The following is a 56,216-nucleotide window of genomic DNA, read 5'->3' on the forward strand; positions in this document are numbered from 1 at the left end:
TCCAGCGTACTGGCCCGGGGGCTTGCGGCCGGGGCGTTGAAACCGATTCCCCACGAAGGACTCAAGGGTTACGCCAACCTCGACCCGGACTTGCTCGAAAAACTCGCCGCTGTCGACCCGGGCAACCGCTATGGCGTGCCTTACACCTGGGGCACCCTGGGTTTGGGCATGAACGTCGAGGCGGTCAGGCAGCGCTTGCCGGATGCGCCGCTCAACAGCCTGGACCTGCTGTTCAAACCCGAGTACGCGAGCAAGTTGAAGGACTGCGGCATCGCCATTCTCGACTCGCCCCAGGAGGTGATCGGACTGGCGTTGCACTACCTGGGTAAAGATCCCTACAGCACGGACAAGAACGATCTGTCAGCCGCCGAGGCGTTGCTGCATCAGTTACAGCCGAACGTGCTGTACGTCGCCACCGGGCGGCAGATCAGCGACCTGGCCAATGGCAGCGTGTGCCTGGCGCTGACCTACAACGGTGACGCGAGCATGGCTGCCGACCAGGCACGCAAGGCCGACAAACCCTTTGAAATCGCCTACCGGATTCCCAAGGAAGGCACCCTCGTGTGGCAGGACAACCTGGCGATTCCCAAGGACGCGCCGCACCCCGAAGCCGCCCGCGCCTTTATCGAGTTCATGTTGCGCCCCGAGTCCGTGGCGGCACTGACCAACACCTTGTTCTTCGCCACGGCGAACCAGGCCGCCACGCCGCTGGTGGATGAAGCGGTGCGCACCGATCCGGACATCTACCCGCTGGCCGACGTGCGGGAGCGGCTGTACGCCGACCGCAGCATGAACCTCAAGGACATGCGCCAGCGTACCCGCTTGTGGACCACTTTCCGTAGCCGCCAATAAGAAAAGAGAAGGAGCCTTCAATGGACGTCCCGATGCAGAACGATCAAGCCCTTACCCGTGACAGCCTTTACGGCACGGCCGCCGAAAGTACCTACGCCGGCATCACCAGTTTCATGCGTCGGCGTTACAGTCGCGACCTGCGTGGCGTTGATGTGGCGGTCAGTGGCGTGCCGTTCGACACCGCCACCAGCAACCGCCCAGGCGCTCGCTTCGGACCACGTGGCATTCGTGCGGCCTCTGCCGGGATCGCCTGGGAACGGCACTGGCCATGGACGTTTGATCCGTTCGATCACCTGGCGGTCATCGACTACGGCGATTGCGATTTCGATTACGGCTCGCCGCAGTCGACGCCCGAAATGATTGAGGCCCACGCCGAGCACATTCTCGATGCCGGCACGGCGATGCTGACCTTTGGCGGCGATCATTTCATCACCTATCCGCTGCTCAAGGCCCATGCCCGCAAGCACGGGGCCTTGTCGCTGATCCACTTCGACGCCCACAGCGACACCTGGCCGGACGAAGAGGGCAAGCGCATCGATCACGGCACCATGTTCTGGCACGCGGCCAAAGAAGGGCTGGTGGATCCATCGCGCTCAGTACAAATCGGCTTGCGCACCACCAATGACGACCATCAAGGCTTTCAAGTGCTCGACGCGCGGCAGGTGCATCGCCGTGGCTGCGAAGCGATCGTCGAGGCGATTCGCGCCCGGGTCGGCGACAACCCGGTGTACCTGACCTTCGACATCGACTGCCTCGATCCGGCGTACGCCCCAGGCACCGGAACCCCCGTGTGCGGCGGCTTGAGCACGGTGCAGGCGCTGGAGATTCTCGGTGGCCTGCGCGGGATCAACCTGGTGGGCATGGACGTGGTGGAAGTGGCTCCGGTCTATGACAGCGCGGAGATCACGTCACTGGCGGCGGCGACATTGGCGATGGAAATGCTGTGTCTGTATGCGGCCAGGCATAAGGTCGATAAGTAGTACGCGGTCGAAATGCAGGAGCGAGCCTGCTCGCGATAGCGATCGTTCAGCCAACATGGATGTTGAATGTTCCGCCCTCATCGCGAGCAGGCTCGCTCCCACAGTTTTGATTTGTGTCAGGCCACTGGAATCATTGGCAGGTCGAGGATCTGACCGCCGCTGAACCGTGCGGACGAACCGGAAATGGATTCGTGCGGCACGCCTTTGGCCACGTCACTGACGGCGTCCAGTCGTGCCATTTGCTCGGTGCTCAACTGCACATTCAGCGCACCTAACGTGGCGTCCAGTTGCTCCCGGGTCCGGGAACCGAGGATCGGAATCAGCGCCGTGGTCGAGCGCCTGGCCTTTTCCCGCAGCCAGGCGATGGCCACGTGGGTCGGGCTGGCGTCCAGTTCGGCGGCGACATCGATCAAGGTGTCGAGCAGGGCGGTTTCGCGGGCGCTTTTTTCGGCATGAATCAGCACGCCGAGCTTGTTCGCGCGATTGTCGCCCTCACTGTTGCGATATTTACCCGTCAGGAAGCCGCCACCCAGCGGCGACCACAAGGTCGCTGCCAGGCCCAGGGCTTCGGCCATCGGCAGTTGTTCACGCTCAGCAGTGCGTTCGGCGAGGCTGTACTCGACCTGGATCGCGGCAATCGGCGCAAAACCACGCACCTCGGCCAGCAGGTCGGCACGGGCGATGCGCCACGCGGGGAAGTTCGACAGCCCGGCGTAATGAATCTTGCCGGCACTGACCAGATCGTCGAAGCCGCGCAGGATCTCTTCCATGGGCGTGACGCCGTCGCTCATGTGCGCCCAGAACAGGTCGATATGCTCGGTCTTCAGGCGTTTCAGGCTTTCTTCGACGGCACGTACCATGTTCTTGCGACTGTTGCCGGTGTGGGAAATACCGTCTGCCGGTGTAGTCCCGAGGGTGTATTTGGTGGCGATGACCAGGTGATCCCGTTCTGCGGCAATGAATTCGCTGAGCATGGCCTCGGACTGTCCGCCCTGATAGCCATTGGCGGTATCGATGAAATTGCCACCGGCCTCCAGATAGGCATCAAAAATCCGCATGGCTTCGTCACGCTCGGCGCCATGGCCCCAGCCGGTACCGAAGTTGCCGGCACCCAACGCCAGTTCGGAAACACGCAAGCCGGTTTTACGACCGAAAACTTTGTAATGCATGGGATGACTCCAGATGGGTGGCGACAAGATTCAATAGATTGCATATGACATTTATAAATATGATGCTGATAATCTAATGCGTCAAGGTGCTTTTCCTTCCTGCATAAATTCGCCGATCACTGGTCGCGTTATCGATACGCAATGGCATACTGCCGCCCATGACTATCTATTCCCCCTTAAGCGCCTGGCAGCATGCCATCGAACAAAAGGGCTTCGTCCAGGACGAGGCCCAGGAACATGCCGTGTGGGCCCTGCAAAAGTGCCACGAAGCGCTGCGTGAAGGCCGCTCGTCCATTTCCGGCGTGTACCTGTGGGGGCCGGTGGGGCGGGGCAAGACCTGGCTGATGGACCAGTTTTACCAAAGCCTGCGGGTACCGGCGCGGCGCCAGCACTTTCACCACTTCATGGGCTGGGTGCACCAGCGCTCCTTTCAACTGACCGGCACCGCCGACCCGCTCAAGGCGTTGGCCCGGGAACTGGCCGAAGAAGTGCGGGTGCTTTGTTTCGATGAGCTGTTCGTCAATGACATCGGCGATGCGATCATTCTCGGGCGCCTGTTCCAGGTGATGTTCGAACAGGGCGTGGTGGTGGTCTGCACGTCCAATCTGCCGCCGGACCAGTTGTACGCCGACGGTTTCAATCGCGACCGTTTCATGCCCGCCATCGCGGCGATCAAGCAGCACATGCAGGTGATTGCGGTGGATGGCGGGGAAGACCATCGCCTGCATCCGGGGGCCGGTTTGCAACGTTATTGGGTGGCCGAGCCCGGTAACCTCGGCGCTTTGGGTGAAGTATTCCAGTTGTTGAGCGTCGGCCAGTCAGTATCGAGCGAGCCAGTCAAGGTCGGTCACCGTTCCCTTGAGGTGATCGAGGCCAGCCCGACGGTGCTCTGGATCCGTTATGCCGCGCTGTGCGAGCAACCCTTCGCGGCCATGGATTTCGTCGCCCTGTGCGATACCTACGGCGCTATTCTGTTGAGTGACGTGCCCAACCTCAGCGCAGAGAAACGCGCCGGGCGTATTGCCCGTGGCACAGAGGACGGTGTCGAGCGGGTGGAAGCGGGGGACCGTGAGTTGCCGCAGTTGTCGGTGCATGACGACGGTGTGCGACGGTTCATTGCCCTGGTGGACGAGTGCTACGACCGCAAGGTGCCGCTGTACCTTGAAGCGCAAGTGCCCATGGCGTCGCTTTACACCGAGGGTTATCTGGAATTCCCGTTCCGCCGTACCCTCAGCCGATTACAGGAAATGCAACTGCAACGGTTTGCCGAAGTTTGATCAGGATTTGATCGGGAGCAGCGAACATGAATCAGCCCCTGTCACACCATTTGCTGACCATGGCCTATCAGAACGCCTGGGCCAATCACCGCCTGGCCAAGGCCTGGCGTCAGTTGAGCCCGCAGGAACTGAGCGCGCCCCGGATCAGTTTCTTCCCGACGATCCGCGCCACCCTCAACCATATCCTCACCTGTGACTGGCTTTATGTGGACGCCCTGGAGCGCGAACTGCGCGGCGACGATCCGCATCCCGATTACCGGGTGTTCTTCAAGGAAGACGAGCCCTGTCTTGTTGCGCCAGACCTGGTTGGCGAACAGGCCCGTGTCGACCGCCGGCTGATCGCCTACTGCGAGCAGATGCGCGATGCCGACCTCGGCAAAATCGTGACCATCGCCCGCGACACCCCGCAATACGACAGTCGCTTGCGCCTGCTGTCCCATTTGTTTGAGCACCAGATCCATCACCGCGGCCAGGTTCACGCCATGCTCAGCGGCACTTCGGTCAAGCCACCGCAACTCGACGAGTTTTTCTGCGCCGGTGAGTCGCACTTGCGCGCCGAGGACTTTGCCGAGTTGGGATGGACCGAAGCCTTGATCTGGGGCGCTTGAGCGGCAAAAGATTTCCTCGGTTGCGATTGTCGTCGGCACGGTGCTCGCGCTATGGTCAGCGCGCACTTCAGCGTGAAATACATGCTGGGGGCTACTTCATGAGTGATCGAGGATGGAAATGGACTTCGCAGAAATTCTTGTGCTTCAGGCCAGTTACACCAATCCGGTGCATGCCGAGGCTATTTGTCTGGTGTTGAACCACTACGCCGCGGACCCGATGGGGGGCGGCCAGCCATTGCCGGCCCATGTACTTGAGCAACTCCCGGCAGAACTTGCCCGGCGTCCCCACGCCTTCAGTGTGCTGGCCTTTGTCGGTGGCGAGCCGGCCGGGCTGGTCAATTGCTTCGAGGGATTCTCGACCTTCGCCTGCCGGCCGCTGGTCAATGTGCACGATGTGTCGGTGGTGAAAAAATTTCGCGGCCTGGGCTTGAGCCAGAAGATGCTGCAAAAGGTCGAGGACATCGCTCGTCAACGTGGTTGCTGCAAGCTCACCCTGGAAGTGCTGGAAGGCAATGCCGTGGCCCAGGGCTCCTATGAAAAAGCCGGTTTCGCCGCCAGCATGTTTGACCCGGCACACGGACGGATGCTGTTCTGGACCAAGAGCCTCTGATTCAACAGGCAAAAAAAGGGCGTCCATCAGGACGCCCGACAGTCTTCTTTGAAGCTAACGATCATTTCGGTCTGTAGGTTTCAGTCATTTGTGCGGTTTGATCGTCCGGAACCCTCAGCGCAGTGCTTTGGATAGGGTGCCCCAGGGCTTCTTGCTGGGCCAGTCGCAGGCTTTCGTAGTAATAGCGCATGCGTTCGGCCCCACCTTCGGCAAAAGCGCTGGTTGAGCCCAAGGCCATCAGGCCGGCGAGAATCATTGCGGTGTGTTTCATGGTTTGCCTCCCACTACAGATGTCGGATGCCTTTCGTCCATGAATCAATGAAGCAGTGTCGAAATGGCATTATCCGCCGATTCGGTTAAATGGGAATGAACTTCGCCAACGACCTGAATGGCTGCAGCGGGGCATGAAAAAGGGGCCGGAACCGGCCCCTGAAAGGATTACTGCTGGACGACCGTCGGTGGCGTCCTGGGCTTCATCAGACTGAAGTCGATCAACGCCCGTTGCTCACGCTCATAGGGGTTGCCGATCATCAATGGCCGGGGCTTGAAGCTGTCGCTGACGAGGCTTTTGCTGCGATCGAGTTCATCGAAACTCAGGCCGGCCAGGTCCGCCCAGGTGTGGATCAGGTGCGAGCTGCTGTAAGGACGCGAGAGATCACCGGCGAGGTTCCAGTCATGGGTTGCGCGCCATTTCGGCGAAGCCCAGGCCATGAACGGAATGGTGTACATCGGTGCTGTCGGCTTGTTCTCGTTGCGCCCCAGGGTGCTGTGGCCCACGGAATCGAACACGTCTTCACCATGGTCGGACAGGTACAGCAGGAAGCCGTTGGGATCGGTCCTGGCGTAGTCCTTGATCAGGCTGGACACCACGAAGTCGTTGTACAGCACGGCATTGTCGTAGCTGTTGTACGTGGGCAACTGGTCATCGCGAATACCGGCAGGCACGCCTTCGCGGTCCTGGAACTTGTCGAAGGTCGACGGGTAGCGGTACTGGTAGCTCATGTGCGTGCCGAGCAAATGCACGACGATGAGTTTACGCGGTGCCCCGTCGGCGAGGGCCTTGTTGAACGGCTCGATCACGTCGCCATCGTATTGGGCGGCGTTCTGGTTGCGGTTGTTGTTCAGGTACACCTGCTCGTCGGCCTGTTCGGAGAAGGTCGTGAGCATGGTGTTGCGCTTGGTCATGGTCTGCTGGTTGGTGATCCAGAAGGTCTTGTAGCCCGCCTGTTTCATCATGCTGACCAGCGATGGCGTCGACAGGTACAGGTCCGGGTTTTCTTCGTCGGCGAAGGTCAGGACCTGCTGCAGCGCCTCAATGGTGTAGGGGCGCGGGGTGATGACGTTGTCGAAAACGTCCAGTTGATCCTTGAGCTTGTCCAGTTCCGGCGTGGTTGGCCGGGGATAGCCGTACAGGCTCATGCGTTGGCGGTTGGTGGACTCGCCGATCACCAGCACCAGGGTCGCAGGCGTGTTGGCCATGACGTCCTTGAGGTTGTGCAGCGGTGGAATCTTGCTGGCGCTTTCCAGCATGTCCTGCATGCCGGCCAGGGTGTCGAGGTAACGGTGATAGGCCACCGCCATCTGCCATGGCACCGCCGGTTCGATGCGGGTTTCGAACTTCTCGAAGCCGGCGGCGAAACTGCCGGTGCGCTGGGTCTGCTTGATCAGTGGATAGGCGACCACGGCGAACAGGAGGGCTGTTGCCGCGACCAGTGCCTTGCCACGCGACAGGTACACCGGGCGCAGGCGTGTCCACAGGAACCAGGAAAAAGCGCTGTGGGCCAGGAACGCCGGGACCATCCACCAGGCAAAGTATTGGGTCATGTACTCGCCGGCTTCAGCCACGTTCGACTCGAACATGATGAAGATGACGCTCTGGGAAAATTCCTGCTGATAAATGAAGAAGTAACCCAGGCTCGCCATGGAACACGCCCACAGCACGACGCCGATCACGGCAGCCATGACGCGGGTTTGCCGGGGGAACAGCAGCATCGGCGCCAGCCAGATGGCGCTCATGACGAAGGCCTGGCGGAACCCGGTAAAGCCGGAGGTGCCAGTCAGCTGGATCAGTAGTTGGGTGATGCCGGAAAAGTACCAGAAGAAGACAAACAGCCAGACAAATCCGGCCCAATCGAAACCTGCCGCAGTGGTTTTACTGCGTTTAAACCAAGACATTCAGCGCTCCAGCCGAGAATTCACTACCACCGCCGTGACTTGGATATCGCGGACGACGAACGAGGGCCGCGCGGAATCGGGCGACCTAAACGAGTAATTATCGTGGGGCAATTGTGAAAATTTTGTGAGTTGCCAAGGGTGGCAGGGCATGAGCCGGTGCGGAAACAGTGCAGACTGCTTCCGCTTCAAAGGAGGGAATCAGGTGAGCGGGGTGCGCTACACCGCAGCCAGGGGCTGCACTTGACTGGCTTGCAGCAATAGCCGCAATTGCGCCAGCTCCTGTTTCAACTGATCGCGTTCGTTTTTCAGCTGACGCAATTCATCGCGACGGATTGTGACGTAAAGGGTTTGTGCTGGCAGTGCGGTATGTACTGTGCCCATTGCTCACCTCGCAAATGGCGTGTCTCAACTGTGGGTACGCCTCGAAATCCGGGGCTGACCTACTATCGGCGCCAATTTTGATTTCTTTTGCCCCCAAAGGGAACTTTTTTATTTTTCATGGTCGTTGTGTCTTCGGTTTGATTCCCGACGTTATCCATCAGGATCGGGCACAATGCCCGGAAACTTCACGCCAACGCTCTGGACTAACCTCATGAGTCGCGTTGGGCTATAACCTTTGACACACTTTAATTTGTAGTAGGGAGCATCAGCACATGCAACTCGGGATTATTGGACTGGGCCGCATGGGCGGCAATATTGCGCGGCGCCTGATGCTCAACGGGCACACCACCGTTGTTTACGATCGCAATACCGCCTTTGTCGAAGCCCTGGCCACAGAGGGCTCCACCGGCGTCAGCGATCTGCCGGCGCTGGTCGCCGGCCTGGCCAGGCCGCGTGCGGTCTGGGTCATGCTGCCGGCCGGCGCGCCGACCGAAGAAACCATCGACACCCTGAGCACCTTGCTCGAAGCCGGCGACACCATCATCGACGGCGGCAACACCTTCTATAAGGACGATATCCGCCGGGCCAAGACCCTGTCGGAAAAAGGCCTGCACTACATCGACGTCGGTACATCCGGCGGCGTCTGGGGCCTGGAGCGCGGTTACTGCATGATGATCGGTGGCGATGCCGAGACCGTTAAACGCCTCGACCCGCTGTTCGCAACCCTGGCCCCGGGCATGGGCGACATCCCGCGCACCAAGGACCGCAAGTCCGAAGACGATCGAGCCGAACGTGGTTATATTCATGCAGGTCCGGCCGGCGCCGGGCATTTCGTGAAAATGATCCACAACGGCATCGAATACGGAATGATGCAGGCGTTTGCAGAAGGCTTCGACATCCTCAAGACCAAAAACAGCGAGAGCCTGCCGCAAGACCAGCGTTTCGACCTGAACGTCGCCGACATCGCCGAAGTGTGGCGTCGTGGCAGCGTGGTGTCCTCGTGGTTGCTCGACCTGACGGCCGACGCCCTGGCCAGCGACTCGAAACTCGACGGTTTCTCCGGGTCCGTGGCCGACAGCGGTGAAGGGCAATGGACCATCGAAGCCGCCATGGAACAAGCGGTGCCGGTGCCGGTGCTGTCGAATTCGCTGTTCTCCCGCTACCGTTCCCGTGGACAAGGCAGTTTCGGCGACAAGATTCTCTCGGCCCAGCGCTTTGGCTTCGGTGGCCATGTGGAGACCTCGAAAAAATGACCCACGCGATCCGCAGGAAATCCAAGGCTGAGCCCGCTCCACCGACCACGCTGTTTCTGTTTGGCGCCCACGGTGACCTGGTCAAGCGTCTGTTGGTACCGGCGCTGTATAACCTCAAGCGCAACGGGTTACTCGGGGATGGACTGCGGATCATCGGCGTTGACCATAACGCCATCAGCGATGAAGGCTTTGCGCAAAAGCTCGAAGAGTTCATTCGCAACGAGATGGCTGGCAAGGGTGACCACACCCTTGATCCAGCGGTCTGGTCAAGACTTGCCAAAGGCATCAGCTACGTCCAGGGCGATTTCCTGGACGACAGCACTTATCAAGCGCTGGCGGCGAAAATCGCCGACAGCGGTACCGGCAATGCGGTGTTCTACCTGGCCACCGCGCCGCGTTTCTTCAGTGAAGTGGCACGTCGTCTCGGTGCCGCCGGATTGCTGGAGGAAACTCCCGAGGCGTTCAGAAGGGTGGTGATCGAAAAGCCCTTCGGCTCCGACCTGCATACGGCCGAGGCCTTGAACGCCTGCCTGCTCAAGGTGATGACGGAAAAGCAGATTTACCGGATCGACCATTACCTGGGCAAGGAGACCGTGCAGAACATCCTGGTCAGCCGCTTCTCCAACAGCCTGTTCGAAGCGTTCTGGAACAATCACTACATCGACCACGTGCAGATCACCGCCGCCGAAACCGTCGGCGTGGAAACCCGTGGCAGTTTCTATGAGCACACCGGCGCGCTGCGGGACATGGTGCCCAATCACCTGTTCCAGTTGCTGGCGATGGTGGCCATGGAGCCACCCGCGGCGTTTGGTGCCGATGCAGTGCGCGGCGAGAAAGCCAAGGTCGTTGGCGCGATCCGTCCATGGACAGTCGAGGAGGCCCGCGCCAACTCGGTGCGCGGCCAATACGCCGCCGGTGAAATCGATGGCAAGGCGCTGCCGGGCTACCGCCAGGAAGACAAGGTCGCGCCCGACAGCAATACCGAAACCTATGTGGCCCTCAAGGTCATGATCGACAACTGGCGTTGGGTCGGCGTGCCGTTCTACCTGCGCACCGGCAAGCGCATGAGCGTGCGTGACACCGAGATCGTGATCTGCTTCAAGCCGGCGCCCTATGCACAGTTCCGCGATACCGAAGTCGATGAGCTGCAGCCGACCTATCTGCGCATTCAGATTCAGCCGAACGAAGGCATGTGGTTTGACCTGTTGGCCAAGCGCCCCGGTCAGGCCCTGAAAATGGACAACATCGAGCTGGGGTTCGCCTACAAGGACTTCTTCGAGATGCAGCCGTCTACTGGCTACGAGACCCTGATCTACGATTGCCTGACGGGTGACCAGACGTTGTTCCAGCGCGCCGACAACATCGAAAACGGCTGGCGCGCGGTGCAACCGTTCCTGGATGCCTGGCAGCAGGATTCCACCGTGCAGCGCTATGCCGCCGGGGAAAACGGCCCCAGGGCCGGCGAAGAACTGCTCACCCGTGACGGCCGCGTCTGGCACCGCCTCGGATAATGTGGGAGCGAGCTTGCTCGCTCCCACAGGGTCGGTGGTGTCAGAGCCAGTAGCTCACCGCATACCACCCGAGCACGCCCATCACCACGGTGTACGGCAACGCCATCCAGACCATGCGCCCATAAGACAGGCGCACCAGCGGTGCAATCGCCGAAGTCAGCAGGAACAGGAACGCCGCCTGACCGTTGGGTGTCGCCACGCTCGGCAGGTTGGTGCCGGTGTTGATCGCAATGGCCAGGGTTTCGAAATGCTCACGGGTCATCTCGCCTGCCATGAAGGCGCGCTTCACTTCGGTGATGTAAATGGTTGCCACGAACACATTGTCGCTGATGGCGGACAACAGGCCGTTGGCGATGAACAGCATGCCCGGTTGCTGGTCTGCCGGCAGCATCAGCACCCAGTGGATCAGCGGGGCGAACAGTTGCTGATCGTGAATCACCGCGACCACGGCGAAAAACACCACCAGCAATGAGGTAAACGGCATGGCGTCCTTGAACGCGGTGCCCAGGCGGTGTTCGTCGGTGATGCCGGTAAAGGCGGTGATCAGCACGATCACCATCAAGCCGATCAAACCCACTTCGGCGATGTGAAACGCCAGCCCGGCAATCAGAATCAATGCGGCAAAGCCTTGCACCAGAAGCGCTGCGCGTTGGCGCGTGGTGCGCTCGGCATTGTCTTCGGCGGCGTAGTTGGCCAGCACCGCACGGACGTTATCCGGCAGCAGCGTGCCGTAGCCGAACCAGCGCAATTTTTCCAGCAGGACGCAGGTTACCAGCCCGGCAACCAGTACCGGCAGGGATACCGGCGCGACCCGGGTAAAGAACTCGGCGAAGTGCCAGCCCATTTCATGGCCGATCAGCAGGTTCTGCGGTTCTCCCACCAGCGTACACACACCGCCCAGCGCGGTGCCCACGGCGCCGTGCATCAGCAGGCTGCGCAGAAAAGCGCGGAACTGTTCCAGATCGCCCTGATGCAGGGTGGGCAGATGATTGTCGTCGCTGTACTCGCTGTCCTGACGCGGATCGTTGCCCGAGGCGACGCGGTGATACACCGAGTAAAAGCCTACGGCGGCGCTGATGATCACGGCGGTCACGGTCAGGGCATCGAGGAACGCCGACAGAAAGGCCGACAAAAAGCAGAACATCAGGGCCAGCAGGGCCTTGGAGCGGACCCCGAGCAGCAGGCGCGAAAACAGGTACAGCAACAGGTCCTTCATGAAATAGATACCGGCCACCATGAACATCAGCAGCAGGATCACCGGGAAGTTGTGCAGTAACTCGTCGTACAGCGCCTGGGGCGTGGTCATCTTCAGCAGCAGGGCTTCAATCATCAACAGGCCGCCGGGCATCAGCGGGTAGCATTTGAGCGCCATGGCCAGGGTGAAGATGAACTCCAGCACCAGGAGCCAGCCGGCAGCCACCGGGCCCGCGGTCCACAGCACCAGGGCATTGAGAATCAGAAAGCCGACGATGCAGGCCTTGTACCAACGGGGCGAGTGCCCGAGAAAGTTGTGCGCGAACGCCTGGGCCATTGAACCGGACATCGGCTGCTCCTTGTCTTGAGAAGCGCGCAACTTGCCGTAAGCGCGCCAGAAGATCAAGCGCAGGAAAAACTCCGGTGTTTATCCCTGGAAACGGGCGATGACCGCCTTGTAGTTTCCGTGCAGCGAATAGCCTCCCACCACGATGTGTCCATCGACTTGCGCGGCGACACAGGTGGCGCTATCCAGGCTGGGGCCGAGGCGGGTACGTGTATAGCCGCTGCCTTTACCAAAACGGCGATCGGGAAGGCCATTGGGCAGGCACCGCCCGAGAATGAAGTCTGCTTCGACGCCGCCGAGGGTGGCGCCCGCCGTGAGCACACTGCCATCGGGTTGTAACTGCGCGGCGGTCCACTGGCATCCGCTGTAACCGATTTCTCGCCGCTGGGGGTGTCCTCCGTTGCAATGACTGTCGGCTCGGCCGTTGCTGTGCAATTTGAATGTCAGGCAGTGCATCGGCTCGCGACTGCTGCCAAAACACAGGATTTCGCCTTCGTGTTGCTGGACCACCCGGCTGACCCGGGCGCCATGCCCTTGCGCCTTGAAGGTCACGAATCCATCCACGGCAAAACGGTCGTCGAGGCGCCCGTCCGGGTGATAGCGTGCCAGCAAGCCTTCCTCGGGAAAATTGATCGATCCACCGACCAGGATTCGGCCATCACGTTGCACCGTCAGGCTGCTGAGCCAGGTATTCATCAGCAGGTGCCTGACCATCACGAAACCGCGACCGTTGAACGAACAGTCCAGTGAGCCTTCGACATCCAGTCGTATCAACATACCGACGTGATCGGCCAGTTCGAAGTGATGGTTGGCCAGGATCAGGATTCGGCCGTCTTGCTGTACGGCCACATCGCAGGCTTCTGCGCCGGGCACACCGGGAGGCAGCAAGACATCGCGCATGCCCAGGGACAGACCACCAGGCAATCTCACGACACGGCGGCCATTATCGCCAAAGCCTTGCACCAGGCCGCCGTCCTGGTCCAGCAATGCCAGGGCCGGGAGTGTGCGGTGCGCGTTTTCGTATTGCAGGCCGGCCAACAGGATATTGCCGTCGGGCAGGATCAGGACCTTGGTGCCCATGGCTTCGAACCCCGGTTCGAATTGCCCGATGACACTGCCTTGTTTACCGAACGTCAGGTCTGCGCACCCATCCGCCAGCAAGCGGGCCACGCCAAAGCGGCTGCCATCGGGCATGCCGACTTTTGCGGCTACCAGCAAGCGACCTTGCGCATCGATTGCAACGTCATTGGCCAGGCTGAAAAGGCTGTCGGCGAAATAGACCTGGGTTTTGCCATTGGCGGCAAACGACGTGTCGAGGGCCCCGGCGTTGTTCCGGGTGGCGGAGTAGGCAATAGCGGACTGGCTTGGCATGCACCGCACCTCCTTGCGAGTCGTCCTGATCCAGAAGTTTGGGTGGCGACTTGATAAGGAGATTATTCAATCCCTGAATGGGAATATGCACAACTGCAAGAACTAACAGACGGAGGGTCGTTGTGTGCCACAACAGTGTCTTTTCGAACCAATGGCGAGCCTGCAAAGTATCAGGCGTATGCAAAGTTCGAATTAAGCAGTGTCAAGTAGTGCGTGCGGCCAGAAAAACTGCGAACTAAAGAAAGGAAAAGGGCGCGGATTACCCCGGAGTAATCCGCAAAACGATTAGTGCGGCATCGACCACGACTGAAGCGTGTAACCTTCCTCGCTCAATTCGGCGCGAGCCTGTTCCAGCAGCAGTTCGAGTTGCGCGGGATCGGAATAGGCGCTGCTGGGGATCTGCTTGCGGCCAATGCTGGTGCTGGTGCGGTCGATAACGGTCAGGCTGAGCTCGCCATTACCGTCTTGTGGAGCCCAGGCCACGCACTTGAATGGTTTAAATGCGCGGTCGGCAATCAGAAGTGCTTCGTTGATACGCAGCGGGGCGTTCATAGGGTCTTCTCTCTGTGTGCCCAATCAAGTGATGTGCCGAGGGTTGGGCTTACCGTTCGGCTGGTTACTTGTACTGATGCCCGCAACCGGGGGTTGGGTCACACACATTCAAAAGAAATTTCCACTTTATTTCACAGACCCAGGAATGAGCCTGACATTGAAAGCTGAGTGAAAGGAAAGAGTCGTTAGGTGACTAACATAATCGCAACTTATAACTGGTTTAATGGCGTCCCTATAGTCAAACAGTACAAGGCCCTGTCAAATTCTTGCTAATGTTACAGTCGGGTCTGCCAAATGACTGTTTTTAATAAAATTTCGTAAATTTGGCGCCAAGGAACAGTCATGAGCGATGTGCTTGCCTTACGACGTTTGTTAGTGGTTGACCCCTGTGACGATTGCTATCGCCTGCTCCCTGGATTGCGCGATATCGGTTGGGACGTTGACAGCTGCACGCTTGAGAACGCCATTGACCGGACCTGTGACGTAGGCTTGCTACGCTTGCAGCCCTCGCACCTTGAGCACCCGGAGGCCGTCAAAGAACTGATCAGCCGCAGCGGCACTGAGTGGATAGCCGTACTCAATCAGGAAGTGCTGCGGCTGCAAAATGTCGGCGACTTCGTCTGTGAGTGGTTTTTTGACTTTCATACCTTGCCATTCGACGTGCACCGGGTTCAGGTAACACTGGGCCGGGCGTTCGGCATGGCGCGGTTGCGCGGGCAGGGTACGGTCCATGTTGATCAGCCCGAGCACGAATTGCTGGGCGACAGCAAACCTGTCCGTGAGCTGCGAAAACTCTTGAGCAAACTGGCTCCGACCGAATCTCCGGTGTTGATTCGCGGTGAAAGCGGCACTGGCAAGGAGCTGGTCGCGCGAACCCTGCATCGCCTGTCCCAGCGTCACAGCAAACCCTTTATCGCGATCAATTGTGGGGCGATCCCTGAGCACTTGATCCAGTCCGAGCTGTTTGGCCATGAGAAAGGCGCATTTACCGGCGCGCACCAACGCAAGATCGGACGGATAGAGGCCGCCAACGGTGGCACTCTGTTTCTCGACGAGATCGGTGACCTTCCACTGGAGTTGCAAGCCAATCTGTTGCGCTTCCTCCAGGAAAAACACATCGAGCGGGTCGGCGGCAGTCAGTCGATTGAGGTGGATGTGCGGGTTCTGGCGGCGACGAACGTCGACCTGGAAGCCGCCATCGAGAAGAAACGCTTTCGCGAAGACCTGTATTACCGCTTGAACGTACTGCAAGTGGCGACCGTTCCGCTGCGCGAGCGACCTGGCGACCTGGCGGTGCTGGCCAACCACTTCTCCCATTTCTACAGCCATGAAACCGGGCGTCGCCCACGCAGTTTCAGCGACGACGCGTTGATTGCCATGGGCAAACACGACTGGCCAGGCAATGTGCGCGAGCTGGCCAACCGCGTCCGTCGTGGATTGGTGTTGGCCGAAGGCCGGCAGATCGAGGCCCGTGATCTGGGGTTGATCAGTCAGCATGCGATCGCCGCGCCGATGGGCACCCTCGAAGAATACAAGTCCCGGGCCGAACGCCAGGCGTTGTGCGATGTATTGAATCGCCACAGCGATAACCTGAGTGTCGCCGCCAAAGTGTTGGGTGTGTCGCGACCGACCTTCTACCGGTTGTTGCACAAGCACCAGATTCGCTGAGCTCCGGCCGCAAACCAAAAAACCGTTGCGATTGCAGCGGTTTTTTTGTTCGGGTCAGAAGTAGTAAGGGAGTTTCAGACTGAACTGGAAGTCCGGCGCATCGTCGGTCATGCCGATGGACAGGTTGGGCACGATGGTCAGGTTGTTGGTGGCCGCAATGGTCATGCCGATGTTGAAGTAACCGGCATTGGCATCGCTGGAAACCACCGATTGCCAGTCCCCGCCGTCTTCCTTGAGCTTGCTTTTGCGTTGCACCAGGTCAGAAACCGAGAACGACATGCTCATCTTTTCGTTCAGGGCGAACGCGATACCGGCGCCGATCTGGAAGCTGTCGCCAATGCGTACCTTGCCCGGTGTCTTGACCGCCGGGTTGGAGCTGATGTCGTCGAAAGATTCTTCCAGGTTGTGCGTGTAGGACAGGCTGCCGAACAGCACTGCCGGATCGAACGTCTTGACCAGCGAGATCCCCGGCGTAATCGACCAGACGCCGTTACCGGTAGGCAAGGACTCAGGCACGGCCAGGTTTGAGTTGTCGGCCACCCGAACCAGCTTGATACCGAACGGGTCTTTGCCGGTGGGCGCCTTGACGCGCAAGGTCACCACGGCATCCGGCGTGTTGACTGACTCGTCGAGGAATTTGTAGGCGATACCGAAGTTGACGTCGCCTATGGTCGGGTCTTGCGTGACGGAATCTTCGGTCGTGACGTTTGCGGCTCCGCTATTACCGCCACCGGACTGGTACGTGGACTCACGGTAGACCACCGGCACGTTCAGATCGAACTGCCAACGATTGTTGAAGTTGTAGCGGCCGGTGAGGTCAAGCGTCCAGGTGTCGGCCTTGATCCGGTCCAGGTTGATGGCGCCCAGGAAGATCGAGTCCAGGGCGAGAAATCCATTGAGGATCAGTTGGCGGGTATCGTACCGGGAGTAGGTTATCCCGGTTTCGACGCTGAACTTGCCACCGCCGAAGAACCCGCTGGCTTCGTCATACAGGTTCGAAACGCTTTGCGCCGGTTGCGAGTCACTGGCCAGCGATTGTCCATAAGAACTGCCGCTGCCCCCGGCGGCGACCCCTGGATTGCCTTTGAGATCCGCTGGCGATTTGGCCAGGCGCTTGGGTGGGGGCGAAGCGGGCTGCTCTTCGACCTGGCGAACTCGCTGCTCGAGCACCGCCAGGGCCTTTTGCTGGACTTCGTATCGTTGTTTCAACTCCAGAAGCTCTTGTTTGAGCGCCTCCAGTTCCGGGTCAGGTGCTGCGTGCAATATCGCTGCCGGGAGCAGAGCACTCAAGCATGCAACTGCACGCAGTGATACTGATCGGTACATGAAATAACCCGTCCATTTGTGCCCAATGGTCCAGAGTCAGCGTAGTTCAATACCCCATGGTCCGTAACGCAGCGAGTTGGTTGAGGTTGCACTCCAGTACACCCGCACTCGGGCCATTGTTGTTGAGCACCACGTTGAGTTGAGTCATGTTGTCCACAATATTGCTGCTGCCCAGCAACCGGGTGTTTTGCAGCAACCCGCCCTGGGCGACCTGTTGCAGGCTTGTGCCCTGGTTGTTGTTGGCGGTAATGGACATCTGAACACCGCCGCCGGTCGCGGATACGGCGACACTGCCTGCGGCATTGCTGCCGGTAATGGTTTGGCCGGCTATCAGCGCCTGGCCCTGGCTCGGCACCAGTGCAGGGGCCGTGCTGGCCTCCTTGACGTTGATGGCGATGTTGTTGTTTGCGCTGTTGCCATCGCCTGCTGCTCGTGTGACCTGGGTTATGCCCCGGGAAGTGTTCAGCGCATCGCCCCCCGACACGTGACCGCTGCCCGACTTGGGCGAACCGCCATGACCGGATTGCTTGATGGTTGAAACATAGAACTGGGGTTTGACCGTTTCGGCTTGAAGCTGCATCGAGGTGGACGCTCCGATCAGGTCACCACTGGCATTGCGCCAGGTACTGCTCATGACAACACCGAAGCTGATGACCCGCCCCGGCATCACATACCGGCCACGCAATTCGGCCAGTTCATCGTCCTTGAGTTCGATGGGTCTGAACTCTTCAGCAAAACCTGAAGTGTTCGCTGCCAGAAAGGCAGCGACCACCCAATACGAGGTTTTCATTTGCTGCTCCCGGAGCATCCAGCCCCCTGTCATCTTGTTGGCGATTAAAAGAAGTCGCTCTGTATGAAACCAAAATCCATCAATTCAGCATCTTTGACCGGGTTGAAGTTATCCATCTTGTTCTTGGCAGTCAGCGGTTCCGGTGGACTGCGTAACGCATTGGTTTTGTCGTAACCGGGACCGACGATAGCGAAAATAATGCCATTCCAGCCTTTGACAAAATCATCATGGGCGTAGCGTTTGTGTCCGAGTACCGGGTCGCCGATATAGACCCAGTTCTTGTCCGCCCGCTGTAGCACCACAAAATGCTTGTAGCCGCGAATTTCCATCAGCACCACCACTGGAATCGTCACGGCTTCGAGTCTTTCCGGCGGGATCCTGTAGCCCCGGGCGCGCATGCCGATGCGTTCTATGTAGCGCTTCATGTCCAGCATGGAAAAACCCTGGGTACGCACAAGGTCCTGGTCTGCGGTGACCAGCATGCCTTTGATGATGTGTTCCTCATCGACGTCCAGCCAATAGGCCTGGCGCAATATCGTTGCCAGCGCAGCGGCGCCGCAGCTGAAATCGGTTTTTTGTTCGACGATGTCGCTGAACTTGCGCTCGCGCAAACTCTGTACGTGCTTGTACACCAGTACGCCACCGGGCAGGGCGGCAACCGGCATCTGTGCAGCCTGGGTCAGGCCAGACAGGCAGAGCAGGGCGAAAAGGACAGTCTTACGCATGATCGATACGCCTTGGGACAGTGGAAAAAAACCGTCGCCGGAGCTTCCATTGCAATCGCGGTTACTGACAAGACCTGCAGCCCGCGGCGATGGACAGCGAGTTGCTTTGCTGGTTGCCCACGCCAGACGATACGTTGGCTCCGCCGTTGCCGGAGAAGTTGTTCATCGAACCCGTTATCGAAGCATTGTTGGTTACAGGGGGTTTCCAGCCCTCTGGCGTCATCACCTGTTGAGTGGTTACGCCCGCCAGACCGAGTACACCCACGGTGACTAAATCAGTCGGGGTGCTGTCGTCATGCCTGGCGTTGTTGGTGACGTTCAACCCGGACGTACTTTGGTTGGCCGCCGCCGCCGCTTCTGCTACACGTCCGCCTGAAACGGCAATCGCCAGGTTGTTTTTCTGTTGGTTGAAGTCGCCGGTGGTCACGTTGATGCCGATGTTGCCGGAACCGCTGTTGCCTGCGTTGTTGAGCGTTGTGTTGTTGGTGTTGGAGTGGTTACTGGCGGTGTTGCCGGCGCTCTTCTGAGACGCGCTGGAGACGGCGACCGCGGTGCCGAAGATGAAGCTTTCGTCAGCCGTGGCAAGGGCGGCGGCGTTGTCTTGCTGGTTGCCGTTACCGGCTGCAACGTTGGCGCCCATGTTGCCGTTGGAGTTGTTCAGGGAGTCATCGATTCCAGCTTCGTTCCTGGTGTCCCGATTCAATACGCTGCTGCCGCTGCTTTTCTGCGAATCCAGCACGGCGGCCCCGGCACCTGCTGTTATCCGCATGATTTGTTCCAGCGTCGGGCCTTTGGGCTGATGGTTGTTGCCTTGTCCATTGCCCTGCTCGTGATCTTCAAGACCGCCGGCTTGTGCTGCGAATGCCATCACAGCTGCCAGAGCGAAAGCCAGAGGTTTGAGAGCCGTTGTCGGGTTCATGGTGTTTCTCCGTGCTCATTTGTCTGTCAAGTGTTGGTACTTCCCTGATCGCACTGTATCGGGGGTCAGTCAGCGACCCGGATGCTCAGGGTATTAGCCATTCGGTTCCCCACTCCGGCACTTTGGTTCAGCTGGATCACTCCCCGGCTGCCGGTAAAGGCCTGGTCGCTTGTCACGACCTGGCGACTGCCGTGTGGGGTGCCAGTTGTTCCGGAGTTCGGTAGCAACGCCACGTTCTGTTGAGAAAGCGCACTATCGTCAATGGCTTGCGGTGCAGCGCTGATGCTGACGCGCATGGCGTTGGCCATCTGGTTGTTCGCCCCCACGCCCTGGTTGACGCCCAGTACGCCGTTGCCATTACTGAAGGAGGAGCCGCCGATAGTGGCCGTCGCATCCATGGACGGATTGGCGGGCGTGGTGATGTTCTGCTGGACACTGGTGGTCGCCCCGGCCTGTGTACCCATGGCGATCGCGCGGACGTTCGCCTGCTGTTGTCGATCGCCAGCCGCCTGGTTGACGTTGAAGTTGCCCCGGTATTGAGTACCGGAATCCTGGAGGGTGGCGTTGTTCACCGAACTGACGACCGAATCCGCCATTACGCTGGTACAACCGAACAGGGCCAGTAGCAGCAGGGATCGACTCATCTCATTGGCCTCCCGCCATTCTGCCCAGTGAGCCGAGGCCGCTGCTCATGGCGCGGTTGATGGTTCCGGAAATCGCGCTGCCACTGCCACCGCCGTGGCCGACGGACATGCCGGGCAAACCGTTGGGGTTGGTGACGACGTTGAGGCCTTGCATGCCACCCGGGCTTTGACCGTTGTTGTGGCGAAGGGCCGTTCCGGTGGTGACCCCGGCGATGTCGGCATCGCTGAGTTCGCCGGTGACGCGGGTCGATGGGTTGGCATTGACGGTGTTCGGGTTCGGATCTCTGCCGCCGCTGCGACCGATAGGGGTTGAGTGAATGGTGCGATCAAGCACGATGACGCCGTTGCCTTCGGCGTGAACGTCGAAACTGAAAAGCGTGCCCGCAACGCTTGCGATCAGCAGCAGGCACGTCAAGACTCTCTTGTTGAGTATCCCCACGATGCTCTTTCCTTCTCATGTGGGCTGGCTCTGGTCGGCTGTGTGAAGGAGAGAGCGAAAGCTGTGCCGGTTTTTGAATGTCGTGTTGATTCAACGGCTTATGGATGTTGGCCGGATACCTTCTGTCGAGGATGTTTCAGCACTGAGACAAAAAACTTCGCAGGCAGCACGAAAATACAGATAAACCGCTCTGGAACAAGGGTTTCAGGGGCGCTGTATCAATGACTTAACAAATCCGATGATCAGGCGGTGCAGGGCGCTGAAATGGGCGGTTTGAGGCAGAGAGGGTGTTTCAGGATCGGACACTTTCCCCCCCGGGACAAGGGGGGCGGGGGAATTGCCCCAAATGCCGGTCAGGCGCCGAGCAATCGGGTCACGGCGTGCAGCGCCTGGAATCGGCGTTCTGCCCAATCTCCGTGCAGTACCTGAACCGGTTGTGCATGGCGCTCGAGCCAGGCCAGGGTCTGGTCGAAAAATGCCTGGCGCTCACTCAATCGGGGCTGGCAACGTTGGCCGTCATCCGTCCATTCGACGTGTTCCGGCGACAGCAGCAAGTGCAAGTCGTAATGCCGGGCCAGTAGCGCTTGTTCGATCCAGGCGGGGCAGTCGCCAAACAGGGTCTGGCTCCAGAGGATATTGCTTAGCAGGTGCGTGTCGAGGATGAGCAGAGACGGTTGTTGCGCCCGCGCTTCGTCCTCCCATGCCAATTGACCGCTGGCGATGTCCGGAATGTCGGCCAAGGTGGTGTCCCGCGGATTCTGCTCGATGAACCAGCGCACATGCTCGTCGACCAGAACCCCGCCGAAACACTGTTGCAACTCGGCCGCCAGCCAGCTTTTACCGGCGGATTCCGGGCCTGTGAGTACCAGGACTTTCATGCGCGCAACGCCGGGTCGGCGCGCCATTCGCGCCAGCCCTGCACGGCGATGACCGCGAACAACCCGTACAGCGTGGCGGTCAGGTACAGGCCTTTATAGAGGAACAACCCGACGAAAATCACATCGAGAGTGATCCACAGCGGCCAGCATTGGAGCCGTTTTTGCGCCATCCAGACTTGCGCCACCAGGCTGAATCCGGTCAGCGCCGCATCGAGCCAGGGTTGCGCGGCGTCGGTCCAGTGGGCCATGGCCGCTCCCAGCAACAGGCTGCCGAGTGCGCCAATAGCGAGGCTCAACGCCATGGAGCGGGTATCGAGCCGACTGACTTCGCGGCCATGGGTCGTTTCACCCACCCGTGTCCATTGCCACCAGCCGTAAAGCTGCAAGGCGGCATAGACGACTTGCAGCAACATGTCCGAATACAGCTTCACCTCAAAAAAGATCCAGCTATAGAGCAGCACCATGACCAGGCCGATGGGCCAGCACCAGGGGTTCTGTTTGACTGTCAGCCAGACGGCAATGACACCGAGGGCGGCGGCAAACAGTTCAAGCCCGGACATGGAGGCTCCTTGGGAAAATCGAAAAGGGGGCCGATTGTAACCGGATTGGGGTCGGGAATCCCCTGGCGCAGAGTGTGCTTCATTGGCGCGCGATAACGCGGCAGCACCAATCGGACTTGTCTGATAGGATTTCGGCCCCGCACGGATAAGCCCGGATCAGGATTGTTTTTTTCACAGGATTTTGACGGTTCTGTGGTGATCCTTGATGCGCGGGGAATCAGCTACGCTGATCGCATTTCAAGCTTTTGAAAAATACTGACGGGGCATGCCGGCGGGCATAGCCTTTTGGGGGATTGATGGATTTTTGGACCGCCTTTCAGGCATTGATTCTTGGGGTTGTAGAAGGGCTGACAGAATTCCTGCCCATTTCCAGTACCGGCCACCAGATCATCGTGGCCGACTTGCTCGGCTTCGGGGGCGAGCGGGCAATGGCGTTCAACATCATTATCCAGTTGGGTGCCATCCTGGCGGTGGTATGGGAGTTTCGACGCAAGATCTTCGACGTGGTCATCGGCCTGCCGACCCAGCCGGGCGCTCGGCGGTTTACCGCGAACCTGTTGATCGCGTTCTTGCCGGCCGTGGTGTTGGGCGTGATCTTCGCCGACTTGATCCACGAATACCTGTTCAATCCGATCACCGTGGCATCGGCGCTGGTCGTGGGCGGGTTCATCATGTTGTGGGCCGAGCGCCGTCAGCACGAAGTCCACGCTGAAACGGTGGACGACATCACCTGGAAAGATGCCCTGAAAGTCGGCTTCGCCCAATGCCTGGCCATGATTCCGGGCACTTCCCGTTCGGGCTCGACGATCATTGGCGGGTTGCTGTTCGGCCTGTCGCGCAAGACCGCTACCGAGTTTTCTTTTTTCCTGGCGATGCCGACCATGGTCGGCGCGGCGGTGTACTCGGGCTATAAATACCGTCACCTGTTTGTCCCGTCTGATTTCCCGGTGTTCGCGGTCGGCTTCGTTACGGCGTTCGTCTTCGCGATGATCGCGGTCCGCGGGCTGCTCAAGTTCATCGCCAACCACAGCTATGCGGCATTTGCCTGGTATCGCATTGTGTTCGGCCTGATCATCCTGGCGACCTGGCAATTGGGCTGGGTCGACTGGAGCGCGGTCAAGCCGTGAGCGACTCAAGCTCGCGCAATAACCCCGGGCGCCAGCCCGGGGGACAGACTCGCCATCCACGGCTGAAGTGGCTGGTGTTCGCAATCCTGTGCGCGTTGCCGCTGTCGGGTTCGGTGTCGTCATGGCTGCACGGGGTGTCGCTGATTCCCCTGGCGGCCTATGGCATCGTCAGCGTCGTGACGTTTTTTCTGTACTGGAGCGACAAACGCAAGGCCCGCGCCGAGCAATGGCGGACGCCGGAGAATGTCTTGCATGCGCTGGAGCTCGCCGGCGGCTGGCCCGGTGCCTTGCTGGCGCAGCAAGCGTTCCGGCACAAAACCCGCAAAGTCTCCTACCAGTTGGTGTTCTGGATCATCGTGCTGATGCACCAGGTGTTCTGGATCGATCACCTGTTCCTCGGTGCACACCTGTTCGCCTTGTTCTGATAAAGAACGCCCTAGAGCAACAGACCGACTTGAGTGCGCTTAGGCAGTTTGCTCACCACCAACTGGTGGGAACGCTGCAGCAAGCCCTGTAGTTCTTCGCTACCGAGCGGGTAGGGCGTTTCCATGATGATCCACTGGGCGCGCGCCAGATAAGGCGCCGGATGAATTCCCGGGCGGTCGCAATGCCCCAGAAACAGATCCTTGTCGACCTTGAAGGCCAGGGAATTACCTCGCAGGCCCTGCAAGGCGAACATCTTGTTCCCGGCAATCGAAAATACCCGTACGCCTCCCCATTTATAGTCTTCCCGCGCTCCGGGCAGGGTAAGGCAGAATTTCGCGACATCCTCTTCGCTCATCCGTGCGGCTTTCATAACAATCGTTCCCCACAGGCATTGAATGACTCGACCAGATGGTCAATCCAGGCGCGTACCGCCGGCATGACCCCGCGCCGATGAGGATAGACCGCTTGCAGCCAGCCACCGGGCAACGACCAGTCGGGCAACAACTGCACCAGTGAGCCGTTCTCCAGTTCCTGCTCGCAATACATCATGGGCAGCATCGTAAAGCCCAGGCCGGAGAGGGTGCTGGCCTTGCGCACGATAAAGTCATCGATGCCCAGCCGGGCCTCGAGCGCGAGTTCACAACTTTTGCCTTTTTGATCCAGCAGGCGGATGTGCACCATGCGGTCGGCTTCCAGGGCGCCGAGCACCGGCAGGCTTTTCAGATCCTCGGGATGGTTGATCTCACGGCCAACGAGAAAGCCGGGACTGGCGACCATCAGCATCTGCGCCTGACGCAGGCGGCGAGTGACCAGCAGCGGATCTTCGTCGCCCAGTTCCCGCACGCGCAGGGCCACGTCGATGCCTTCGTTCACCAGATCGACCCGCCGGTTGAGCAACATCACCTCCAGCTGGACTTGCGGAAAGCGTTCCAGAAAGTCGCTGATCACCCCCGGCAATATTTCATGGGCCAGCCCTACGGGGCAGGACACCCGCAAGCGTCCGCGGGGCTCGCTGGACATGCTGGCCACGGCCTCGTCGGCCATTTCCGCCTCCAGCAGCATCGCCTGGCAGTGCCTGAGGTAGCGCTCACCGACGGCAGTCAGCTTCAGTTGTCGGGTGGTGCGTTGCAGCAGACGTGCGCCAAGGCGCTCTTCCAGCTCGGCGATGCGCCGTGACAATCGGGACTTGGGAATGCCCAGCAAACGCCCGGCTGCCGCGAATCCCCCGGCTTCCACGACTTTGGCAAAGTAATACAGGTCATTGAGGTCTTGCATGATGTGAATCCGATTGTTCTATCTGTGGGACGAACTATCGCATTGTTGCCGTCTAATCAGCTATTGGTTTCGTCTGTAGGATTAGTCCCATCAGATCGCCCTTGTGGGCGATCCTCACTTGGAGATCCCACATGAAACTGCTGCATATCGATTCGAGCATCCTGGGCGACAACTCGGCTTCCCGTCAGTTGAGCGGTGAAGTCGTCAAAGCCTGGCAAGCCGCCGAGCCAACCGCCGTGGTGACCTACCGCGACCTGGCCGCCGACGCCATCAGCCACTTTTCCTCCACCACCCTGGTCGCCGCCGGCACCACCGCTGAACTGCGCAACGCCGCGCAACAGCACGAAGCCGAACTGAGCGCCTCGACCCTGGCCGAATTCCTGGCTGCCGATGCCGTGGTGATTGCCGCACCGATGTACAACTTCACCATCCCGACTCAACTCAAAGCCTGGATCGACCGCATTGCGGTGGCCGGCCAGACCTTCCGTTACACCGAAGCCGGCCCTGAAGGCCTGTGCGGTGGCAAGAAAGTCGTTATCGTTTCGACCTCCGGCGGCATGCACGCCGGTCAGGCAACCGGTGTTGCCCACGAAGAGTACTTGAAGTTGCTGTTCGGCTTCATCGGCATCACCGACATTGAAATCGTGCGCGCCGAGGGCCTGGCTTACGGTGACGATGTGCGCAACAAAGCCATGAGCGCTGCCCACGCACAGATCAGCGAGCAGTTGTTCGCCGCCGCGTAAGGCTTTCGTAAAACTTGGCAACCGTTCAGGTAAAGCCCAAAAAACTCTGTATTCTGGTTACGCAAGTACCAGGTGCGGAGTTTTTTGTTTCTGGTAGTTTCAGATTGTGGCCCGACTTATGCTATCCAGGGTGTACGTCTCAAGTCCGGTAACAAGGTGGGGCATCCATGATGCGTCTTTGTGCAGCTTTACTGATTTGCCTGCTCAGCAGCCTGAATACAGTGCACGCCGCGCCTGCACCACATCCTCACTGGAGCGCCGGCTTCCATGAGATGACTTTCCTCGACCCGCTGGACTTGCAGCCGATGCGCGCCATCGCCTTCTATCCTTCCAGTGATCGGGAACACACCAGCAAGCTCGAGGGTTACACCGTCGAAGCGGGGGAGGACACCAAGGTCGCCATCGGCCGGTTCCCGATGCTGATGCTGTCCCACGGAAACACCGGCACCCCGTTGGCCCTGCACGACCTTGCCACGTCACTGGCGCGCAAAGGTTTTGTCGTGGTGGCGGTGATTCACCCCGGTGACAACTCCAAAGACCACAGCCGACTCGGTACGTTGAGTAACCTGTACGGCCGGCCGATCCAGATTTCCGAAGCCATTACCGCGACCTTGGGCGACCGTATGCTGTCGCCGTTCGTCAATGCCGAGCAGGTGGGGGTCATCGGTTACTCGGCCGGTGGCGAGACTGCATTGATTCTGTCCGGCGCGACCCCGGACCTGGATCGCCTGCGCCGTTACTGCCAGGAGCGCCCGGACGATCGCGATGCCTGCAACACCCAGGGCGAATTGATTGTCGACCGCGACGATCTGCAACCAGTGGCCGACCCTCGCGTTCACGCCTTGATGCTGATGGCGCCGTTGAGCCTGAAGTTCGGCCGCCATACCCTGGCCGATGTGCATGTGCCGGTACTGCTTTACAGCGGCGATGGCGACAAGCTGGTGGCTGTCGACAAGAACGCCGCGGCACTGGCGCGCAAACTGCCGACCGCGCCTGACTTCAAGCTGCTGGCCGGGGCAGGGCACTTCGTGTTCATGGCGCCGTGCAATGACGAGCAGATCGTGATCATGCCCGCGCTGTGCACCGATGCCGATGGCGTCGACCGGCAAGACATTCACCGCAATCTGATCTCTGAAGCCGGAAGATTTTTCTCGCGCACCCTGGGCAGGCCGACCCGGGCCGGAATGCAGACGGCTGATCAATAATAGGCGCTTCAGCCCTTGTGGGAGCGAGCCTGCTCGCGATGAGGCCTTCTGATCCAGCATTGCAATCGCCTGACACACTGTAATCGCGAGCAGGCTCGCTCCCACAAGTGACTACACCAAGGCTTACGTCATCGCGCGGCGCTTGAGCAGCAACGTCAGCCCTAGCCCCGTCACCGACAACAACGCCGCACTGAAGAAAATCCACACATAACCCAGGTTCAACGCCACTGCGCCCATCAACGGGCCGGCAATGGCCAGCGCCAGATCGAAAAACACCGCATAGGCACTCAGGCCCGCGCCCCGGCTGGAGTTGGGCACCTGTTTGATGGCCTCGACACCCAGCGCCGGATACACCAGAGACAGGCCGAATCCGGTCAGGCCGGCACCAATGAGCGCATACCCGGTTGAAGGTGCCAGCCACAGCAGCACCAGGCCAACGGTCTCAATGCACATGCACGCGATGGCCGAGGTGAAGCCGCCAAAACGGCTGATGGCGGAAATGAACAGCAGCCGCGACAGTATGAAACACACGCCAAACATCGTCAGGCAGTAGGCCGCGCCGGTCCAGCCGCGGTTGACGTAATACAGGGTGATGAAGGTCGTCAGGGTGCCGTAGCCAATGGACGCCAGACTCAGGCTCGCGCCAAACGGCGCAATGCGCCCGAACACCGCCAAAAACGGCAAACGTTCACCGCGCACCACCGGCACCGAGGGCTTGTTGCGAATCAGCACCAGAGCAGCCAGGGCCAGCAACGACAGGGCGATGCCCAGGCTGGCGAAGCCGAGTTGTTGCACCATCACCACGCCCAGCGGTGCACCGATGGCAATCGCCCCATAGGACGCGATGCCGTTCCAGGAAATCGACCGCGCGGTATGCTCAGCGCCGACCTGGCCCATGCACCAACTGATGGTGCCGACGCCGATCAACCCTTGGGCGATCCCCAGCAACAGGCGCCCGGCGATCAGGATCAGCAGGCTGATCAAGGGAAAGCCCTGCAACAGGGTCGACAGCCAGGTCAGCGCGCCACTGAGCACAATCCCCGACAAGCCATAGATGATTGCGCGCTTGGTGCCGACGCTGTCCGACATCCGCCCGGCCATGGGTCGGCTGAGCAGGGTGGCGAGGTATTGCGAGCCGATGGTCAGCCCGGCGACGACCGCACTGAACCCGAGTTGTTCGTGGACATAACCCGGCAATACCGCGATCGGCAGTCCGATGCAGAGGAACGCAATAAAGGTATAGAAAACGATGGAGACGATCTGCAGGGTGATCGCCATGGAGCTTTGCGGAGGCACTTGCTGCACAGACATGAGGGCTCGTTCGCGGGCGGCGGTGGGAGACCTGCATCATGGCGCGGCGTTGCAATAAAAGAAAGCAGGCTAACGGTTTTGCTCGTCAGTGCCCTTGAGTCAGCCATCGCGAGCAGGCTCGCTCCCACATTTTGAAATGCATTCCCCTGTGGGAGCGAGCCTGCTCGCGATGATTTATGCACCAACAAGAAACCTTGGCCCGGAATGCAAAAAGCCCCGTCACCAGGACAGGGCTTTTCACTTGAAGCTTGCAGCTAAACGCTTGTAGCTACCTTTAGAACACCACACCCTGGCTACGCAGGTAGTCGTCGTAGGTGCCGCTGAAGTCGGTCACACCGTTAGGGCTCAACTCGATGATGCGGGTGGCCAGGGACGATACGAACTCACGGTCGTGGCTGACGAAGATCAGCGTGCCCGGGTAGTTTTCCAGCGCCAGGTTCAGCGCTTCGATCGATTCCATGTCCAGGTGGTTGGTCGGTTCGTCCATCACCAGTACGTTCGGCTTTTGCAGGATCAGCTTGCCGAACAGCATGCGGCCTTGCTCACCACCGGAGATGACCTTGACCGACTTGAGGATCTCGTCGTTGGAGAACAGCATCCGGCCCAGGGTGCCACGGATAATCTGCTCGCCCTGAGTCCACTGGCCCATCCAGTCGAACAGGCTGACGTCATCTTCGAAGTCATGGGCGTGGTCCTGGGCGTAGTAACCCAGTTCCGCGCTTTCGGTCCACTTCACGGAACCGGCGTCCGGGGTCAGCTCGCCCATCAGGGTGCGCAGCAGGGTGGTCTTGCCGATACCGTTCGGGCCGATGATCGCCAGGCGCTCGCCGGCTTCGACGGTGAAGCTGAAGTTCTTGAACAGGGTCTTGCCGTCGAAGCCCTTGGACATCTGCTCGATGGTCACGGCCTGGCGGTGCAGCTTCTTGGTCTGTTCGAAACGGATGAACGGGCTCACGCGGCTCGATGGCTTGACTTCGGCCAGCTGGATCTTGTCGATCTGTTTGGCGCGGGAGGTGGCCTGCTTGGCTTTCGAGGCGTTGGCCGAGAAGCGGCTGACGAACGTCTGCAGTTCGGAAATCTGGGCTTTCTTCTTGGCGTTGTCCGACAGCAACTGCTCGCGGGACTGGGTGGCCGCTGTCATGTACTCGTCATAGTTGCCCGGGAACAGGCGCAACTCACCGTAGTCCAGGTCAGCCATGTGGGTGCAGACGCTGTTGAGGAAGTGACGGTCGTGGGAAATGATAATCATGGTGCTGTTACGCGCCTTGAGAATGGTTTCCAGCCAGCGAATGGTGTTGATGTCCAGGTGGTTGGTCGGCTCGTCGAGCAGCAGTACTTCCGGATCGGAGAACAGCGCCTGGGCCAGCAATACCCGCAGTTTCCAGCCTGGAGCCACTTCGGACATCGGGCCGAAATGCTGTTCCAGGGGAATACCCAGGCCCAGCAGCAGTTCGCCGGCGCGGGATTCGGCGGTGTAGCCGTCCATCTCGGCGAATTCGGTTTCCAGCTCGGCCACGGCCATGCCGTCTTCTTCGCTCATTTCCGGCAGCGAATAGATGCGGTCGCGCTCGGCCTTGACCTTCCACAGCTCTTCGTGACCCATGATCACGGTGTCGATCACGGTGAACTCTTCGTAGGCGAACTGGTCCTGACGCAATTTACCCAGGCGCACGTTCGGCTCCAGCATGACCTGGCCGCCGGACGGCTCAAGGTCGTCGCCGAGAATCTTCATGAAGGTCGACTTGCCGCAACCGTTGGCGCCGATCAGGCCGTAACGGTTGCCACCGTTGAACTTGACCGAAACGTTTTCGAAGAGCGGCTTGGCGCCGAACTGCATCGTGATGTTAGCTGTAGAAATCAAAGGTTTTTCCTGCGAAGCATTCAGAGTAGCCAGGGGTTGTGGCAGTACCGGTTCAGTATTCGTTTCCACTGTTGGAACCACGAGACATTCATCCCGATCGGCAGTGGAAGATCCATCTGGCATTAAGTGGACAGCGGCATGTGGCGCGCCTGGCCCGGGGCAACGTGGGCTGAAAGGGGAATTTCCCGCTTTCAACCCGGGGGCGCGTAAAGTTTGGCGGCAATTGTACTGGTCTGGCTCTTTAAACGATAGGGCGATGAGGCCTCTGCAACGCTTTGGCGGTCTTTGCGGACACATTTTCACAGTTGCAGGTTAACTATTGGTTACAAACTGTGGCTAAAATGCCATCCATCAGCTGAACGTCGACCATCGGAGTGGCTAGATGGCACTACTGACCGCTGAATCATTTTCAGACGCTGCACAAGCCCCTGGACCGTTGACCGGCAGGGTGGAGCAGTTTGTTCACTTCTGATGTGTGACGATTCCGTGAAACTGATCATTGCCGCTATCTACGTTGTCTCCATTGCGTATGTCCACCTGCGTGGCCGAGTGCGCCACAAGCTGGGGCGTCAGTTGAGTGATCACTCGACGTTTCTGGCGCCGATCAACTGCTTTCTTTATCTGTTTTCGAAAATCCCCAACAAACCGTATCTCGATCCGGCTGACTTTCCCGACCTGAGCCCGCTGCAGGCGCATTGGGAAGAAATTCGTGCCGAAGGCCAGAACTTGCTTCACGCCGGCGAGATCAAGCGTTCGAACCAGTACGACGACGTCGGTTTCAACTCGTTCTTCAAGACTGGCTGGAAGCGCTTCTATCTCAAGTGGTACGGCGATAGCCACCCGTCGGCCATGAAGCTCTGCCCGCGCACCACCGAACTGGTGCAGGGCATTGGCTCGATCAAGGCGGCGATGTTCGCCGAGTTGCCACCGGGCTCCAGACTGGTGCGCCACCGCGACCCGTATGCCGGTTCGTATCGTTATCACCTCGGACTGGACACACCCAACGCTGAAGGTTGCTACATCAATGTCGACGGCCAGAACTATCATTGGCGCGATGGCGAGGCGGTGATGTTCGATGAGACTTACATTCATTACGCCGAGAACACCACGCCACACAATCGCATCATCCTGTTTTGCGACGTCGAGCGGCCGATGAAGTACCGGTGGGCAGCGGCATTCAATCGCTGGTTCAGCCGCACTGTCATGTCGGCGGCCGGTGCACCGAACGAGGATGGAGACCACACCGGCGGGCTCAACCGACTGTTCAGCAAGGTCTACAAAGTTCGTCTGCGCGCCAAGGAACTGAAAAAACGCAACCGCAAGCTTTACTACTTCCAAAAGTGGTCGATCTTTGCCGGGTTGCTGGCGGTCTTCATTCTGATCTGATTTTTTCGGTGCCGCGTACCATGGCTTCGCGAGCCTGTTCGCGAAGAGGCTGGGACATCCAGCGGATCACTTGCTGACTTTTTTCCTGGCAACCGGTTTGCTGGCCGTCTTTGGCCTGGTCGCTGCTTTACCGCTACCGAGACTGCGCTTGAGCAGTTCGGTCAGGTCAATGACATCCGCCGTTTTGCGTTCCTCTTCACCAAAAGCGGTTTCGACGTCTTCGATCCTGCCTTCACGCGCCTTCTTGTCCACCAGGGCCATGATCTTGTCCTCAAAGCCGTCCCGATAGTCATCCGGCGTCCACTCGGCACTCATGTCCTCCACCAGGCGCCTGGCCATGTCCCGTTCGCCCTTGGCCAATTCAGGCCTGGTCACGTCGCTGCCCAGCGCCAATTCATCGAGACTTCGCACCTCGGCCGGCCAGCGCAGCATGACCAGGACCAGTGCCGATTCCAGTGGCATCAATGCAGCCAGATGCTGGCGGGTATGCAAGACCACGCGGGCGAGGGCGACCTTGCCGGTTTTGCTCAGGGTTTCGCGCAGCAGTGCATAGACTTTGCCGCCACGCTTGTCGGGTGCCAGGTAGTAAGGCGTGTCGATGTTCTGCAAGGGAATCTGCTTGCCGTCGACAAAGGAAAAAATGTCGATGGTCTGGGTCGAGAGCGGATGAGCGGAACGGATTTCCTCTTCACTGAGCACCACGTACCGGCCTTTTTCGTATTGCACGCCCTTGACGATGTGCTCCCTGGTGACTTCCTTGCCTGTGACCTTGTTGACACGCTTATAGCCCACCGGGTCCATGCTGCGGCTGTCGAGCCAGTCGAAATCGACGCCTCGGGAGGACGTTGCCGAGACCAGCGCCACAGGGATGTGCACCAGTCCGAAGCTGATTGCGCCTTTCCAGATTGCCCGTGCCATGGTGGTCTACTCGTGAGTGATGTTCAGGTGACCGGCGGCTTTGGGTAAAAGTTTCTGTGATCAGCGCACCGGTTTCCTGGCCGGATCAACCTGGTGCCGCATCGTGCCGGAGAGTTTTTGGTTAACAAATCCGAACCTCGGGCGTAGCGTGGTATCGAAGTCCTTATCCACGCGGATGCAGGGAGGTACCCCATGAACCGATACGTGTTTGGCGCCATTGCACTGGCCTTGAGTGGCGTACTGGGCTCCTTGGTCCAGGCCGACGTCTCTGCTTCGTTGCAGTTGACCCAGAATCTACCGGGCAGCACCAACAACAACCCTTACAACAGTCCGATTCACCGAGCCAATCCCAACAGCATGCAAGGCACTCAACCCAGTGCCCCAACCATACGCGGACCCAATACCGTGCCGGTCCCGCGCCCGCCGACGCTGGACAACGGTGGCATCGGCAATCGCTACCCCGACCGGACAGCGCCCGCCGGCCCGCCGAAATTCATTACCAACCCGCCCCCTAGAGACACCGGTTCCAGCAACCGTTGAGTGGCAGGCATGACGACTGGCCGCTACTTTTCAGCAAGCCTCATTTTCGTCGGAAAAGGAATCCTGCATGTTGCGTAAAAACTTTTTGGCAACCCTCTGTGCCAGCGTATTGATCAGCGCCACTGCCCCTGCGCCGGCCCAGACGATGAAAAGCGAAGACGGCACCCTTGAAGTCACCCCCATCGTGACGGGATTGGAACACCCCTGGGCCCTGGCATTCTTGCCGGACAGCAAAAACATGCTGGTGACCGAACGACCCGGCAACCTGCGGCTGGTGACCGCCGACGGCAAACTGTCGGCACCGCTCAATGGGGTACCCAGGGTCTGGGCGAAGGGGCAGGGTGGATTGCTCGACGTGGCGCTGTCGCCGGATTTCAGGCAGGACCGGATGGTCTATCTGTCCTATGCCGAAGGTGACGATAAAGGAGACAAGGCCGGCACTGCGGTGGGCCGTGGCCGGCTCTCCGACGATATGACGGCGCTCAAGGATTTCCAGGTGATCCTGCGTCAGGAACCCAAACTCTCGGTCGGCAACCATTTTGGCTCGCGGCTGGTGTTTGATCGCGACGGCTATCTGTTCGTGACCCTGGGGGAAAACAACGACCGTCCGACCGCCCAGGACCTCGACAAGCTGCAAGGTAAAGTGGTGCGAATCTACCCGGATGGCACGGTGCCCAAGGACAACCCCTTTTTCGGCCAGGCCAACGTGCGCCCGGAGATCTGGTCCTACGGGCAGCGCAACCCGCAAGGCGCGGCGCTCAACCCGTGGAACGGCACGTTGTGGGAAAACGAACACGGCCCTCTGGGCGGCGATGAAGTCAACATCATCGAGCGCGGCAAGAATTACGGCTGGCCGCTGGCGACCCATGGCATCAACTACTCCGGTCAACCGATTCCCGAAGCCAAGGGTGAGACCGTCGAAGGCACCGTCGCCCCGAACCACGTCTGGGAAAAATCCCCGGGCCTGAGTGGCATGGCGTTCTACGATGCCGATCGTTTCAAAGTCTGGCAGCGCAACGTGTTTATCGGCGCATTGGTCAGCCAGGAACTGATCCGCCTGGAGTTCGATGGCGACAAGGTGATACACGAAGAGCGCTTGCTCGGGGATATGAAAAAACGCGTCCGCGATGTGCGGCAGGGGCCGGACGGCTATTTGTATGTTTTGACCGATGAGGAGAACGGCGGGTTGTACAAGGTGGGTTTGAAGTAGTCAATCGTTGCTGCGGTCTGCAGCCGTCGTGGCGGCTGCAGCGCGGGTATTCGGGTCAGATCTGCCGAGTCGCGGCAACGGGTCTCTTTCGATCCTGAAACCCGCGTACCACCAGATAGAACAATGGCCCAATCGAAACAAACACTGCTGTGATCAGGAGAGCGACCACCGCAAACATTGACTTGCCATTGACTTGCCGAGCGCGCCGCGTTGAGTGGCGCCCCGGCATGATGCCGGGTTATTCCTGCACGGCTTTCTCGACCTTGGTCGACGCCGACCAGATTCGGTAGCGCACTTCGATGTCCTTGGGTACGTACAGCACGAGCGGCAGTTTGCTGTTGTAACGCAGCAGGAAGCCGTCACCGACCACCGGTACAAAACCCTGTTTGCTGGTGCCGGCCGGGCAAGCCATCAGCGTGCTCATCGGGCCAATGACTTTTTCCAGGCGGTAGAACGGGTAGCCCCAACCCTCGAGGTTCTTCTCCTCGAGAATGCCGCCCAGACGCGGGTTATTGCAGTCTACGGTCATCGTCTTGCCGGCCAGGATCTCGACCTGCAAGTCGTTTTCCCGGGTCTGTGGTGCGAGGTGGATCACTTGGCGGGTAAACCCGCTTTCTGCCTTCGGATAGGGTGCGGTGTCTTCGAGTTTGGCGGCGTGCGCCACGCCGGCAAGCCCCAGTGTGACCAGCGCCGTGCAAGCGTTAACGGTCAAAGAATTCATGATGCCTCCTTGCTTGAAGTGAAGGGCGGCATTTTCACTGTCGTGTACAGCGAATGCAAATCCGGGATGCCCAGTGTGCAAATTGCAGGGTCGCCAGGGTCTATAATTGCAAATTGCATGACAGGCTTTACAGGTAACTCGCCGGACCCTTGAATTAACGATGAACTGCACAACGAAGTTCACGGCATGTTTTATGCTGTAGCTGTCCTTGAAGCTTGCCGGGATTTCAAATGAGCGAGCATTGATCGTCGGCAGTTTAATAAAGGAGGGAGTCGCCATGTTTCTTTCTGCCTTGGAAATTCGCAATATCATCGAAAGCAGTTTTCTGCCCAAGCGCTGCCAGTGCACCCTTTCACCGGATCTGTCGATGACCGTCAAGGTCTATGCAGACGGGCAAACCGATCAGCTCGATCTATTGGTCACTGGCATCGATGCCTCTGGACTCAATGGTTGCCGGGAAATAAACGAATTGATTGCCCAACTGCGTTCCAGACAACCTCACGTCGAGGTCGAACCGCACTCTATGCAGGGCAAAGCACTCTAGCCTGCTGTTTCGGGTTCCAGGGACACGCGCCGGGTCTGGAAGAACGCCAGGCCCAGCGCCAGTTCAAACCCCACCGCCAGCAAAATCCCCGGCCCGACATGGCCACTGATCCATTCGGCAAAACCCAGCACGGCCAATCCCCAGCTGCCGACGACGAAGCCGAGGCTCAGCGCATTGCGGGTCGCACAGGGGGGCGCGTTGCGAACCAGAAAAGAGAACACGCTCAACGCCCCAAACAGCACGGCGGTGCGTCGCGCGACCAATCCCACCGCGAATGAAAACTCAATGTCCCAGAACGACAACAACCATTGCGGTGTCAGGCCCCAGACCAGGCTCAGCACCAGACATATGGCGGCGGTAAACATCGACAACGTGCGAAACGACAACTGCATGGCCAATCCTTGCGGGCAGAGAGGGAGGCGCTAGAGCATAGCGCCGCAACCCTCAAAGGAATACCGCCAAGTGCCAAATCAGACTTTTCAGTCAGCCCTGGTTCTCGCAAGCGTCGGAAAGTTTGCGGTAGGAAATTTCTGCGGGTTTTCCCGAGTCATCGATGTACTTCATCTCGGCCGTCACCACTTTGCACTCCAGGGTGTCCGGCTCGGAAAGTGAAATCACTTTGCTGACATGCAATGGCATGCCGTAGTGATAGGGCACGGCTTGAGAGGTGGTGGTGTCATTGGCCTGAGCCAGGCCGGCAAACGCGGTGCAGGCGAGGGCGGCGGTAACCAGCAGGGTGCGAGTGTTCATCAGCGATCTCCGGTGCGGACGGAATGTCAGTTCGATGTGTCGCTTGTCGAACTTGCCGCACTGGGCGTCAGAACAGTCTGAGGGCGTGCGGTCCAGTGAAGTGTTGGATCGCACGGTTAAGCGAGGGTTAACCCGGCTGAACACCGCCTGTCGCGGGTGCGCGATCCTGTGTATCAGTTAAGACCATCGGGCGCCTGATGGAAAGTCATCGCGAACAAGGGTGGACACATGCTGTGAACGATCCGCAACCCTGTGGGAGCGAGCTTGCTCCGGGCGGCGATCCGACGATGAGGCCCTCGAACTCAGCGCAAATCCAGTTGCTGGCGATAAGGCAAATCCGGCCCGGTCTTGCTGCATGTCAGCGCCGCCGCCTGCACCGCGAACTTCAGCATGCTGTCGATCTGCTCGCGGCCAAGTTGCTTCACACCCTCCACTGAATCCAGCTGCTGTTCGGTCAACCAGGTAATCAGCGCCGCCTGAAAGGTATCGCCCGCGCCCACGGTGTCGGCGATTTTTACCCCACAGGCAGGAGTCGACCACGAACCGTGAGCCCGGCTGAACACACTCGCGCCTTCGCCACCCCGGGTCAGGAATACCAGCTGACAGCGGTGCTGCAACCAGCCTTCGATCACCCGCGCCGGGTCCTGGCCGGGGTACAACAGATGCAGGTCCTCGTCGCTGACCTTGATCAGGTCGGCCAGCTCCACCAGCGTCGCGATCCGTTTACGCCACAGGTCAATGTCCGGCTCCGGATTCAGGCGTACGTTAGGATCGAGGCTGATCAGGCGCTTGCCGCTTTCCCGGCGCACCAATGCCAATAGCGTGTCGGCAATCGGCTGCACCACCAGGGAAAACGAGCCGATATGCAGGCCGCGTACTTCAGGCCCGAGTGCCGGCAGGTGTTCCGGTTGCAATTGCCGATCCGCGCAGCCTTCGCCACGGAAGCTGTACTGCGGCGAGCCATTGGTTCCCACGGCAACCATCGCCAGGGTGGTCGGCGCGGCAAAATCCAGCAGGTAGTCCTGGCACACGCCTTCATCCAGCAACACTTGCAGCAGGCGCCGGCCCAGGTAGTCGGTGGATAACCCGGCCAACAGCGCCGCGTCCACGCCCAACCGGCGCAAGCCCACCGCCACATTGAATGGCGAGCCACCGGCAATGGCTTTGAAGTTCACTTTGGACGCCTGACCGCTGGCGTCGTTTTCACTGAAAAAATCAAACAGCGCTTCGCCACACACCAGGTACATAGTTGATCACTCTTTAATTAGGGTTGCGACTTGCTGTCGATAGCGTTCATACGCCTGCTGGCAGGCTTGCACATTGTCGGCGACCGGCAGGGTTTCACTGGCCGGGTCGAGTTTCACGCACCGCTCGCACAATTGCGCCAGGCTGTCTTCGCGCCCGTTCGCCCGGGAGACGCACCAGGCCGCCTGAATCGCCGCACCCAGGGCCGCGGCCTCGCTTTGTTCGGTGCAGATCACCGGTGTATTCATGGTGTCGGCGACAATCTGCCGCCAGACAGCGCTTTTCGATCCACCGCCGATCAGCCGAATGCTGCGGCTTTGTAAGCCATTGTTGCGTAGCAGGTCCAGTCCGTAACGCAAACCGAACGTCGTGCCTTCGACCACCGCGCGGCACAGGTTGGCCCGGGTCAGGTTGGTCATGGTCAAACCCGACAGGCTGGCACTGGCATGGGGCAGAGCGGGCACCCGCTCGCCGTTGAAGAATGGCAGCATGCAAACGCCTTCGGCACCGATCGGCGCCTGGGCAACGAGCTCGTTGAACTGATCGATGTCGAGGTCCAGCAGTTCACGGATCAGGCCGGTGGCATTGGTCAGGTTCATGGTGCAGATCAATGGCAGCCAGCCGCCACTGGAAGAACAGAAGGTCGCTACCGCACCATCTGCGGCAACGTTCGGTTGATCGGCGTAGGCGTACACCGTGCCCGACGACCCGAGGCTCATGGTGATTGCACCGGGCTGGATGTTGCCGGTACCGATGGCGCCCATCATGTTGTCGCCGCCACCGCTGCAGATCAGGGCCTTCGGGTTGACGCCCAAGTGTTCGGCGATGCCCGTTCGAATGGTGCCGACTGCCTGGGGTGCCTCGATCAGCTCCGGCAGCGCGGCTTGCAGGCGTCCGCTGGGGTCTATGTCACGCAACAATTGCACATCCCACTGGCGCGTACGCACGTTGAAATACCCGGTGCCCGAGGCATCGCCGTATTCGCTGCAACTGCGGCCGGTGAGCCAATGGTTGAGGTAATCGTGGGGCAGCAAGATGTGGGCGATCCGGGTGAAGACCTCGGGATGCTGCTCTTTGGTCCATAACAGCTTGGAGACGGTGTAGCCCGGCGCGATGACCACGCCGAGGCGTTCCAGCGAACCCTTTTCGCCACCCAGGTGGGCCAGCAGTCGGTCATTCTCCGGGGTGGTTTCGGTGTCGCACCAGAGTTTCGCCGGGCGCAACACCTTGCCCTGATCGTCGAGCAGCACCAGGCCGTGTTGCTGGCCGGAGACGCCAACGCCTTGAATCGACAGACCATCGACTTTGGCCGCGAGCAAGGCGCGGCGGGTGGCGGTGGCGAAGGCTTCCAGCCACTGCTGGGTGTCCTGTTCGCGGCGACCATCAGGGCCGCTGATCAGGTTGTGGCTGGCGGCTCCCTGGCCGAGCACTTCACCACTGGCCGCGTCGAGGATGATGGCTTTGGTGCCCTGGGTGCCGCAGTCGATGCCGAGGAAGAGTTGTCGAATTGTCATGCAGGATCCTTGGATATCAGTAAACCCTCTTCGCGAGCAGGCTCGCTCCCACAGGGGGCTGAGGTGATCATCCGTTTTGCGGTTGAAACACAGTCAATGTGGGAGCGAGCCTGCTCGCGATGACGGCAGTTGCTACACCACCGACCTCAAGCCAGCACCCGCTCCAACGTCCGCGACACCCCCACCTCGCGCAAGCTGTTGCAGCACCACTCAAACGCCGCGACAAACTCCGGCGAGCGCGCAATGGCCGTACCGAAAATCTCCTCGACCGCCAGCAAACGCTGGGTAATCAGCACATCATCGGCCACCAGTGCCTGGCAGAACGCTGCCCGTGGATCCGCAATCGAGTAGGTCTCGCCATGCTCATCCACGCCTTTGAGGTACAGCGCCCATGCCGCCACCACCAACGCCGCGCGCTTGGTCTCGCGGCCATCGGCGATCAAGCGGTTGATGGTCGGTACGGTGAATTTCGGAAACTTCGACGAACCGTCCGAACACACCCGTTCAAGCTGATCGGCAATCGCCTGATTGGAAAACCGCGCCACCAGGGTGTTCTTGTACTCGGTCAGGTCGATTCCCGGCACCGCCGGCAGTTGCGGTGTCACGTCCAGGTCCATGTAGGCGCGCATGTAGCGCACGAACAGCGGGTCGTTCATGGTCTCGTGGACGAAGCGGTAACCCTTCAGGAAACCCAGATACGTCAACGCCAAATGACTGCCGTTGAGCAACTTGATCTTCATTTCTTCGTAGGGCGTGACGTCGTCGGTGAATTGCACGCCGACCTTTTCCCAGGCCGGGCGACCGTTGACGAACCTGTCTTCCAGCACCCACTGCGCAAAGGGTTCGCAGACCACCGGCCAGGCATCGTCCACGCCATGCTGGTCCGCCAGTTGCAGGCGATGAAGGGTGCTGGTCATTGGTGTGATGCGGTCGACCATGGCGTTGGGGAAACTGACGTTGGCGTCGATCCAGTCGCGCAATGGGTGGTCGTGCAAGGCGGCGAAGGCCAGCAGGGCCTTGCGGGTGACGTCGCCGTTGTGCGGCAGGTTATCGCAGGACATCAGGGTGAAGGCCGCTGTGCCAGCGGCGCGACGCCTGGCCAGTGCGGCACAGAGGAAACCGAATACGGTTATCGGGGCGCCAGGGTGCGCCAGGTCATGCTGGACCTGCGGCAAGTGCGCCATGAACTCGCCGCTGCTGTCGTCGATGCAGTAACCGCCTTCGGTAATGGTCAGCGAGACGATGCGGATCTCGGGGCTGGCCAGTTTGTCGATCAATGCCTGGGCACCGTCTTCGGCCAGCAGCATGTCACGGATGGCGCCGATCACCCGCACTTCGGTGTCGTCGCTATCGCCGAGTTCGTACAGGGTGAACAGGAAGTCCTGATCCTTGAGGTCGTCACGGGCGCGGCGGTCTTCAGCACGCAGGCCGACACCGCAGATGGCCCAGTCCCGGCCTTCGCCGGTATTCATCAAGGCGTCGGTGTAGTACGCCTGATGGGCACGGTGGAAACCGCCGACCCCGATGTGCGCGATGCCTTGGCGGGTGTCGCCCAGGGAGTAGGCGGGCAGGACCACTTCAGGGGCGAGGCGGCTGAGGTTTTGTTGGTTCAGTTTCATCGCAGGCTCTCTGAAATCAGGCGGCAACGCGCAGCGGGCGGGTCAACGCCACGCCGTCGGCATCGAATAAATGGCAGTGCTGCGCATCCAGATGCAGGCTCAGGGTTTCACCGTAGCGGCTGGCCAGATCGCCGCGAACGCGCAGGGTCAGCGCTTCGCCGGATGCCGTCCGGACGTGGCAGAAGGTGTCGCTGCCCAGGCGTTCGCTGACATCGGCGGTGACCTGCAAGGTGCAGTCACCGGGCTTGGCCAGTTCCAGATGTTCCGGGCGAATGCCCAGCGTCACCGCACTCCCGACGCTCAGGTGCCTGCCGCTCAAGGGCAGGTTGATACGGGTTCCGGCATCCAGCTGGACTTCACAGCCCTGGCTTTCAATGCGGGTGACCTTGCCCTTGAGGAAGCCCATTTTCGGCGTGCCCAGGAAACCGGCGACGAACAGGTTGGCCGGCTGGTGATAGAGGTCCAGTGGCGAGCCGACTTGCTCGATCTTGCCGCCATTGAGTACGACCACTTTGTCGGCCATGGTCATCGCTTCGACCTGATCGTGAGTCACGTAGATCATCGTAGCTTGCAGTTCCTTGTGCAGGCGCAACAGTTCCAGGCGCATCTGCACCCGCAGGGCGGCATCGAGGTTGGACAACGGTTCGTCGAACAGGAAGATTTTCGGGTTGCGCACGATGGCCCGGCCAATCGCCACGCGCTGGCGCTGGCCGCCGGACAGTTGCTTGGGCTTGCGCTCCAGCATCGGCCCCAGTTCGAGGATGCGCGCCGCTTCGCCGACCTTCTTCTCCACTTCGGCTTTCGCGACGCCGGCCAGGTCGAGGGCGAACGACATGTTCTTGCGCACGCTCATGTGCGGGTACAGGGCGTAGGTCTGGAACACCATCGCCAGGTCGCGCTTGGCCGGGCTGACTTCGGTGATGTCGCGGCCGTCGAGTTCGATCGTGCCGCCGCTGACTTCCTCCAGCCCGGCGATCAGCCGCAACAGCGTGGATTTGCCGCAGCCCGACGGGCCGACGAAGACCACGAACTCCTTGTCGTTCACTTCAAGGTCGATGCCCTTGATGATGGAAAAACCTTCGAAGCCTTTTTGCAGATTCTTGATTTTCAGGTTGGCCATGGTGATGGGCCTCCGTTTGTTTTTATTCAGATTGAGCCGAGCAGGCTTTTCTGTAGGAGCGAGCTTGCTCGCGATGAACGTTCAGGCGACGCATTCTTCCAGTCAGCCAGCGTTATCGTTCATGTCCATCGCGAGCAGGTTCGCTCCCACAGGGATCGTGTCGGGGCGGCGATCTTCATTTAACGGCGCCGAACGACAGGCCGCGCACCAGTTGTTTCTGGCTGATCCAGCCGAAGATCAGGATCGGCGCACAGGCCAGGGTCGAGACGGCCGACAACTTGGCCCAGAACAGCCCTTCGGGGCTCGAGTACGAAGCGATCAATGCGGTCAGTGGCGCGGCTTTCGACGAGGTCAGGTTCAGCGACCAGAACGCCTCGTTCCAGCACAGGATCAGCGACAGCAGCACCGTGGATGCCAGGCCGCCCTTGGCGATGGGCAGCAACACCCGGAGCATTTCCTGGGCCAGCGTTGCGCCGTCCAGCCGTGCGGCTTCGAGGATGTCCCTAGGGATGTCCTTGAAGTAGGTGTAAACCATCCAGACCACGATCGGCAGGTTGATCAGCGTGTAGATCACGATCAGCGCAATGCGCGTATCGAGCAGGCCGAAACTCTTGGCCAGCAGGTAGATCGGCATCAGCACACCCACCGGCGGCAACATCTTGGTGGAAAGCATCCACAGCAGCGTGCCTCGGGTGCGTTGGGTTTCGTAGAACGCCATGGAGTAGGCCGCCGGCACCGCGATCAGCAGGCACAGGGCCGTGGCGCTGAAGGAAATCACCACCGAGTTCCAGGCAAAGCTGAAATAGTCGCTGCGTTCGTTGATGTGCAGGTAGTTCTCCAGCGTCGGCATGAAGATGAACTGCGGCGGCGTGGCGAAGGCATCGATTTCGCTCTTGAAACTGGTCAGCACCATCCAGAAGATCGGGAAGAAAATCACGATCGCGATGGCCCAGGCCAGCGTACCGAGCAATAGGCTTTGCAGGCGACGGGATTGTTGAAGAGTCATGGCGGGCCTCAGGCTTTGTCGGTCAGGTTTTTGCCGATCATTCGCACCAGAATGATCGCGGCGATGTTGGCGATGACCACGGCGATCAGGCCGCCCGCCGAGGCCATGCCGACGTCGAACTGCACCAGCGCCTGGTTGTAGATCAGGTAGGCGAGGTTGGTCGAGGCGTAGCCGGGGCCGCCGTTGGTGGTGGTGAAGATTTCGGCGAACACCGAGAGCAGGAAGATGGTTTCGATCATCACCACCACCGCAATCGGCCGCGCCAGGTGCGGCAGGGTCAGGTGCCAGAAAATCGCGACGGGCCCGGCACCGTCCAGGCGTGCTGCTTCTTTCTGTTCCTGGTCGAGGGACTGCATGGCGGTCATCAGGATCAGGATCGCGAAGGGCAGCCATTGCCACGAGACAATGATGATGATCGACAGCAGCGGATAGTGCGCCAGCCAGTCCACCGGTTGCGCGCCGAACAGCTTCCAGACGTAGGCGAGAATCCCCGACACCGGATGGAAGATCAGGTTCTTCCAGATCAGCGCGCCCACCGTGGGCATGATGAAAAACGGCGAGATGAGCATCACCCGCACGATGCCGCGACCGAAAAACTCACTGGCCTCCAGCAATGCACTGATCAGTACGCCGAGCACCACACTGATCAACAGCACACTGCCCACCAGCAGCAGCGTATTGGTGGCGCCGGGCAGGAAGCCCGAGTCGGTGAGGAAGTAGGTGAAGTTCTCCAGCCCGACGAACTCGTTTTCGCCCGGGTTGAGCAGGTTGTAGCGAATCATCGAGAAGTAGACGGTCATGCCCAGCGGCACGATCATCCACAACAGCAGCAAGGCCACCGAAGGGCTGACCAGAAACCAGCCGGGATTGGTCACGCGGCTTTTGCGCTGCGGGTGGGCAATGTCCATGTGAGCTTTTGCAGTTGATGTATTCATGGTGATCAGAACCGAGTCATACAGACTTATGGAGATCCACTGTAGGAGCGAGCCTGCTCGCGATAGCGCTGGATCAGTCACCCACAATGTTGAATGGGAGCCCGTCATCGCGAGCAGGCTCGTTCCTACAGAAGGCAGGAGCGAGCTACGGGCTTACTTGGGATAACCCGCGCGCTTCATTTCGCGTTCGGTGGTTTGCTGGGCCGCCGCCAGCGCCTGGTCAACCGTGGTCTGGCCGATCAACGCCGCCGAGAAGGATTTGCCGACCTGGGTACCAATGCCCTGGAACTCGGGAATGGTCACCAGCTGGATGCCGATGTACGGCACAGGCCTGGCGCCCGGCTTGCTCGGGTCCGCGGCCTTGAGCGATTCCAGCGTGACCCTGGCGAACGGCGCGGCGCTCAAGTACGCCTCGCTGTAGGTCGAGGCCCGGGTGCCCGGCGGCACGTTGGCGATGCCGTCTTTTTCCGCGACCAGTGCGCCGTATTCTTTGGATGTGGCCCAGGCACTGAAGGCTTTCGCCGCGTCCTTGGCCTTGGAACTGGTCGGAATGGCCAGCGCCCAGGAGTACAACCAGGCCGAGCCTTTGTCAGTGACCTGATGTGGCGCATAGGTGAAGCCGACGTGATCGGTGACCTTGCTCTGGGATTTGTCGGTGACGAACGAACCGGCGACGCTGGCATCGACCCAGATCGCGCATTTACCGCTGTTGAACAACGCGAGGTTTTCATTGAAACCATTGCTCGACGCCCCCGGCGGGCCGGATTTCTTCATGGTGTCGACATAGAACTTCAGCGCGTTTTTCCATTCGGGGCCGTTGAATTCCGGCTGCCACGTTTCATCGAACCAGCGCGCGCCATAGGCGTTGGCCACGGTGCTGATCAGCGCCATGTTCTCGCCCCAGCCGGCCTTGCCCCGCAGGCAGATGCCGTACTGTTCCTGCTCGGGTTTGTTCAGTTTGGCGGCGAATTCACCGATCTGCTCCCAGGTCGGGCGCTCGGGCATGGTCAGGCCGGCGTCCTTGAACAGGTCGGTTCGGTAGTAAGTGATCGAGCTTTCGGCGTAGAACGGCAGGGCGTACAGCGAGCCTTTGACCGACAGGCCTTCGCGCACCGACGGAAACACGTCGTCGAGGGCATAACCATCCGGCAAATCCTTCATCGGCTCCAGCCAGCCCTTGGCTCCCCAGAGTGCGGCTTCGTACATGCCGATGGTCAGTACGTCGAACTGCCCACCCTGGGTGGCGATGTCGGTGGTCAGGCGCTGACGCAGGACGTTTTCTTCGAGGACCACCCAATTGAGCTTGATCTGCGGATGCTCGGCCTCGAAGGTTTTCGAGAGCTTTTGCATGCGGATCATGTCGCTGTTGTTGACGGTGGCGATGGTCAGTGTCTGTGCGCCAAGGCTGACGCTACTGAGGGTCATGCAGGTGAGGGCAAGCAGAGCTTTTACCGAAGGTTGCATCGTGCACTCCTTTTCTGCACCCGGCGGGAAACAGAAGGACAGTTATTGTTTTTGTGTCTTCCTGCGCAGGGAAGAATCTGTGCTGATTACATCCTTCAATGAAGGGCGAGACAAATCATCCGTCGCACCTTGATCGATACTTTTTTGCACTGAAGTTTTTGGTGGTAGACACAGCGAAGGGCTTTTCAGCGATGAGGCGGTATTGAATCCGTACAGGTTTTAAGCTCGAAAACAGGTCGTAACCTGTGGGAGCGAGCAGGCTCGCTCCCACAGGGATTTTAGGTGTGCCTTCAGCCGAGATCTTCCCCGGTCAACCGCTGCACCACCAGTCGCCGGCAATGCGATGGCGTCATGCCCTTGAGCGGCTGGAAGCGCCGGTTGAAGTTGGAAATATTGTTCAAGCCCGATTCGAAGCACTTTCTTGTTTTCCAGACGCCAATCACGCACCCGCCCAGTTCCAGTTCGCTTCCCTTATGTCTTGCGCATCCCCCTGAAAAAGTTGATTTCCCTGCAATAGGCGACCAGTTGTGTGTCGCCAATAAAGTCGGCATTGATGATGCTGCACTTCGGCGCCCATCCGGAATTCGGGCCAAACCAATCGTTCAGCTCCTGGGTGATTCGTTTAACTCCGGTCAATTTACCGTAACTGGTGGCAGATAATGACCAGAACGAGTTTTTGTCGGGTGGGCTGAGGAGCGTGCGTTCGATGAACTGTTTTAGTGCTTCGGGGGATGTAATGTCATTGCCGCTCCAGCGGCTTTTTACTTTTGGCCAATACAGAGGAGAGTCCAGGTCTGGATGCCAGCCGCAGGCAAATACGATTCTTTGCAAATGACTTGTTTGTTTGAGTTTGCCCAATGTCAAGTGGCAATTTTTTTTAGGAATAAGCCGCGTACCCAACTCGCTCATAATGGCCTCTTGAAAGCCTTTGTAATCGAATTCGAGTTCATCGTGGCCTTGAAGTTTGCTGATATCCAATACGACGAATTCATCGGGGTTTTCATCGAGGAAAAAGTTAAGGCTTTTGAATAACTCAGTCAAAGAACGGCCAGTGAGGGTGTTGTAACCGTGAAAGGTATTAAACTTCCTGGCGCCTTGCCAGTGCTCGTTTGAGTAGAATCGCAAGTCAAGTGCCCGCACACCCTCATTGAGTTGCTGGATAAAGGGTCCATCCTGGCAGACGAACCAGTGTTTGGCCGGTTGTAGGTACGCAGGATAAGAGAAGTCATAGTCCACTCCGGCGTTATGGGCGCCGGGCCAGACCAACTCCAACAGGGTCAGGTTATCAATGCTGGGTGTCGCTGCCATCCAGCTTCTATAAGGGTAGTTAGTTGTCATTGTGCAATCCCTTGCTAAGTTAAAGTCAAAAGGTGCCCGATGTCATGGTTGCTGTCAGGCACTTCATTTTTGGTGGTGGTGCAAGGGTTATACAAGTGTTTAGTGATGTCGGAATGTTGTTGTGGATGACTGTTTTTGGTTTTTGTCCATTGCGACATGTATTCAGTGAATTTATACATGTGATGGCGCAGCATGCTGCCGGTAAAGTTATCTCGCCTGGCACTGCACTTGTGGGAGGTGAGGTGTCAGCCGTGGTTTTGCTCGGTCAACCGCTGCACCACCAGGCGCCGGTAATGCGACGGTGTCATGCCCTTGAGCTGCTGGAAGCGCCGGTTGAAGTTGGAAATATTGTTGAAGCCCGATTCGAAACAAACATCGGTCACCGGCTTGTCGCCATCGGCCAGCAATTCGCAGGACTTGCTGATGCGCAGGCGATTGACGAACTCGACGAAATTGCGCCCGGTGGCCTGCTTGAAAACCCGGCTGAAATAAGTCGGTTTCATGCCCAGGTGCTCGGCGACTTCCTCCAGCGTCAAATCCCGGGCGTAGTGGGCGAAAATGTAGTCCACCGCGCGGTTGGTGCGATCGATGTTGTGCTCGTCCGCCAGTTGCGGGGTCGTGGCGCCAGAGAGCAATTGGTAGTCATCGGTGGCCGCAAGCAACTCCAGCAGAATGAAAAAGTGTCCGAGACGGGTCACACCGGTGGTGTCGGCGATACGCTGCATCAGATCCATCGCCTTGGTGATGGTGTGCTTGCAGCGAAACTCGATGCCGTACTGCGCACGCTCGAGCAGCGGCGCCAGGGCCTTGAGTTCGGCGAACACCTGATAGCCGCTGTCGAATAACTCGTCGGTGAAGTTGACCAGCATGTCGCGCTTGGGCACCACTTCATCCTCGGCCACCTGGCTGATCCAGTTGTGGGGCAGGTTGGGGCCGGTGAGAAACAGTGTCTGGGGATAGAAGTTGCCGATGTAGTCGCCGATGAACACCTTGCCGGAACTGGCGACGATCAGGTGCAGCTCGTATTCCTTGTGGAAATGCCAGCGCACCAACGGGCAAGGGAAACCATGCTGGCGATAGATGATGGACAAGCCGTTGTGGTCGTCCATCAACTCATAGGAAGGATCGGTGACTCTGGCGGTGCGGGTCATGTCAGGGCGCTTGTGTTGTTATCCCGCCCCGATCATGCCTCTTGCCGCGGGGCCAGCGCTACTACCGCCGGTGCGTCTGTTGATGCAAGGCACGGCCATAAACCGCTTTCATGCTGGTGGCGCTCCAGCAATAACGGACGATGTCGGATTCGTCGAAAAAATCGCTGCTGATGATGCTGCAACGCGTCACCCAGTTTCCCGTGGTGTTGAACCAGTCGTTGATTTGCCGCTTGATATTCCCGGGGCCGCCCAGTAGCGAGTAGGTGGTCGCCGACAGTGACCAGAGGAAGGTTTCGTATGGTGCATCTTCCAGGGTTTGCGCGATGTAGCGTTGCAGCTCGGCGGGGTCGGAGAATGTGTTGTCGCGCCATTTGTGCGGGATGCGTGGCCAGAAGTACTCACCATCGAGTTCCGGCTGGGCGGGTGCCGCCATGATCACCCGGCGATGCCTGCTCGCAGTTTTCAGTTCTCCCACTGTTTTGAGTCCGTCGCCAGGCAGGATGGCCCGCAGCCCGACACGGCGCACGAGCCAGTCACTCAGTCTTTTATGATCGAAAGCTTGATTGCCATCGGCCAGTTGATGGAAGTCCAGCACGATGAATTCGTCCGGGTTTCGATCAAGGAACAGCAGTATCGCGTCGATCAGATCGTCCAGGACGCGATGCGAGCGATAGCCGTTGTGGTGAAAGTAGAAACCTGATCGAGCCGCACTGGCCGTGTAGCCCAGGCGGATGTCGAAGGCGCGGGCGCCGTTGGCCAGCTGCCAGGAAAACGTGTCGTTCTGACAAGCGGTCCAATTGCCAGTCACGGCGTCGTAGTTCGGTGCTTTTTTGTCCATGCCGGCGTTATGCACGCCAGGCCAGACGATATCGGTGAGTTTGAGTTGATCGATTTCGAGGGTGTTACTCATCCAGGTTTGCTTGTCGAGCAAACCACGCGTGTAGCCGGTCATGACCATTCCTTGTGCGAATCACCCCATCCATTGGGTGTGAAGCGCTCAGATTAACCGGTCGGGCACAGCTACGGTGGTAACTATGTATTGCACAATGGGAGTGGACTACTCCTGATTCAGTCGGTTTTTCACCTCAATCCATTGCGCCATGTATTGAGTGCTCTTGTGCTGATGATGACGCAGCATGCTACCGGTGAAGTTATCTCGTCTGATGCTTGCCAGTTCCCGTTGGCATTCGACCAGTCGCTGGATCAAGGCCGGACCATGAACGGATTTGCGGTAGCGGCTGGCAAGCAGCGTGTGCGCGTGCGCCTGGGCGTGGAGCCAACGTGTCTTGTCGTTGTACAGTCGCACGGCATGATCGGCGAACTCCCGTGCCGAACGGGTCACTGCACCGGGCCACGCCTCGTCGCCGTGCATCGCCTCGGCACCCACTGGCGTCGTCACATTCGGCGTGCCACAGAGCATGGCATCGACAATCTTGCCCTTGATTCCCGCGCCAAAACGCAGGGGCGCCATACAGACCCGCGCCGATGACATGACTTGCAAAGCGTCCTCGGCCCAGTTCATTACATGAAATCCCTGGCTCGGGTTATGCAACGCAGTGGCCTTGGGTGGTGTGTAGGCACCATAGATATGCAATTGAGCGCCGGGTATCTGCTCGCGAATCAGCGGCCAGATAGCGGTTTTCAACCAGAGCACCGCATCCCAGTTGGGCGCATGGCGAAAGTTACCGATATGAAGAAAGTGCGCGCGATCTTCAAAGGGTACCGGCGCACGGGTCGGAACATCGACCATCAACGGGCACCAGTGCAATTGGTTACGGGGAAACCTGAACTGCTCGACCAGCAATTCGATTTCCACTTCGGAAACCATCAGCGTCAGATCACAACGATAGAATGAGGCGATCTCGCGCTTCGCCAGGTCGGTATCGGCCATGTGTTCGAACTCTTCACGCGCTGCCGGGGCGAACAGGTCGTTGAAGTCATTGTTGTCGTCACTGGCCTTTAAACGCTCCTTGAGGCGTTGATGCCGACCTTGCCTGAGGCTTTGCAGGTCGCAACTTTCGAGCACGCGCAAGGCATCGGGGCAATGTTTTTCGACCCGCCAGCCGAACTGTTCCTCCATCATGAATTGATCGAACAACACGATGTCCGGCGCCAGTTCGCTGATGAACGCGTCGAAACTGCTGTTGTTCAATTCGATAGGGACTTCGCGTATACCCAACGCCGCCAGGTCTGCGCGTTGCTCGCCGAAGCCTGCCGGGCTGCTGAACGTGATGTCCCAGCCTTGTTCCAGGAAAACCTCGAGCATCTGCATGACATGCCCGCTGGCCGCGGAAGAGCGGGGCTCGGGCCAGACGTAACCAATGATCAGGACTTTGGTTGCGCGGGGCTCAATCATGTACGGGAGTTCCTTGAAGCGAAGACAGGGCAGGGACGAAAAAGGCGCGCATTAAACCACAGCGCAGCGTAGCGTCACTCGAGAATACTTTTGACCTTGTCGCGCAACTGATCAATGGAGAAGGGCTTGCCGATCAAGTGCATGTCGACAGGAACTTCGATGTTTTCGGCATAACCGCTGGCGAACAGGATGGGCAGGTCAGGCCGTAGCGTGCGGGCGAGGGTGGCCAGCTCGCGGCCGTCCATGACCGGCAGGCCAACATCAGTCAACATCAGGTCAATTTGCTGGTTCACGTCCTTGAGCATTTCCAGTGCCTGGTCGCCGCCATCGGCTTCCAGCACCTTGAAGTCCAGTTCATCCAGTACGTCGACGATCAGCATGCGCACGATGGCATCGTCTTCGACGACGAGGATGGTGGAGGCGTTGGCGGATGACATGGTCGAATTCCCGAATAAGATAGGCATTGCCGGTCGCTGGAAATCACCGGTCTCTTGCATGAGTAAGTGGCGGATCCCGACAAGTTCCCTGCGCGATGGAAAAAGGATTGTCGGTGCAGGCCAGGCAAGGATAACGCGGGCGCAGCGCATTTAGGACCCGGTGCACAAACATGTCAGATAATTGGATCAATGTGCCAGTTTTGGGGCAAACTCCTTGCATTCTGACAGTTCGACAAGGCCTGCCCCATGACCTCAGCGTCCTCGGTTGATGAGCAACGATTTCGTAAACTGCTGAGCCGCAACATCAGCCTGCCTTTGGGGCTGGGTCTCATCAGCGCCGTGTTCTTCGTGTCGCTGATCAGCTATCTACTGTCGACGATCCAGTGGGTGGAGCACACCGACCGGGTGATCAATAACGCCAATGAAGCGGTCAAGCTGACCGTGGATCTGGAAACCGGGATGCGCGGTTTCCTGCTCAGTGGCGATGAACATTTCCTCGATCCCTACGAAACCGCCAAGCCGCGCATCGCCGTGGAGCTCAACTCCTTGCTCGAACTGACTGCCGACAACCCGGTGCAGACCGATCGCTTGCTACGGTTGCAGGCCTTGCAACAGGAGTGGACCCGCTACGCGCAATCGATGATCGATTTGCAGCGCAGCGGCGGCGATTATCGCGCCGTGGTCAAGGCCGGACGCGGCAAACGCCTGACCGATGAAATTCGCAAGCAGTTCGAGGCGGTGATCGACACCGAGCAACAGTTGCGCGCATCGCGTAATGATGAAGTGCGCCGTACCACGATCATGAGCATCAGCCTCTACCTGTTGTTCATCGCCGGGGTCAGCGGGTTGCTGGCGTATGTCGGGCGCCGAGACTTGATGACCCTGTCGCAGAAGTACAGCGTCAACCTTGCCGCCCAACAGGCCAGCGCCCATCGTCTGGAGCAACAGGCCTGGCTGCGCAATGGCCAGACAGAGCTGGCCGAACAGGTGCTGGGGCAATTGAGCCTGAGCATGCTGGGCCGCAACATCCTGCAATTCTGCGCGCAGTACCTGAGCACCGCCGTGGCGGCTATCTATGTGCGCGAAGACCATGGCGGCCTCAAGCGCATTGCCACCTACGGCTTCTCTCGCGAACAGGAGGAGCGTGAACAGCAGATCTACAGCGACGAAGGCATTGTCGGCCAGGTGGCGCAGCAGGCACGGCTGATTCGCCTGGATGAGGTGCCGCAAGATTATTTCAAGGTCAGCTCCGGCCTCGGTGACGGTTTACCCCGCAGTGTGCTGGTGGTGCCAACCAGCAACGACGAGCGGGTCAACGGCGTGATCGAATTGGGCTTTCTGCGTCCACTGACGGACCGTGACGTTGAATTGCTCGAGTTGATAGCCGGCAATATCGGCACCTCGATCGAGGCGGCCCGCTATCGCCAGCGTTTGCAGGAGGTGTTGGCCGAAACCCAGCAGCTCAACGAAGAATTGCAGGTTCAGCAGGAAGAACTCAAGACCGCCAACGAAGAGCTCGAAGAACAGTCGCGGATTCTCAAGGAGTCCCAGGCGCACCTGGAAACCCAGCAGGTGGAACTGGAGCAGACCAACGAACAGCTCGCCGAGCAGGCAGAAGTACTGGCCGAGCAACGCGACGCCATGGACCTGAAGAATACCGAACTCAATCAGGCCCAGGTCCAGCTCGAAGAACGCGCACTGGAATTGCAGCGATCGAGCAAGTACAAGTCCGAATTCCTCGCCAACATGTCCCATGAACTGCGCACGCCGCTCAACAGTTCGTTGATCCTGGCCAAGTTGCTCGCGGAAAACCCGGAAGAAAACCTCACTGCCGAGCAAGTCAAGTTCGCCGAGTCGATCTACTCCGCTGGCAATGACTTGCTCAACCTGATCAACGACATTCTGGATATTTCCAAAGTCGAGGCCGGCAAGCTGGAAATCCGTCCGGAGAACTCCAGCGTGGCGCGCCTGGTGGATGACCTGCGCGGCCTGATCCAGCCGTTGGCCACGGACAAGCAGCTGGATTTCCAGGTGAATGTGCAGGACGGTGCGCCGCTTATGCTGTTCACCGATCGCCAGCGTCTGGAGCAAGTGCTCAAGAACCTGCTGTCCAATGCCGTGAAATTCACGGAAAGCGGCAGCATCAGCCTGTCCGTCGCCGCTGCGCCGGGCGACGGCATCGCGTTCAGCATCCGCGATTCAGGGATCGGCATCGAGGTCGATCAGCACGAAAGCATCTTCGAAGCCTTCCGTCAGGCCGACGGCGCCACCAATCGGCGTTACGGCGGCACCGGGTTGGGGTTGTCGATCTCCCGTGACCTGGCGACCATGCTCGGCGGCTCTATCAGCGTGAGCAGCACGCCGGGGCAGGGCAGTGTGTTTACCCTGGTCTTGCCAGTGCAATACGTGGAACCGGGCGAAGTGCCTGTCGAACCGATGCGAGCCGCTCCAGGGGTGGCGCCGAGTGTATCGCCGCCCACGTTGTCGCCACGGGTGGCCGAAGTCGACATTCCGCGTTTCGACGATGATCGCAACAAGGGGCCGTTCACCACCCGCTGCATTCTGGTGGTGGAAGATGAGGCGAATTTTGCCCACATCCTCTACGACCTGGCCCATGAACTGGGTTATCAATGCCTGGTGGCCCACGGCGCCGACGAAGGCTACGAGCTGGCCAAGGCGTTCGTCCCCGATGCGATCCTGTTGGACATGCGCCTGCCGGATCATTCCGGCCTGACCGTGCTGCAACGTTTGAAGGAACACGCCGAAACCCGACACATACCGGTGCATGTGATTTCAGTCGAGGACCGGGTCGAGGCGGCGATGCACATGGGCGCCATTGGCTATGCGCTCAAACCGACCACCCGCGAGGAACTCAAGGACGTGTTTGCACGCCTGGAGGCCAAACTGATCCAGAAGGTCAAGCGCGTGCTGCTGGTCGAGGACGACGACTTGCAGCGCGACAGTATTGCCCGCCTGATCGGCGACGATGACATCGAGATCACCGCCGTTGGCCTGGCGCAGGAGGCGCTGGACCTGCTGCGCACGTCGGTCTTCGATTGCATGATCATCGACCTCAAGCTGCCGGACATGCTCGGCAATGACCTGCTCAAGCGCATGTCCACCGAAGACATCTGTTCCTTTCCGCCGGTCATCGTCTATACCGGGCGCAACCTGACCCGCAATGAAGAGGCCGAACTGCGCAAGTATTCACGTTCGATCATCATCAAGGGCGCACGCTCGCCGGAGCGGTTGCTGGATGAGGTGACGCTTTTTCTGCACAAAATCGAATCACGACTGTCCGATGAGCGGCAGAAGATGCTCAAGGTCGCCCGCAGCCGCGACAAGGTCTTCGAAGGCCGCAAGGTGCTGCTGGTGGATGACGATGTGCGCAACATTTTCGCCCTCACCAGCGCGCTGGAGCATAAGGGCGCTGTCGTGGTCATTGGCCGCAACGGCCGCGAAGCGATTGAACGACTGAATGAGGTACAGGATATCGATCTGGTGTTGATGGACGTGATGATGCCGGAAATGGATGGTTTTGAAGCCACTGTTGAAATCCGCAAGGACCCGCGCTGGCGCAAGCTGCCGATCATCGCGGTGACGGCCAAGGCCATGAAGGACGATCAGGAGCGCTGCCTGCAGGCCGGCGTGAACGATTACCTGGCCAAGCCCATTGACCTGGATCGCCTGTTTTCGCTGATTCGTGTGTGGTTGCCGAAGATGGAACGGATTTAGTGGAGCGCAATTCTTCAGTGGAGATAAACAGCGAAATCGAGTTGCGGTTGTTGATCGAGGCGATCTACCTCAAGTACAGCTACGATTTTCGCGATTACTCCAGCGCTTCGATCAAGCGCCGGGTCAACCATGCGTTGAGCCAGTTCGAGTGCAACACCATCTCGACGTTGCAGGAAAAGGTCCTGCACGATCCCACAGCGTTCATGCAACTGCTGCAATTGCTGACCATCCCGGTCAGCGAGATGTTTCGCGACCCCTCGCACTTCCTGGCCATCCGCAAGGAAGTGGTGCCGCTGCTGCGAACCTACCCCTCGATCAAGGTCTGGATCGCCGGATGCAGCACCGGTGAAGAGGTGTATTCGATGGCCATTCTACTGCGCGAAGAGGGCCTGCTGGACCGTACTATCATCTATGCGACCGATATCAATCCACGCTCGCTGGAAAAGGCCAGGCAAGGGATTTTCTCGATGGAGAACGTCCGGGCCTACACTGCCAATTACCAGCAGGCCGGTGGTCAGCGTTCGTTTGCCGACTACTATACGGCGGCCTATGGGTACGCGATTTTCGACAAGGCACTGCGTGAGAACGTGACCTTCGCCGATCACAGCCTGGCGACGGACAGCGTATTCTCTGAAACTCAATTAATTTCATGCCGTAACGTATTGATTTACTTTAATAAAAAGCTTCAGGATCGAGCGTTCGGACTGTTTCATGAGTCCCTCTGCCATCGCGGTTTTCTGGTGCTGGGCAGTAAGGAAACCCCGGATTTCTCAGCCTTCGGCGATCAGTTCGAGCCGTTGGTCAAACAAGAACGGATTTATCGAAAGTCATGAACAGTTCAACGAACTTGCCGGCAATCGAAGCGATCGTGATCGGTGCCTCCGCCGGTGGCGTCGAGGCTCTGTTGAACATCCTCGGTCGTTTGCCTGTCGAGCTGGAACGAATCGCATGCTGAGTAGCCTCAAGTCCAAACTGCTGATCGTGGACGATCTGCCGGAAAATCTGCTGGCGCTCGAAGCACTGATCAAGCGTGAGGACCGTATCGTCTACAAGGCGCTGACCGCCGACGAAGCCTTGTCCCTGCTGTTGCAACACGAATTTGCCTTGGCCATCCTCGATGTGCAGATGCCCGGCATGAACGGCTTCGAGCTGGCCGAGTTGATGCGTGGCACGGAAAAGACCCGGAAAATCCCGATCGTTTTCGTCAGCGCCGCCGGACGTGAACTGAACTACGCCTTCAAGGGCTATGAAAGCGGGGCCGTGGATTTCCTGTACAAGCCGCTGGACATCCAGGCGGTCAAGAGCAAGGTCAACGTGTTCGTCGACCTGTATCGCCAAAGCAAAGCGATGAAGGAACAAGTGCTGGCCCTTGAGCAAAGCCGCCGCGAACAACAAGCGCTGCTCAAGCAACTGCAAAACACCCAGCTGGAACTCGAGCAGGCGGTGCGCATGCGCGATGACTTCATGTCCATCGTCGCCCACGAAGTGCGCACGCCGCTCAACGGCCTGATCCTTGAGACCCAGCTGCGCAAGATGCACTTGGCCCGGGACAACGCCGCCGCCTTCACCCTGGACAAGATGCACGCGATGGTTGACCGCGACGAGCGGCAGATCAAAAGCCTCATTCGGTTGATCGAAGACATGCTCGATGTCTCGCGCATTCGCACCGGCAAGTTGTCGATCCGACCGACGCGCGTCGACCTTTCAACGCTGGTTCGCGATGTGTTGCACAACTTCTCCCGGCAAATCGATGCCGCCGAGGCGTCGGTTTCGCTCGAAGCCACACAACCGGTGATCGGAAACTGGGACGAGTTTCGTATTGAACAGGTCATTTCCAACCTGTTGAGCAACGCCTTGCGCTACGGAGCCAGGAGCCCTGTCTCGGTGAAGGTCTACAGTGAAGGCGATCAAGCGCTGGTGGACGTGCAGGATCAAGGGATCGGCATCAGCGAAGCAAACCAGAAACGCATTTTCCAGCAGTTCGAGCGGGTATCGGCCAAGCACACCATCGCCGGACTGGGCCTGGGATTGTTCATTTCAGAGCAGATTGT

The 56,216-nt window shown here is 59.3% G+C and carries 54 protein-coding genes and 2 pseudogenes (2 of these 56 running past the window's edge); 20 read left to right on the forward strand and 36 right to left on the reverse strand.

Annotated elements, in window-relative coordinates; genetic code table 11:
• Together ACM6J5_RS00545 and speB are read left to right on the forward strand one after the other, a co-directional pair.
• Positions 1-852, forward strand: the 3' portion of a protein-coding gene (locus ACM6J5_RS00545) for a polyamine ABC transporter substrate-binding protein (RefSeq protein ID WP_150672449.1). Its footprint begins 240 nt before the window's first position; 852 of the gene's 1,092 nt are visible here — the last part of the coding sequence; its start codon lies off the left edge, out of view; it ends in the stop codon at positions 850-852.
• 20 nt (positions 853-872) lie between these two features.
• Entirely contained in the window at positions 873-1,832 is a 960-nt protein-coding gene (gene speB / locus ACM6J5_RS00550; protein ID WP_095945610.1) for an agmatinase, read from the forward strand.
• Positions 1,833-1,948: 116 nt separating this feature from the next.
• On the opposite strand, the gene ACM6J5_RS00555 is transcribed toward speB, so the two are convergent.
• Positions 1,949-3,001 carry an aldo/keto reductase gene (locus ACM6J5_RS00555; protein WP_414927571.1) on the reverse strand — a complete coding sequence of 351 codons (1,053 nt, stop codon included), beginning with the start codon at positions 2,999-3,001 and terminating at the stop codon, positions 1,949-1,951.
• Between the two features lie 158 nt (positions 3,002-3,159).
• Between ACM6J5_RS00555 and zapE the strand changes: the two genes are divergently transcribed.
• From zapE to ACM6J5_RS00570, 3 genes are all read left to right on the forward strand, one after another.
• Positions 3,160-4,278 carry a cell division protein ZapE gene (zapE, locus tag ACM6J5_RS00560; protein ID WP_414927572.1) on the forward strand — a complete coding sequence of 373 codons (1,119 nt, stop codon included), beginning with the start codon at positions 3,160-3,162 and terminating at the stop codon, positions 4,276-4,278.
• Positions 4,279-4,304: 26 nt separating this feature from the next.
• Complete coding sequence (locus ACM6J5_RS00565; protein WP_095945613.1) at positions 4,305-4,886, forward strand: DinB family protein; 582 nt, start codon at positions 4,305-4,307, stop codon at positions 4,884-4,886.
• Positions 4,887-5,004: 118 nt separating this feature from the next.
• Positions 5,005-5,496, forward strand: a complete 492-nt coding sequence (locus tag ACM6J5_RS00570; RefSeq protein WP_414927573.1) for a GNAT family N-acetyltransferase — start codon at positions 5,005-5,007, stop codon at positions 5,494-5,496.
• Between the two features lie 61 nt (positions 5,497-5,557).
• On the opposite strand, the gene ACM6J5_RS00575 is transcribed toward ACM6J5_RS00570, so the two are convergent.
• The 3 genes from ACM6J5_RS00575 to ACM6J5_RS00585 all read right to left on the reverse strand — a co-directional run bounded on the left by ACM6J5_RS00575 (position 5,558) and on the right by ACM6J5_RS00585 (position 8,052).
• A complete protein-coding gene (locus tag ACM6J5_RS00575) occupies positions 5,558-5,767 on the reverse strand; it encodes a hypothetical protein (protein WP_095945614.1) in 210 nt (69 codons plus the stop codon).
• A 167-nt stretch (positions 5,768-5,934) separates the two neighbouring features.
• Positions 5,935-7,671, reverse strand: coding sequence for a phosphoethanolamine transferase CptA (locus ACM6J5_RS00580; protein WP_414927574.1), 1,737 nt, complete (start codon positions 7,669-7,671; stop codon positions 5,935-5,937).
• 216 nt (positions 7,672-7,887) lie between these two features.
• On the reverse strand, positions 7,888-8,052 hold the full coding sequence (locus tag ACM6J5_RS00585; RefSeq protein WP_191628375.1) for a DUF6026 family protein: 165 nt from the start codon (positions 8,050-8,052) through the stop codon (positions 7,888-7,890).
• A 272-nt stretch (positions 8,053-8,324) separates the two neighbouring features.
• Between ACM6J5_RS00585 and gnd the strand changes: the two genes are divergently transcribed.
• Positions 8,325-9,305, forward strand: a complete 981-nt coding sequence (gnd, locus tag ACM6J5_RS00590) for a phosphogluconate dehydrogenase (NAD(+)-dependent, decarboxylating) (RefSeq protein ID WP_150672455.1) — start codon at positions 8,325-8,327, stop codon at positions 9,303-9,305.
• A complete protein-coding gene (zwf, locus tag ACM6J5_RS00595) occupies positions 9,302-10,816 on the forward strand; it encodes a glucose-6-phosphate dehydrogenase (protein WP_095945617.1) in 1,515 nt (504 codons plus the stop codon). Before gnd ends, zwf begins: the two co-directional genes overlap by 4 nt.
• 40 nt (positions 10,817-10,856) lie before the next feature.
• Here zwf and nhaB read toward each other — a convergent pair whose 3' ends face one another.
• From nhaB to ACM6J5_RS00610, 3 genes are all read right to left on the reverse strand, one after another.
• Positions 10,857-12,359: a sodium/proton antiporter NhaB gene (gene nhaB, locus ACM6J5_RS00600; protein ID WP_095945618.1), complete on the reverse strand. Its 1,503-nt coding sequence runs from the start codon at positions 12,357-12,359 to the stop codon at positions 10,857-10,859.
• A 78-nt stretch (positions 12,360-12,437) separates the two neighbouring features.
• On the reverse strand, positions 12,438-13,727 hold the full coding sequence (locus ACM6J5_RS00605) for a hypothetical protein (RefSeq protein WP_095945619.1): 1,290 nt from the start codon (positions 13,725-13,727) through the stop codon (positions 12,438-12,440).
• A 285-nt stretch (positions 13,728-14,012) separates the two neighbouring features.
• A complete protein-coding gene (locus ACM6J5_RS00610) occupies positions 14,013-14,279 on the reverse strand; it encodes a hypothetical protein (protein WP_007970062.1) in 267 nt (88 codons plus the stop codon).
• Positions 14,280-14,621: 342 nt separating this feature from the next.
• Here ACM6J5_RS00610 and ACM6J5_RS00615 point away from each other — a divergent pair, with 342 nt between their 5' ends.
• Complete coding sequence (locus ACM6J5_RS00615) at positions 14,622-15,947, forward strand: sigma 54-interacting transcriptional regulator (RefSeq protein WP_414927575.1); 1,326 nt, start codon at positions 14,622-14,624, stop codon at positions 15,945-15,947.
• Positions 15,948-16,001: 54 nt separating this feature from the next.
• On the opposite strand, the gene ACM6J5_RS00620 is transcribed toward ACM6J5_RS00615, so the two are convergent.
• From ACM6J5_RS00620 to pnuC, 8 genes are all read right to left on the reverse strand, one after another.
• Complete coding sequence (locus ACM6J5_RS00620; RefSeq protein WP_095945621.1) at positions 16,002-17,273, reverse strand: transporter; 1,272 nt, start codon at positions 17,271-17,273, stop codon at positions 16,002-16,004.
• A gap of 46 nt (positions 17,274-17,319) precedes the next feature.
• Positions 17,320-18,081, reverse strand: coding sequence for a hypothetical protein (locus ACM6J5_RS00625; RefSeq protein ID WP_095945622.1), 762 nt, complete (start codon positions 18,079-18,081; stop codon positions 17,320-17,322).
• Positions 18,082-18,107: 26 nt separating this feature from the next.
• Positions 18,108-18,788 carry a C39 family peptidase gene (locus ACM6J5_RS00630; RefSeq protein ID WP_095945623.1) on the reverse strand — a complete coding sequence of 227 codons (681 nt, stop codon included), beginning with the start codon at positions 18,786-18,788 and terminating at the stop codon, positions 18,108-18,110.
• A gap of 61 nt (positions 18,789-18,849) precedes the next feature.
• Positions 18,850-19,707, reverse strand: coding sequence for a heme utilization protein (locus ACM6J5_RS00635; RefSeq protein ID WP_095945624.1), 858 nt, complete (start codon positions 19,705-19,707; stop codon positions 18,850-18,852).
• 65 nt (positions 19,708-19,772) lie between these two features.
• Positions 19,773-20,351, reverse strand: a complete 579-nt coding sequence (locus ACM6J5_RS00640) for an adhesin (RefSeq protein WP_095945625.1) — start codon at positions 20,349-20,351, stop codon at positions 19,773-19,775.
• Position 20,352: 1 nt separating this feature from the next.
• Entirely contained in the window at positions 20,353-20,790 is a 438-nt protein-coding gene (locus tag ACM6J5_RS00645; protein WP_095945626.1) for a hypothetical protein, read from the reverse strand.
• Positions 20,791-21,143: 353 nt separating this feature from the next.
• Positions 21,144-21,668: an AAA family ATPase gene (locus ACM6J5_RS00650; protein ID WP_414927576.1), complete on the reverse strand. Its 525-nt coding sequence runs from the start codon at positions 21,666-21,668 to the stop codon at positions 21,144-21,146.
• A complete protein-coding gene (gene pnuC, locus ACM6J5_RS00655; RefSeq protein ID WP_095945628.1) occupies positions 21,665-22,228 on the reverse strand; it encodes a nicotinamide riboside transporter PnuC in 564 nt (187 codons plus the stop codon). Before pnuC ends, ACM6J5_RS00650 begins: the two co-directional genes overlap by 4 nt.
• 296 nt (positions 22,229-22,524) lie before the next feature.
• On the opposite strand from pnuC, the gene ACM6J5_RS00660 reads away from it, so the two are divergent.
• Together ACM6J5_RS00660 and ACM6J5_RS00665 are read left to right on the forward strand one after the other, a co-directional pair.
• Positions 22,525-23,355 (forward strand): undecaprenyl-diphosphate phosphatase, encoded by an 831-nt coding sequence (locus tag ACM6J5_RS00660; protein WP_095945629.1) that lies wholly within the window; start codon positions 22,525-22,527, stop codon positions 23,353-23,355.
• Positions 23,352-23,780, forward strand: a complete 429-nt coding sequence (locus ACM6J5_RS00665) for a DUF1294 domain-containing protein (protein ID WP_095945630.1) — start codon at positions 23,352-23,354, stop codon at positions 23,778-23,780. Before ACM6J5_RS00660 ends, ACM6J5_RS00665 begins: the two co-directional genes overlap by 4 nt.
• Before the next feature lie 11 nt (positions 23,781-23,791).
• Here ACM6J5_RS00665 and ACM6J5_RS00670 read toward each other — a convergent pair whose 3' ends face one another.
• Together ACM6J5_RS00670 and ACM6J5_RS00675 are read right to left on the reverse strand one after the other, a co-directional pair.
• Positions 23,792-24,151 (reverse strand): MmcQ/YjbR family DNA-binding protein, encoded by a 360-nt coding sequence (locus tag ACM6J5_RS00670; RefSeq protein ID WP_095945631.1) that lies wholly within the window; start codon positions 24,149-24,151, stop codon positions 23,792-23,794.
• Complete coding sequence (locus ACM6J5_RS00675) at positions 24,148-25,056, reverse strand: LysR substrate-binding domain-containing protein (protein WP_095945632.1); 909 nt, start codon at positions 25,054-25,056, stop codon at positions 24,148-24,150. The genes ACM6J5_RS00670 and ACM6J5_RS00675 overlap by 4 nt, the downstream gene beginning before the upstream one ends.
• Before the next feature lie 131 nt (positions 25,057-25,187).
• Between ACM6J5_RS00675 and ACM6J5_RS00680 the strand changes: the two genes are divergently transcribed.
• Positions 25,188-25,799: an FMN-dependent NADH-azoreductase gene (locus ACM6J5_RS00680; RefSeq protein ID WP_095945633.1), complete on the forward strand. Its 612-nt coding sequence runs from the start codon at positions 25,188-25,190 to the stop codon at positions 25,797-25,799.
• 167 nt (positions 25,800-25,966) lie between these two features.
• Positions 25,967-27,004 (forward strand): alpha/beta hydrolase family protein, encoded by a 1,038-nt coding sequence (locus ACM6J5_RS00685; RefSeq protein WP_095945634.1) that lies wholly within the window; start codon positions 25,967-25,969, stop codon positions 27,002-27,004.
• A gap of 123 nt (positions 27,005-27,127) precedes the next feature.
• Here the strand turns inward: ACM6J5_RS00685 and ACM6J5_RS00690 are convergent, their stop codons facing one another.
• Positions 27,128-28,315 (reverse strand): MFS transporter, encoded by a 1,188-nt coding sequence (locus ACM6J5_RS00690; protein ID WP_095945635.1) that lies wholly within the window; start codon positions 28,313-28,315, stop codon positions 27,128-27,130.
• 274 nt (positions 28,316-28,589) lie between these two features.
• Positions 28,590-30,176, reverse strand: coding sequence for an ABC-F family ATPase (locus tag ACM6J5_RS00695; protein ID WP_008053703.1), 1,587 nt, complete (start codon positions 30,174-30,176; stop codon positions 28,590-28,592).
• A gap of 486 nt (positions 30,177-30,662) precedes the next feature.
• On the opposite strand from ACM6J5_RS00695, the gene lpxO reads away from it, so the two are divergent.
• Positions 30,663-31,562 carry a lipid A hydroxylase LpxO gene (gene lpxO, locus ACM6J5_RS00700; protein WP_095945648.1) on the forward strand — a complete coding sequence of 300 codons (900 nt, stop codon included), beginning with the start codon at positions 30,663-30,665 and terminating at the stop codon, positions 31,560-31,562.
• A gap of 66 nt (positions 31,563-31,628) precedes the next feature.
• Here the strand turns inward: lpxO and ACM6J5_RS00705 are convergent, their stop codons facing one another.
• Entirely contained in the window at positions 31,629-32,480 is an 852-nt protein-coding gene (locus tag ACM6J5_RS00705; protein WP_095945636.1) for a Ku protein, read from the reverse strand.
• Positions 32,481-32,672: 192 nt separating this feature from the next.
• Here ACM6J5_RS00705 and ACM6J5_RS00710 point away from each other — a divergent pair, with 192 nt between their 5' ends.
• Positions 32,673-33,020 (forward strand): hypothetical protein, encoded by a 348-nt coding sequence (locus ACM6J5_RS00710; protein ID WP_095945637.1) that lies wholly within the window; start codon positions 32,673-32,675, stop codon positions 33,018-33,020.
• 67 nt (positions 33,021-33,087) lie between these two features.
• Positions 33,088-34,230, forward strand: a complete 1,143-nt coding sequence (locus ACM6J5_RS00715) for a PQQ-dependent sugar dehydrogenase (protein ID WP_150672461.1) — start codon at positions 33,088-33,090, stop codon at positions 34,228-34,230.
• A 238-nt stretch (positions 34,231-34,468) separates the two neighbouring features.
• Here ACM6J5_RS00715 and eco read toward each other — a convergent pair whose 3' ends face one another.
• The gene (gene eco, locus ACM6J5_RS00720) at positions 34,469-34,951 is read right to left on the reverse strand and encodes a serine protease inhibitor ecotin (RefSeq protein ID WP_095945639.1); all 483 of its coding nucleotides are present in this window, start codon (positions 34,949-34,951) and stop codon (positions 34,469-34,471) included.
• Positions 34,952-35,228: 277 nt separating this feature from the next.
• On the opposite strand from eco, the gene ACM6J5_RS00725 reads away from it, so the two are divergent.
• Entirely contained in the window at positions 35,229-35,495 is a 267-nt protein-coding gene (locus tag ACM6J5_RS00725) for a DUF1652 domain-containing protein (protein WP_095945640.1), read from the forward strand.
• On the opposite strand, the gene ACM6J5_RS00730 is transcribed toward ACM6J5_RS00725, so the two are convergent.
• The 15 genes and pseudogenes from ACM6J5_RS00730 to ACM6J5_RS00800 form a co-directional block, all read right to left on the reverse strand.
• A complete protein-coding gene (locus tag ACM6J5_RS00730; protein ID WP_095945641.1) occupies positions 35,492-35,887 on the reverse strand; it encodes a hypothetical protein in 396 nt (131 codons plus the stop codon). The two genes, ACM6J5_RS00725 and ACM6J5_RS00730, sit on opposite strands and share 4 nt — an antisense overlap.
• A 91-nt stretch (positions 35,888-35,978) precedes the next feature.
• On the reverse strand, positions 35,979-36,245 hold the full coding sequence (locus ACM6J5_RS00735; RefSeq protein WP_095945642.1) for a DUF2790 domain-containing protein: 267 nt from the start codon (positions 36,243-36,245) through the stop codon (positions 35,979-35,981).
• 302 nt (positions 36,246-36,547) lie between these two features.
• The gene (locus ACM6J5_RS00740; RefSeq protein WP_414927577.1) at positions 36,548-37,492 is read right to left on the reverse strand and encodes a carbohydrate kinase family protein; all 945 of its coding nucleotides are present in this window, start codon (positions 37,490-37,492) and stop codon (positions 36,548-36,550) included.
• A gap of 6 nt (positions 37,493-37,498) precedes the next feature.
• Positions 37,499-39,004: a xylulokinase gene (gene xylB / locus ACM6J5_RS00745; protein ID WP_414927578.1), complete on the reverse strand. Its 1,506-nt coding sequence runs from the start codon at positions 39,002-39,004 to the stop codon at positions 37,499-37,501.
• A gap of 146 nt (positions 39,005-39,150) precedes the next feature.
• Positions 39,151-40,623 (reverse strand): mannitol dehydrogenase family protein, encoded by a 1,473-nt coding sequence (locus ACM6J5_RS00750; protein WP_150672465.1) that lies wholly within the window; start codon positions 40,621-40,623, stop codon positions 39,151-39,153.
• Between the two features lie 16 nt (positions 40,624-40,639).
• Entirely contained in the window at positions 40,640-41,743 is a 1,104-nt protein-coding gene (locus ACM6J5_RS00755; protein ID WP_095945646.1) for an ABC transporter ATP-binding protein, read from the reverse strand.
• Between the two features lie 175 nt (positions 41,744-41,918).
• Entirely contained in the window at positions 41,919-42,749 is an 831-nt protein-coding gene (locus ACM6J5_RS00760; protein ID WP_150672466.1) for a carbohydrate ABC transporter permease, read from the reverse strand.
• Positions 42,750-42,757: 8 nt separating this feature from the next.
• Positions 42,758-43,684: a carbohydrate ABC transporter permease gene (locus ACM6J5_RS00765; protein WP_095942221.1), complete on the reverse strand. Its 927-nt coding sequence runs from the start codon at positions 43,682-43,684 to the stop codon at positions 42,758-42,760.
• 153 nt (positions 43,685-43,837) lie between these two features.
• A complete protein-coding gene (locus ACM6J5_RS00770) occupies positions 43,838-45,148 on the reverse strand; it encodes an ABC transporter substrate-binding protein (RefSeq protein WP_414927579.1) in 1,311 nt (436 codons plus the stop codon).
• Between the two features lie 290 nt (positions 45,149-45,438).
• A pseudogene (locus ACM6J5_RS00775) lies at positions 45,439-45,573 on the reverse strand (AraC family transcriptional regulator); the annotation flags it as partial.
• A 46-nt stretch (positions 45,574-45,619) separates the two neighbouring features.
• Positions 45,620-46,486, reverse strand: coding sequence for a phospholipase (locus ACM6J5_RS00780; protein ID WP_150672468.1), 867 nt, complete (start codon positions 46,484-46,486; stop codon positions 45,620-45,622).
• Between the two features lie 245 nt (positions 46,487-46,731).
• Complete coding sequence (locus ACM6J5_RS00785; protein WP_150672469.1) at positions 46,732-47,637, reverse strand: AraC family transcriptional regulator; 906 nt, start codon at positions 47,635-47,637, stop codon at positions 46,732-46,734.
• A gap of 61 nt (positions 47,638-47,698) precedes the next feature.
• Entirely contained in the window at positions 47,699-48,589 is an 891-nt protein-coding gene (locus ACM6J5_RS00790) for a phospholipase (protein ID WP_414927580.1), read from the reverse strand.
• A 105-nt stretch (positions 48,590-48,694) separates the two neighbouring features.
• Positions 48,695-49,993: a glycosyltransferase gene (locus tag ACM6J5_RS00795; RefSeq protein ID WP_414927581.1), complete on the reverse strand. Its 1,299-nt coding sequence runs from the start codon at positions 49,991-49,993 to the stop codon at positions 48,695-48,697.
• Between the two features lie 74 nt (positions 49,994-50,067).
• Positions 50,068-50,430, reverse strand: a complete 363-nt coding sequence (locus tag ACM6J5_RS00800; protein ID WP_414927582.1) for a response regulator — start codon at positions 50,428-50,430, stop codon at positions 50,068-50,070.
• A gap of 246 nt (positions 50,431-50,676) precedes the next feature.
• Between ACM6J5_RS00800 and ACM6J5_RS00805 the strand changes: the two genes are divergently transcribed.
• The 4 genes and pseudogenes from ACM6J5_RS00805 to ACM6J5_RS00820 form a co-directional block, all read left to right on the forward strand.
• The gene (locus ACM6J5_RS00805) at positions 50,677-54,165 is read left to right on the forward strand and encodes a response regulator (protein WP_414927583.1); all 3,489 of its coding nucleotides are present in this window, start codon (positions 50,677-50,679) and stop codon (positions 54,163-54,165) included.
• The gene (locus ACM6J5_RS00810; RefSeq protein ID WP_095942214.1) at positions 54,165-54,998 is read left to right on the forward strand and encodes a CheR family methyltransferase; all 834 of its coding nucleotides are present in this window, start codon (positions 54,165-54,167) and stop codon (positions 54,996-54,998) included. The genes ACM6J5_RS00805 and ACM6J5_RS00810 overlap by 1 nt, the downstream gene beginning before the upstream one ends.
• Positions 54,995-55,090, forward strand: a pseudogene (locus tag ACM6J5_RS00815) (chemotaxis protein CheB); the annotation flags it as partial. The gene ACM6J5_RS00810 and the pseudogene ACM6J5_RS00815, both read left to right, overlap by 4 nt.
• 23 nt (positions 55,091-55,113) lie before the next feature.
• Positions 55,114-56,216 carry the 5' portion of an ATP-binding protein gene (locus ACM6J5_RS00820; RefSeq protein WP_414927584.1) on the forward strand. The gene runs 79 nt beyond the window's last position, so 1,103 of the gene's 1,182 nt are visible here — the first part of the coding sequence; its start codon is at positions 55,114-55,116; the stop codon falls past the right edge of the window.

It is taken from the genome of Pseudomonas sp. IT-P74, assembly GCF_949768175.1.
Lineage (GTDB): Bacteria > Pseudomonadota > Gammaproteobacteria > Pseudomonadales > Pseudomonadaceae > Aquipseudomonas.

Coding starts and splice junctions, on each gene's coding strand:
- xylB (WP_414927578.1), bottom strand. CDS start 39,004: ATGACAATTCGACAACTCTTCCTCGGCATCGACTGCGGCACCCAGGGC.
- gnd (WP_150672455.1), top strand. CDS start 8,325: ATGCAACTCGGGATTATTGGACTGGGCCGCATGGGCGGCAATATTGCG.
- ACM6J5_RS00640 (WP_095945625.1), bottom strand. CDS start 20,351: ATGAGTCGATCCCTGCTGCTACTGGCCCTGTTCGGTTGTACCAGCGTA.
- ACM6J5_RS00710 (WP_095945637.1), top strand. CDS start 32,673: ATGAACCGATACGTGTTTGGCGCCATTGCACTGGCCTTGAGTGGCGTA.
- ACM6J5_RS00625 (WP_095945622.1), bottom strand. CDS start 18,081: ATGCTCCGGGAGCAGCAAATGAAAACCTCGTATTGGGTGGTCGCTGCC.
- ACM6J5_RS00780 (WP_150672468.1), bottom strand. CDS start 46,486: ATGACAACTAACTACCCTTATAGAAGCTGGATGGCAGCGACACCCAGC.
- ACM6J5_RS00565 (WP_095945613.1), top strand. CDS start 4,305: ATGAATCAGCCCCTGTCACACCATTTGCTGACCATGGCCTATCAGAAC.
- ACM6J5_RS00635 (WP_095945624.1), bottom strand. CDS start 19,707: ATGAACCCGACAACGGCTCTCAAACCTCTGGCTTTCGCTCTGGCAGCT.
- ACM6J5_RS00585 (WP_191628375.1), bottom strand. CDS start 8,052: ATGGGCACAGTACATACCGCACTGCCAGCACAAACCCTTTACGTCACA.
- ACM6J5_RS00795 (WP_414927581.1), bottom strand. CDS start 49,993: ATGATTGAGCCCCGCGCAACCAAAGTCCTGATCATTGGTTACGTCTGG.
- ACM6J5_RS00770 (WP_414927579.1), bottom strand. CDS start 45,148: ATGCAACCTTCGGTAAAAGCTCTGCTTGCCCTCACCTGCATGACCCTC.
- ACM6J5_RS00750 (WP_150672465.1), bottom strand. CDS start 40,623: ATGAAACTGAACCAACAAAACCTCAGCCGCCTCGCCCCTGAAGTGGTC.
- ACM6J5_RS00755 (WP_095945646.1), bottom strand. CDS start 41,743: ATGGCCAACCTGAAAATCAAGAATCTGCAAAAAGGCTTCGAAGGTTTT.
- ACM6J5_RS00630 (WP_095945623.1), bottom strand. CDS start 18,788: ATGCGTAAGACTGTCCTTTTCGCCCTGCTCTGCCTGTCTGGCCTGACC.
- ACM6J5_RS00730 (WP_095945641.1), bottom strand. CDS start 35,887: ATGCAGTTGTCGTTTCGCACGTTGTCGATGTTTACCGCCGCCATATGT.
- speB (WP_095945610.1), top strand. CDS start 873: ATGGACGTCCCGATGCAGAACGATCAAGCCCTTACCCGTGACAGCCTT.
- ACM6J5_RS00610 (WP_007970062.1), bottom strand. CDS start 14,279: ATGAACGCCCCGCTGCGTATCAACGAAGCACTTCTGATTGCCGACCGC.
- ACM6J5_RS00690 (WP_095945635.1), bottom strand. CDS start 28,315: ATGTCTGTGCAGCAAGTGCCTCCGCAAAGCTCCATGGCGATCACCCTG.
- ACM6J5_RS00740 (WP_414927577.1), bottom strand. CDS start 37,492: ATGTACCTGGTGTGTGGCGAAGCGCTGTTTGATTTTTTCAGTGAAAAC.
- ACM6J5_RS00660 (WP_095945629.1), top strand. CDS start 22,525: ATGGATTTTTGGACCGCCTTTCAGGCATTGATTCTTGGGGTTGTAGAA.
- ACM6J5_RS00735 (WP_095945642.1), bottom strand. CDS start 36,245: ATGAACACTCGCACCCTGCTGGTTACCGCCGCCCTCGCCTGCACCGCG.
- zapE (WP_414927572.1), top strand. CDS start 3,160: ATGACTATCTATTCCCCCTTAAGCGCCTGGCAGCATGCCATCGAACAA.
- ACM6J5_RS00650 (WP_414927576.1), bottom strand. CDS start 21,668: ATGAAAGTCCTGGTACTCACAGGCCCGGAATCCGCCGGTAAAAGCTGG.
- ACM6J5_RS00580 (WP_414927574.1), bottom strand. CDS start 7,671: ATGTCTTGGTTTAAACGCAGTAAAACCACTGCGGCAGGTTTCGATTGG.
- ACM6J5_RS00765 (WP_095942221.1), bottom strand. CDS start 43,684: ATGAATACATCAACTGCAAAAGCTCACATGGACATTGCCCACCCGCAG.
- nhaB (WP_095945618.1), bottom strand. CDS start 12,359: ATGTCCGGTTCAATGGCCCAGGCGTTCGCGCACAACTTTCTCGGGCAC.
- ACM6J5_RS00620 (WP_095945621.1), bottom strand. CDS start 17,273: ATGTACCGATCAGTATCACTGCGTGCAGTTGCATGCTTGAGTGCTCTG.
- ACM6J5_RS00725 (WP_095945640.1), top strand. CDS start 35,229: ATGTTTCTTTCTGCCTTGGAAATTCGCAATATCATCGAAAGCAGTTTT.
- ACM6J5_RS00575 (WP_095945614.1), bottom strand. CDS start 5,767: ATGAAACACACCGCAATGATTCTCGCCGGCCTGATGGCCTTGGGCTCA.
- ACM6J5_RS00805 (WP_414927583.1), top strand. CDS start 50,677: ATGACCTCAGCGTCCTCGGTTGATGAGCAACGATTTCGTAAACTGCTG.
- ACM6J5_RS00760 (WP_150672466.1), bottom strand. CDS start 42,749: ATGACTCTTCAACAATCCCGTCGCCTGCAAAGCCTATTGCTCGGTACG.
- ACM6J5_RS00555 (WP_414927571.1), bottom strand. CDS start 3,001: ATGCATTACAAAGTTTTCGGTCGTAAAACCGGCTTGCGTGTTTCCGAA.
- ACM6J5_RS00670 (WP_095945631.1), bottom strand. CDS start 24,151: ATGAAAGCCGCACGGATGAGCGAAGAGGATGTCGCGAAATTCTGCCTT.
- ACM6J5_RS00605 (WP_095945619.1), bottom strand. CDS start 13,727: ATGCCAAGCCAGTCCGCTATTGCCTACTCCGCCACCCGGAACAACGCC.
- ACM6J5_RS00785 (WP_150672469.1), bottom strand. CDS start 47,637: ATGACCCGCACCGCCAGAGTCACCGATCCTTCCTATGAGTTGATGGAC.
- ACM6J5_RS00790 (WP_414927580.1), bottom strand. CDS start 48,589: ATGACCGGCTACACGCGTGGTTTGCTCGACAAGCAAACCTGGATGAGT.
- ACM6J5_RS00570 (WP_414927573.1), top strand. CDS start 5,005: ATGGACTTCGCAGAAATTCTTGTGCTTCAGGCCAGTTACACCAATCCG.
- ACM6J5_RS00680 (WP_095945633.1), top strand. CDS start 25,188: ATGAAACTGCTGCATATCGATTCGAGCATCCTGGGCGACAACTCGGCT.
- pnuC (WP_095945628.1), bottom strand. CDS start 22,228: ATGTCCGGGCTTGAACTGTTTGCCGCCGCCCTCGGTGTCATTGCCGTC.
- ACM6J5_RS00715 (WP_150672461.1), top strand. CDS start 33,088: ATGTTGCGTAAAAACTTTTTGGCAACCCTCTGTGCCAGCGTATTGATC.
- ACM6J5_RS00615 (WP_414927575.1), top strand. CDS start 14,622: ATGAGCGATGTGCTTGCCTTACGACGTTTGTTAGTGGTTGACCCCTGT.
- ACM6J5_RS00705 (WP_095945636.1), bottom strand. CDS start 32,480: ATGGCACGGGCAATCTGGAAAGGCGCAATCAGCTTCGGACTGGTGCAC.
- ACM6J5_RS00800 (WP_414927582.1), bottom strand. CDS start 50,430: ATGTCATCCGCCAACGCCTCCACCATCCTCGTCGTCGAAGACGATGCC.
- zwf (WP_095945617.1), top strand. CDS start 9,302: ATGACCCACGCGATCCGCAGGAAATCCAAGGCTGAGCCCGCTCCACCG.
- ACM6J5_RS00685 (WP_095945634.1), top strand. CDS start 25,967: ATGATGCGTCTTTGTGCAGCTTTACTGATTTGCCTGCTCAGCAGCCTG.
- eco (WP_095945639.1), bottom strand. CDS start 34,951: ATGAATTCTTTGACCGTTAACGCTTGCACGGCGCTGGTCACACTGGGG.
- ACM6J5_RS00675 (WP_095945632.1), bottom strand. CDS start 25,056: ATGCAAGACCTCAATGACCTGTATTACTTTGCCAAAGTCGTGGAAGCC.